The 55,198-nt window shown below is 45.2% G+C and carries 46 protein-coding genes and 1 pseudogene (1 of these 47 cut by a window edge); 21 read left to right on the top strand and 26 right to left on the bottom strand.

From position 1 onward, the window contains the following. Positions 1 to 189 precede the first annotated feature (189 nt). From QUA74_RS05780 to QUA74_RS05770, 3 genes are all read right to left on the bottom strand, one after another. Positions 190 to 951 (bottom strand): ChaB family protein, encoded by a 762-nt coding sequence (locus QUA74_RS05780; RefSeq protein ID WP_333326010.1) that lies wholly within the window; start codon positions 949 to 951, stop codon positions 190 to 192. Between the two features lie 175 nt (positions 952 to 1,126). After that, a complete protein-coding gene (locus tag QUA74_RS05775) occupies positions 1,127 to 1,498 on the bottom strand; it encodes a DUF5615 family PIN-like protein (protein WP_333326008.1) in 372 nt (123 codons plus the stop codon). Further along, complete coding sequence (locus tag QUA74_RS05770; RefSeq protein WP_333239823.1) at positions 1,495 to 1,788, bottom strand: DUF433 domain-containing protein; 294 nt, start codon at positions 1,786 to 1,788, stop codon at positions 1,495 to 1,497. The genes QUA74_RS05775 and QUA74_RS05770 overlap by 4 nt, the downstream gene beginning before the upstream one ends. A gap of 79 nt (positions 1,789 to 1,867) precedes the next feature. On the opposite strand from QUA74_RS05770, the gene QUA74_RS05765 reads away from it, so the two are divergent. The 4 genes from QUA74_RS05765 to QUA74_RS05750 all read left to right on the top strand — a co-directional run bounded on the left by QUA74_RS05765 (position 1,868) and on the right by QUA74_RS05750 (position 6,041). Next, positions 1,868 to 2,557 carry a polysaccharide deacetylase family protein gene (locus QUA74_RS05765; RefSeq protein ID WP_333326005.1) on the top strand — a complete coding sequence of 230 codons (690 nt, stop codon included), beginning with the start codon at positions 1,868 to 1,870 and terminating at the stop codon, positions 2,555 to 2,557. Between the two features lie 4 nt (positions 2,558 to 2,561). Next, positions 2,562 to 3,548 carry a DUF6263 family protein gene (locus QUA74_RS05760; protein WP_333326003.1) on the top strand — a complete coding sequence of 329 codons (987 nt, stop codon included), beginning with the start codon at positions 2,562 to 2,564 and terminating at the stop codon, positions 3,546 to 3,548. A 166-nt stretch (positions 3,549 to 3,714) separates the two neighbouring features. Beyond that, positions 3,715 to 5,196, top strand: a complete 1,482-nt coding sequence (locus QUA74_RS05755) for an S-layer homology domain-containing protein (RefSeq protein WP_333326001.1) — start codon at positions 3,715 to 3,717, stop codon at positions 5,194 to 5,196. 170 nt (positions 5,197 to 5,366) lie between these two features. Then, entirely contained in the window at positions 5,367 to 6,041 is a 675-nt protein-coding gene (locus QUA74_RS05750; protein ID WP_333325999.1) for an acetoacetate decarboxylase family protein, read from the top strand. Between the two features lie 224 nt (positions 6,042 to 6,265). Here QUA74_RS05750 and QUA74_RS05745 read toward each other — a convergent pair whose 3' ends face one another. Continuing rightward, positions 6,266 to 6,745, bottom strand: coding sequence for an orange carotenoid protein N-terminal domain-containing protein (locus QUA74_RS05745; protein WP_333325997.1), 480 nt, complete (start codon positions 6,743 to 6,745; stop codon positions 6,266 to 6,268). Between the two features lie 288 nt (positions 6,746 to 7,033). On the opposite strand from QUA74_RS05745, the gene QUA74_RS05740 reads away from it, so the two are divergent. After that, positions 7,034 to 7,621, top strand: a complete 588-nt coding sequence (locus QUA74_RS05740) for a Uma2 family endonuclease (protein WP_333325995.1) — start codon at positions 7,034 to 7,036, stop codon at positions 7,619 to 7,621. Between the two features lie 86 nt (positions 7,622 to 7,707). Here QUA74_RS05740 and QUA74_RS05735 read toward each other — a convergent pair whose 3' ends face one another. The 4 genes from QUA74_RS05735 to QUA74_RS05720 form a co-directional block, all read right to left on the bottom strand. Further along, positions 7,708 to 10,839: an MFS transporter gene (locus QUA74_RS05735; protein ID WP_333325993.1), complete on the bottom strand. Its 3,132-nt coding sequence runs from the start codon at positions 10,837 to 10,839 to the stop codon at positions 7,708 to 7,710. A 373-nt stretch (positions 10,840 to 11,212) separates the two neighbouring features. Further along, positions 11,213 to 11,470, bottom strand: coding sequence for a hypothetical protein (locus QUA74_RS05730; RefSeq protein ID WP_445251610.1), 258 nt, complete (start codon positions 11,468 to 11,470; stop codon positions 11,213 to 11,215). A gap of 84 nt (positions 11,471 to 11,554) precedes the next feature. After that, positions 11,555 to 12,487, bottom strand: coding sequence for a hypothetical protein (locus QUA74_RS05725; RefSeq protein ID WP_333325991.1), 933 nt, complete (start codon positions 12,485 to 12,487; stop codon positions 11,555 to 11,557). A gap of 151 nt (positions 12,488 to 12,638) precedes the next feature. Beyond that, on the bottom strand, positions 12,639 to 12,944 hold the full coding sequence (locus QUA74_RS05720) for a hypothetical protein (RefSeq protein WP_333325989.1): 306 nt from the start codon (positions 12,942 to 12,944) through the stop codon (positions 12,639 to 12,641). A gap of 85 nt (positions 12,945 to 13,029) precedes the next feature. Here QUA74_RS05720 and proS point away from each other — a divergent pair, with 85 nt between their 5' ends. The 3 genes and pseudogenes from proS to QUA74_RS05705 all read left to right on the top strand — a co-directional run bounded on the left by proS (position 13,030) and on the right by QUA74_RS05705 (position 17,606). Further along, entirely contained in the window at positions 13,030 to 14,835 is a 1,806-nt protein-coding gene (gene proS / locus QUA74_RS05715) for a proline--tRNA ligase (RefSeq protein ID WP_333325987.1), read from the top strand. 209 nt (positions 14,836 to 15,044) lie between these two features. Then, a pseudogene (locus tag QUA74_RS05710) lies at positions 15,045 to 15,386 on the top strand (adenylate/guanylate cyclase domain-containing protein); the annotation flags it as partial. Between the two features lie 153 nt (positions 15,387 to 15,539). Further along, positions 15,540 to 17,606 carry an adenylate/guanylate cyclase domain-containing protein gene (locus tag QUA74_RS05705; RefSeq protein ID WP_333325985.1) on the top strand — a complete coding sequence of 689 codons (2,067 nt, stop codon included), beginning with the start codon at positions 15,540 to 15,542 and terminating at the stop codon, positions 17,604 to 17,606. Positions 17,607 to 17,684: 78 nt separating this feature from the next. Here QUA74_RS05705 and rpmB read toward each other — a convergent pair whose 3' ends face one another. The 6 genes from rpmB to rppA form a co-directional block, all read right to left on the bottom strand. Then, positions 17,685 to 17,921: a 50S ribosomal protein L28 gene (gene rpmB / locus QUA74_RS05700; RefSeq protein WP_242724808.1), complete on the bottom strand. Its 237-nt coding sequence runs from the start codon at positions 17,919 to 17,921 to the stop codon at positions 17,685 to 17,687. A gap of 148 nt (positions 17,922 to 18,069) precedes the next feature. Then, on the bottom strand, positions 18,070 to 20,058 hold the full coding sequence (htpG, locus tag QUA74_RS05695) for a molecular chaperone HtpG (RefSeq protein WP_333325982.1): 1,989 nt from the start codon (positions 20,056 to 20,058) through the stop codon (positions 18,070 to 18,072). A 246-nt stretch (positions 20,059 to 20,304) separates the two neighbouring features. Beyond that, a complete protein-coding gene (rppB, locus tag QUA74_RS05690) occupies positions 20,305 to 21,636 on the bottom strand; it encodes a two-component system sensor histidine kinase RppB (RefSeq protein WP_333325980.1) in 1,332 nt (443 codons plus the stop codon). A 20-nt stretch (positions 21,637 to 21,656) separates the two neighbouring features. Next, entirely contained in the window at positions 21,657 to 22,004 is a 348-nt protein-coding gene (locus QUA74_RS05685) for a type II toxin-antitoxin system PemK/MazF family toxin (protein ID WP_333325978.1), read from the bottom strand. Then, complete coding sequence (locus QUA74_RS05680; RefSeq protein WP_333325977.1) at positions 22,001 to 22,231, bottom strand: hypothetical protein; 231 nt, start codon at positions 22,229 to 22,231, stop codon at positions 22,001 to 22,003. The genes QUA74_RS05685 and QUA74_RS05680 overlap by 4 nt, the downstream gene beginning before the upstream one ends. 86 nt (positions 22,232 to 22,317) lie before the next feature. Beyond that, a complete protein-coding gene (gene rppA, locus QUA74_RS05675; RefSeq protein WP_333325975.1) occupies positions 22,318 to 23,007 on the bottom strand; it encodes a two-component system response regulator RppA in 690 nt (229 codons plus the stop codon). Between the two features lie 301 nt (positions 23,008 to 23,308). Here rppA and QUA74_RS05670 point away from each other — a divergent pair, with 301 nt between their 5' ends. The 3 genes from QUA74_RS05670 (at position 23,309) to QUA74_RS05660 (ending at position 26,525) form a co-directional block, all read left to right on the top strand. Continuing rightward, complete coding sequence (locus QUA74_RS05670) at positions 23,309 to 24,313, top strand: multicopper oxidase domain-containing protein (protein WP_333325971.1); 1,005 nt, start codon at positions 23,309 to 23,311, stop codon at positions 24,311 to 24,313. 161 nt (positions 24,314 to 24,474) lie between these two features. Next, positions 24,475 to 25,503 carry a helix-hairpin-helix domain-containing protein gene (locus QUA74_RS05665; protein WP_333325968.1) on the top strand — a complete coding sequence of 343 codons (1,029 nt, stop codon included), beginning with the start codon at positions 24,475 to 24,477 and terminating at the stop codon, positions 25,501 to 25,503. A 77-nt stretch (positions 25,504 to 25,580) separates the two neighbouring features. Next, entirely contained in the window at positions 25,581 to 26,525 is a 945-nt protein-coding gene (locus tag QUA74_RS05660; protein ID WP_333325965.1) for an FTR1 family protein, read from the top strand. A 103-nt stretch (positions 26,526 to 26,628) separates the two neighbouring features. Here QUA74_RS05660 and QUA74_RS05655 read toward each other — a convergent pair whose 3' ends face one another. Both QUA74_RS05655 and QUA74_RS05650 read right to left on the bottom strand, forming a co-directional pair. Then, positions 26,629 to 27,108: a hypothetical protein gene (locus QUA74_RS05655; protein WP_333325962.1), complete on the bottom strand. Its 480-nt coding sequence runs from the start codon at positions 27,106 to 27,108 to the stop codon at positions 26,629 to 26,631. 39 nt (positions 27,109 to 27,147) lie between these two features. Beyond that, positions 27,148 to 30,261 carry an efflux RND transporter permease subunit gene (locus QUA74_RS05650; RefSeq protein ID WP_333325959.1) on the bottom strand — a complete coding sequence of 1,038 codons (3,114 nt, stop codon included), beginning with the start codon at positions 30,259 to 30,261 and terminating at the stop codon, positions 27,148 to 27,150. A gap of 206 nt (positions 30,262 to 30,467) precedes the next feature. Between QUA74_RS05650 and QUA74_RS05645 the strand changes: the two genes are divergently transcribed. The 3 genes from QUA74_RS05645 to QUA74_RS05635 are packed head-to-tail and all read left to right on the top strand — an operon-like array spanning position 30,468 to position 32,031. Beyond that, complete coding sequence (locus QUA74_RS05645) at positions 30,468 to 31,205, top strand: TIGR04255 family protein (RefSeq protein ID WP_333325956.1); 738 nt, start codon at positions 30,468 to 30,470, stop codon at positions 31,203 to 31,205. After that, positions 31,205 to 31,498, top strand: coding sequence for a hypothetical protein (locus QUA74_RS05640; protein WP_333325953.1), 294 nt, complete (start codon positions 31,205 to 31,207; stop codon positions 31,496 to 31,498). Before QUA74_RS05645 ends, QUA74_RS05640 begins: the two co-directional genes overlap by 1 nt. Next, complete coding sequence (locus QUA74_RS05635) at positions 31,495 to 32,031, top strand: hypothetical protein (protein ID WP_333325952.1); 537 nt, start codon at positions 31,495 to 31,497, stop codon at positions 32,029 to 32,031. Before QUA74_RS05640 ends, QUA74_RS05635 begins: the two co-directional genes overlap by 4 nt. A gap of 42 nt (positions 32,032 to 32,073) precedes the next feature. On the opposite strand, the gene QUA74_RS05630 is transcribed toward QUA74_RS05635, so the two are convergent. The 3 genes from QUA74_RS05630 to QUA74_RS05620 all read right to left on the bottom strand — a co-directional run bounded on the left by QUA74_RS05630 (position 32,074) and on the right by QUA74_RS05620 (position 35,482). Beyond that, complete coding sequence (locus QUA74_RS05630; RefSeq protein WP_333325949.1) at positions 32,074 to 34,023, bottom strand: efflux RND transporter periplasmic adaptor subunit; 1,950 nt, start codon at positions 34,021 to 34,023, stop codon at positions 32,074 to 32,076. Positions 34,024 to 34,225: 202 nt separating this feature from the next. After that, on the bottom strand, positions 34,226 to 34,423 hold the full coding sequence (locus tag QUA74_RS05625; RefSeq protein ID WP_333325946.1) for a hypothetical protein: 198 nt from the start codon (positions 34,421 to 34,423) through the stop codon (positions 34,226 to 34,228). A gap of 348 nt (positions 34,424 to 34,771) precedes the next feature. Beyond that, on the bottom strand, positions 34,772 to 35,482 hold the full coding sequence (locus tag QUA74_RS05620) for a DUF305 domain-containing protein (protein ID WP_333325944.1): 711 nt from the start codon (positions 35,480 to 35,482) through the stop codon (positions 34,772 to 34,774). A 322-nt stretch (positions 35,483 to 35,804) separates the two neighbouring features. Between QUA74_RS05620 and QUA74_RS05615 the strand changes: the two genes are divergently transcribed. The 4 genes from QUA74_RS05615 (at position 35,805) to gloA (ending at position 39,051) form a co-directional block, all read left to right on the top strand. Beyond that, positions 35,805 to 35,999 (top strand): heavy-metal-associated domain-containing protein, encoded by a 195-nt coding sequence (locus QUA74_RS05615; RefSeq protein ID WP_333325941.1) that lies wholly within the window; start codon positions 35,805 to 35,807, stop codon positions 35,997 to 35,999. Positions 36,000 to 36,035: 36 nt separating this feature from the next. Continuing rightward, positions 36,036 to 38,291 carry a heavy metal translocating P-type ATPase gene (locus QUA74_RS05610; protein WP_333325938.1) on the top strand — a complete coding sequence of 752 codons (2,256 nt, stop codon included), beginning with the start codon at positions 36,036 to 36,038 and terminating at the stop codon, positions 38,289 to 38,291. A gap of 19 nt (positions 38,292 to 38,310) precedes the next feature. Beyond that, positions 38,311 to 38,547 (top strand): hypothetical protein, encoded by a 237-nt coding sequence (locus QUA74_RS05605; RefSeq protein WP_333325936.1) that lies wholly within the window; start codon positions 38,311 to 38,313, stop codon positions 38,545 to 38,547. A 75-nt stretch (positions 38,548 to 38,622) separates the two neighbouring features. Further along, a complete protein-coding gene (gene gloA / locus QUA74_RS05600) occupies positions 38,623 to 39,051 on the top strand; it encodes a lactoylglutathione lyase (RefSeq protein ID WP_333325933.1) in 429 nt (142 codons plus the stop codon). Positions 39,052 to 39,144: 93 nt separating this feature from the next. Here the strand turns inward: gloA and QUA74_RS05595 are convergent, their stop codons facing one another. The 3 genes from QUA74_RS05595 to QUA74_RS05585 form a co-directional block, all read right to left on the bottom strand. Next, positions 39,145 to 40,920, bottom strand: coding sequence for a hypothetical protein (locus QUA74_RS05595; RefSeq protein WP_333325930.1), 1,776 nt, complete (start codon positions 40,918 to 40,920; stop codon positions 39,145 to 39,147). Positions 40,921 to 41,196: 276 nt separating this feature from the next. Continuing rightward, positions 41,197 to 42,168, bottom strand: a complete 972-nt coding sequence (locus tag QUA74_RS05590) for a DUF459 domain-containing protein (RefSeq protein ID WP_333325927.1) — start codon at positions 42,166 to 42,168, stop codon at positions 41,197 to 41,199. Between the two features lie 5 nt (positions 42,169 to 42,173). Beyond that, positions 42,174 to 43,589 (bottom strand): MBOAT family O-acyltransferase, encoded by a 1,416-nt coding sequence (locus QUA74_RS05585; protein ID WP_333325924.1) that lies wholly within the window; start codon positions 43,587 to 43,589, stop codon positions 42,174 to 42,176. A 275-nt stretch (positions 43,590 to 43,864) separates the two neighbouring features. Between QUA74_RS05585 and QUA74_RS05580 the strand changes: the two genes are divergently transcribed. Beyond that, on the top strand, positions 43,865 to 46,804 hold the full coding sequence (locus QUA74_RS05580) for an AAA family ATPase (protein ID WP_333325921.1): 2,940 nt from the start codon (positions 43,865 to 43,867) through the stop codon (positions 46,802 to 46,804). A 344-nt stretch (positions 46,805 to 47,148) separates the two neighbouring features. Here QUA74_RS05580 and QUA74_RS05575 read toward each other — a convergent pair whose 3' ends face one another. Continuing rightward, positions 47,149 to 47,379, bottom strand: a complete 231-nt coding sequence (locus tag QUA74_RS05575) for a photosystem II protein, Psb35-related (RefSeq protein WP_333046753.1) — start codon at positions 47,377 to 47,379, stop codon at positions 47,149 to 47,151. A gap of 584 nt (positions 47,380 to 47,963) precedes the next feature. Between QUA74_RS05575 and treS the strand changes: the two genes are divergently transcribed. Further along, positions 47,964 to 51,344: a maltose alpha-D-glucosyltransferase gene (gene treS / locus QUA74_RS05570; RefSeq protein WP_333325918.1), complete on the top strand. Its 3,381-nt coding sequence runs from the start codon at positions 47,964 to 47,966 to the stop codon at positions 51,342 to 51,344. A gap of 204 nt (positions 51,345 to 51,548) precedes the next feature. On the opposite strand, the gene QUA74_RS05565 is transcribed toward treS, so the two are convergent. Together QUA74_RS05565 and QUA74_RS05560 are read right to left on the bottom strand one after the other, a co-directional pair. Next, positions 51,549 to 51,869, bottom strand: a complete 321-nt coding sequence (locus QUA74_RS05565; protein WP_333325916.1) for a 2Fe-2S iron-sulfur cluster-binding protein — start codon at positions 51,867 to 51,869, stop codon at positions 51,549 to 51,551. Positions 51,870 to 52,043: 174 nt separating this feature from the next. Continuing rightward, the gene (locus QUA74_RS05560; protein ID WP_333125558.1) at positions 52,044 to 52,691 is read right to left on the bottom strand and encodes a sigma-70 family RNA polymerase sigma factor; all 648 of its coding nucleotides are present in this window, start codon (positions 52,689 to 52,691) and stop codon (positions 52,044 to 52,046) included. A gap of 296 nt (positions 52,692 to 52,987) precedes the next feature. On the opposite strand from QUA74_RS05560, the gene QUA74_RS05555 reads away from it, so the two are divergent. Continuing rightward, a complete protein-coding gene (locus QUA74_RS05555) occupies positions 52,988 to 53,458 on the top strand; it encodes an RNase H family protein (protein ID WP_333325913.1) in 471 nt (156 codons plus the stop codon). Here the strand turns inward: QUA74_RS05555 and QUA74_RS05550 are convergent. Further along, positions 53,449 to 55,198: the end of a hydantoinase B/oxoprolinase family protein gene (locus QUA74_RS05550; protein ID WP_333325910.1), read on the bottom strand. Its footprint extends 1,976 nt past the window's final position; 1,750 of the gene's 3,726 nt are visible here — the last part of the coding sequence; its start codon lies beyond the right edge, outside the window; the stop codon is at positions 53,449 to 53,451. The two genes, QUA74_RS05555 and QUA74_RS05550, sit on opposite strands and share 10 nt — an antisense overlap.

Genomic DNA, 55,198 nt, shown 5'->3' with positions numbered 1-55,198 from the left:
AGTTTTTGAGCAATAACTTGCCTGCGGTTGAGAGGCAGCTACTTTTAGGTGCGATCGTTTTTTAGTCTAAACTCCAGTTAATTAAGTCTTGCACAAATCTCAAATCAAAAATCGTCAAAGCCTCCAGAACCGCAGTTCGAGAGGCGGGATTTTATTTTTTATTAGTTTACTGCGATTGGAAGACTAGACTTAGGCTAAAGGCTTACCCCAAACGCCGTTTTCATCTTCTTCGTATTGCTGGTGAATGGCGTCCCAAGCGGTGTGTTCCGCTTGTATCGAGTCGTTGCTTTCATCAAATGTGGCGTTGTAGGATTCCATAAAGGTTTTTTGAGCAGCTTCCGATAGGTGCGATCGCGCTTCTGGAGACAAGTCTGCCGGACTATTGCAGCGACCTTTGACGGCGCGCGGCAGCGTCATTTCGCTAACTGAAACTTCTTGGCCACCTGCACTTTCTAGCAAGAGTTGAAATTCGCCCGAACGGTCGGCGGCGACTTCTGCCATCACGAGAAATTCGCCTGCTTCAACGCGGGTTTGATAGATAGTTGCTTTGTCTTCCGGCATTCCCAAAGTGACTAAAGCGGAAACTAGACCCGCACCGGCCGAACCTGCGATCGCGCCGCTAGCTGCACCCAACAGTGCAGCACCCAGCGGGCCCGCCGAGACTACTGTACCGACAAAGGGAATAACCAGCAGGCCGACACCTGTTAGCAAAGCCAAAAAAGAACCGAATAAGGAACCAAAAATCGCCCCGCTTCGCAGACCGCCTAATATCACATCTTTTTTAGTAATAAAGCCGGCAATTTTAGTTTTAGATTGAAAGTTTTTTCCCATCACTGAGATGTGGTCACGGGAAACTCCGCGATCGAGCAACCGCCGAATTACGCCGTCTAATTGTTCTTCTTCCTTAAATACGGCTGAAACTGTTCGTTCGGCTAAATATTCCTCGGTCATTGTTCCTCCTTGATGGTTTGTCGATTAGTTATGCTGGTTTTCAGTATAGGAAGACACTGTAGGGCGATCGCATCGACCGCGAGATAGAGCTCTATCGACTGTGGCTAGATTTAGTCTATATCAAAGGAGTTAAACCATTAAGTATTCGGCACTCACTCAAGTTTATTTCATATTTTTATTCATCTCTTATATAAGTTCCAAGATACTCCAGTTGGTCGATCATTTCCTCTGCTGACTTAGCAGCAATCAAATTCAAAAGTGCCCGCAACTGTGCGCCCACCGAGTACCGCTGCTGTTGTGCAAGAATGATTCCAGTATGACTTCTCTCTTCGGCAATACAGATATTGTGTAAACGGCTGAAATCTCTCCTATTAAAACTGTAAACGACTCGCCCTTGCTGGGTTGCCCAAATGAGCTGTTCTTCATCGGAAAAACTCAGCCTGTTAGCCTCCGAGGTTGTTATCACATCTACACCCGAATTTCGCAGAGCTAAGATTAGAGCTTGTTCCTGAATATCCTCATCAAGATATAAACGAATCTTACTCACGATAGCTTACCTGCCATAGAGTCTGCTTCCAAGCGCTCCCACTCAGCATTTTCTGCTGCTATTTCCGCGTCAATTTGCTTTTTGTTCGCATAATAGTAAGCTAAGGCTGCATAAACCTGTGCTAAATTCAAGTGCGTTCTCTTTTGAACAATTACTTCAGGAGTCCATCCCGCATTAAAATCAATAGCAATGTTCTCTACCGTAATTCTAGTTCCTGCAATTCGTGGGCGGCCGCCGCAAGTTCCGGGCGTGCGGACAATTAGCGTTCCTATATCAACGGCAGTTGTCATATTTACCTCGATTGAGTTAACTTTATTCTATTGTAACGCAGCTTCATTTCTACCCGATCGCATTTATCAAGGTTAATCAATGCCATTAGCACCCCTGTTTCCTGTCGTTCATCCCATTCTCAAATCGGCTTTTCCCGGATGTCTGTGGACGGGAGATATCAACAGCCGAGAAATTGCCCTCACATTTGACGACGGGCCGCACCGTCAGCACACACCTCAACTGTTAAAAATCTTAGATAAATACGACATCAAAGCTAGTTTTTTCTGGCTAGGTTTTTGCGTGGACAGGCATCCAGAAACGGCTAAAGAAGTGTACGATCGCGGACACTGGATCGGTCTCCACGGCTATCAGCATATATCGTTTCCCAAACTAAAAACCCACGAACTCAAACAAAGTTTAGAAGACACGCAGAAAGCAATTGCCAAAGCTTGCGATTTAGACCCACAATTAATCCTAGACGTGCGGCCACCCAACGGCATTTTTACGCCGCGAACATTAGAGTTATTGCAACAGTGGGAATATCGCCCTGTAATGTGGAGTGTCGTCCCGGAAGATTGGGTGCGACCGGGGGTGAGGAAAGTTATTAGTCGCATCGTGCAGCAAACAGAAAACGGATCAATTATTGTACTGCACGACGGCTATTGCGGCGGTGAAGATGTTGCAGCTTCTGCGGATAAAATAATTCCACTGCTTTTGTATAAAGGTTACAAATTTGTGACAGTCGATCGACTGTGGGAACAGGCAAACATTCAAATAACAGGAAATTAAGTTAATGAAAAAAAGACAGTTTATTGCATCTCTTTGTTTGGTAAGTGCCGGATGGGCGATCGAGCTTTCTCCTGCTTCCCTCAGTGCTGAAACTCCACTTGTAGTTCAGCAGCCAGCCCCTGGCGTATCCGCGCCTGTCCGCAACTCCAAAACCCCGCAAGTGGAACTGCTAAATCCGGGAGTGGAACCCCGACAGCAACTGCGTTTGAAACCAGCTATTAATGTCAAACAAACAACTGTGATGACCGTAAAAATGGATATGGACATATCCGCATCCGGTCAGTCTTCGGCTGCAGCTAAAATTCCAGTATCGGTGATGACTTTCGAGACCAAAGTCACTAAAATCGATCCCAATGGCGATATTTACTACGAGTTTGCTTACACTAATGCAGATATCGTCGGTGATACTGGAAATACCCAGCCCGCCGCCCTAAATGCCATGCGTTCTGCACTCAAAAACATGGTGGGAGTGAAAGGCTCTTTCATCATGGACAATCGCGGTTTTCATAAAGGAGGTGACATTATTTTGCCCGAAGGAGCTGACAACAACGTCAAACAAATGGTTCGACAAATGTCTAAATCTCTAGAGCAACTTGCCTCGCCTCTGCCTGCCGAAGCCGTCGGAAAAGGAGCCAAATGGCGCGTTTCTTCTTCCTCTAATTTCAGTGGCATTAATGTGAATGACATTGCTACGTATGAATTGGCTAGCTGGCAAGATGGAGTTGCGTCTCTGAATGTAAGTATAGAGCAGCAAGCAAACCCCCAAAATATTACCTCTCCCCAACTGCCTCCGGGAGCTACCTTAACCCTAAAATCTTTTGCTTCTCAGGGTCGGGGAGCAGCCACAATGCGCTTGGATAGATTAATTCCTTTTCGCTCTACTGTATCTATTAGTTCAAATAGCGAAATGAGTGCTAAAAATGCTGGCAGTTCTCAAGAATCAACAATCAAAACAAAAATGGCGATGGAGATGACTTTAGAGTCGAAGTAAGCTTTATTATAGGAACTCTAAAAATTAGGGACACGGCACTGCCGTGTCCTTGGTCGTCGGTAAATTTTTAATAAATGGTATTAAATCTGGTAAAGGTAGCTGATATTATATAAACAAAGTTTCCGAAAGTTTCGATCGCCAATTTGTAAGTAGAGGAGGCTGTTATATGGTTCGATCGCACAAACGTCAAGCTGTCATCGCTTCACTGGTAGCCCTGGGGATAATCATCGGGAATTTAGTGTTTCCGGGTCTGAATGTAGCGCCGGCATTTGCTCAAGCCAAATTTAAGGATGTTAACGACCATTGGGCGCAAGCTTGCATTGAGGAGTTAGCAGAAAAAAAAATCATCAGTGGCTACTACGAAGACGGCACTTTTCGCCCGAATCGCCCAGTCAGCCGCGCTGAGTTTGCGGCGATGGTTCGCATGGCTTTTCCAGATGCGAAAACCGTCCGAGCTCCGATCGACTTTGCAGATATTCCTACAAATTACTGGGGTTTTAAAGCAATTCGAGAAGCTTATCAGACGGGTTTTATGTCTGGATACAGTGGCAGTATCTTTAACCCGACTTTGAATATTACCCGCTGGCAGGCTTTGGTAGCTTTAACCAGTGGCTTGAAATATACACCTACGGGGTCGGCGGCTGAGATTTTGGATGCGACTTTTGAGGATGCGCCGCAAATTCCAGAACTGGCAAGAAATGCGATCGCCGCCGCCGCAGAAAAACAACTTGTTGTCAATTATCCCGCCGTCAAACAGCTAGAACCTACACGCAATGCTACTCGCGCCGAAGTAGCAACTTTTTTCTGTCAAGCGATCGCCAAACCCGGCCAAACTGCCTTAGTTCCTGCCGAATATATCGCCCAAGTTCCGGCGAATGTCGGCCCGCCGAGAACAACAGAAATCTCGGAAGCGGGGAAAGTTCGGGCGGAAGTTTCTTTCGTAAAAGAAGCAGAAAATGCTAAAAATCTCCGCATCAGAATTATCCGCGACGGTAAAACTTTATTAGAAGAACCAGTGCTGATTCCGACTCGTTCTCTCGTAGATAATCCCGATCAAAGAGCTCGCGAAGAAATATCAGAAGGGCGTTTTTTATCGCTGCGAATCCGTGATTTGGACGGCGACAAGGAACCGGAAGTGCTAGCAGACTTAGTGTCAATCAAAAGCGGCGTCCGCTGCTGCAATTATTCGTTTATTTACCGCTACGACTCAGGGGCTAACAAATACAGTCACATCAAGCATTTTTGGGGTAATGTGAGTTACGAAATAGTGGATTTTGGCAAAAATGATATCCCAGAGTTTAAGAGCCAGGACGGCAGATTTTCCGAGGCTTTTACAAATTACGCTGATTCTCGCTTTCCGCTGCAAATTTGGCAGTACCGCCAAGGTAAAATGCAAGATGTTAGCAAACAGTATCCGGTGGAAGTATACACGAATTCTGCTGAGCTTTGGCTCGAATCTAACAAGCGTTTGAGTGACAATGTGGAGGTGAAAGGGGTTTTGGCCGCCTTCATGGCGAACAAGTATGTCATGGGCCAGGAGGCGGAAGGTTGGCAGTTGTTGGAGAGAGTTTATCTAGGGCGCGATCGCACTGAATTCTTTGGGAAGTTGCGGGAGTTTTTGGTAAGTACGGGTTATGCGAGTAAGTAGAGTTGCAGGTTTTTAACCGCAGATGAACGCGGATTAACGCGGATCGTAGGGGTGGGTGTTACGAATAACATCTAATTCCCACTAATAATATTACTAAACCCGCCCCCAAACAAGTTTTTTAGGCTTTAAGCTAAAATAAGTATAAAAGCTCAAGCTTAAAATAACTGAAAATGGTATATCCACCTGCACCTTGGAATCTGCAAGGTTATGCTGTTCAGACTTTACAATTGGTAGATGTGGCACGAGTGCGCCCCTTGGTTCCCTCTGAGTTAGAAATTGTCTCTTTATTGCCAGGAAAAACCCTAGGGGGCATTTATATATCCTCCTACGGGTTGGGTTCGGTGATGGAGTACAATGAGTTAATTGTAGTTAGCGCGATCGCCAATTATGCAGGAAAATGGGGCGCTTGGATTTCCCATATTTACGTAGACAACCCTAACTCGGTAGCCGGCGGGCGCGAAATTTGGGGACTTCCTAAAGAATTAGCTCAATTTAGTTGGGAAGGCAGCGATTCGGTAAAGGCAGCACCGCTAGGCTACCGCGTCACAGTTCACCAAGAAAACCGTCAACTGTGCTGTCTTAATTACAGTAAGCAAACTTTAGCCTTACCCGTGCCTTTTAGCGGAAATGTTTTCAGCGCTTACCGCAGCAATTTTCTGTTGTTTAAAGGAGGATTAGAGTCTCGCATCGGTTGGATTAAAGGCGAATTAGAAGTGGCAGAAGAAAGTCCTTTTGCCAGTTTAAACTTAGGTCAGCCCTTGCTAACCGTTGCCTGCGAAGATATGCGTTTAACAGTCGGTGCGCCGGAAGTTGTGGGAAATAGAGCCGTTGAATTCAGTTATTAGCTGTAAAGTGCGGATCTTCGCCGTAAACCTAAAAAAACACAACAGCCAGAAACCCGATTCTTGAAGAAGCCGGGTTTCTGGCGCGGCGTATTAGTTTGAGTTGCTTACTAATCTTTTTGAGGACTTACGCATCAAACGGCTAAAAACCCGGTTTCTTCTTAGATGCCTCGTTGCTGCACCCAATATTCTCCTAGAAACCGGGTTTTTTTTCGTAAGCCTTATTTTTAAATGCCAGCCCCCGGAGCGGCTTCAGCACCCATTTCTAAAACTGTACCGCGAAGGAAATCAATTTGCTGCTGAAAGTCCATCGCCTGAACCTTTCCTAATAAAGCTTTTCCTGCTTCGGGAAGTTCATAGTCGGGAGGCATAGGAATAATAGTTCCTTCGTCCATTCCTACTGCTAGAAAATACCAAAAAGCCAGCTTGGTTTCAGGACTCATCGAGCCGTACATCCGGCTGATTTCTGTATTGGCTTTTGAGGCAATGTCGCGCATTACTTGTAGTTGTGCTTCGTGGGGCAGCGGTTTGACTTGCTCGAACAAACCCTGAGCGATTTCCGAACCAGAAGCACCGGGAGCCGCTGGCGTTATTGACTTGCCGATTTCGGTGTAAATAAACCACAGTACACCTAATTGGTCGTCTACACTCAAGCTCTGAATATCTGCTTTTCCTTGGTCGTAAGCACCGGCAGTAGTAAATGTCATTCAAGCCTCCAAAATAATATGTATTGCTCAGTTTTCTTATTGGTGAGAAAACTTTTGTTTGTTACTTAAGTTAAAGTACCTAATAAATAGTGATGCTAGAATCTTGCTTAAGACAGATATGATCCCCAACATAACTTCGGGGAGTAAATTAACCAAAATAGGGAATATTTGCAACCAAAGGATGAGGCAAATTTGACAAAATTGTTGTTAGCCGTACTCATGATTAGCATTGTTGAGCCGATCGACGATCGCCTATAATCACAACAGACCTGTATTTAGGTGGCTGTTATGTCGATCGCAACTGCAAAACGCTTCACCATAGCGGAATATCATCGCCTGACAGAACTGGGGTTCTTTGGTGAGGACGATCGAGTTGAGTTAATCCAGGGAGAACTTGTGAAAATGGCAGCTAAAGGTACCGCTCACGAAACCTGTCTGAGAAGATTATTGCGGGAATTAAGCGCCATAGTAGCAGAGCGGGCAACTTTACAGTGTCAATCTCCCATCGTTTTACCGACAAACAGCGAACCTGAACCTGATTTTTCGCTCGTACAAAATCGCCCTGACGACTATCTATCCTCTCACCCCTGTCCAGGGGATATACTGTTGCTGATTGAGATTGCAGATTCTTCTTTGACTTACGACAAACAGGTTAAGCTCCCCCTTTATGCTGAAACCGGAATCTCTAACTATTGGATATTTAATTTATCACAAACTTGCTTGGAATGTTACAGCGAGCCGTATCAGAATGCCCCTGACCAATTTGGTTATCGCAGGACGCTGATTTTTCTGCCCAACGAGTCTGTTAATCTGCCTTATTTTCACGACTTGGCGCTCGATTTATCGAGAGGGTTTCCGCCAACTATAGAATCCTGAAGGACTCTGATATTATTCCAAAGAAAATAGGCTGGCAAACAGCCAGCCTAGAATCAGGAGAACTTTATTTCAAACTCGTTGAAAATCTAGCTAAACAAACCCGAAATACCACCGACTGCTATTGCTCCAGCCAAAGCAGAAACAACCACAGAAGTTAGAGCGGTACCGAACAGCCACCAAGCAGCAGTTGCTGCCGCTTCGCGCGCATCTTCTGCTTGCTGCTTGGTCTTTTTCTTGAGCTCTTTGATGCGTTTTTTGGCTTCTGTTTGTAAGCGTTCCGAGCGCAATAAAACGCTATCCCGGGCTCCTTCCATTTGGTCAACAATTCGGTGAGCGTCAGTCTCGGAAATATCGGAACGAGAACTCAGCAGGGCAACTAAAGTACCGCGATCGAACTCACCTAAACGCTCTTTAATCGCGTCAAATCCGGCCTGCGGGTCGTCAAACACTTTGCGGAAGTCCCGCTTGATGCCTTCGTAGTTGAGTTCGGGTCGATCGAGCGAATTGAGGTAATCCCGAATTTTCCCGAAAATACCATCCATTGCTGACTGAAACTTGTCCTGAACCATTTGAACTTGTTCGACAATTTGGTTGCGGACAGATTCAATTTGGTCGGCAATTTTGTTGGCTTCCTCTTCCGAGATGTCTTCCCGCTGCGACAGCAGCGCTACCAGCGTATCCCGGTCAAAATGCTTCACGCGATCGCCCAAACTTTGCATCCCCGCTCCTGGCTCACTAAACAGCAACTGCAAATCGCGTTTGATGCCTTCAGGATTGAGTGCTTCCTTGTCCGTATTTCGCAAGTAATTTTCCAAACTTCCTTGGAAATCCCGGACTGTTTTTTGAGCGCGAGAAGCTAAGCGGCGGGGCGATTTCACGATGCTGCGAATCGAATCTTGCACGCGATCGATCGTCCGATTGATCTGTTCTTCGCTCAAATCTTCCCGCTGCGACAGCAACTGAACTAAAGTTTCGCGATCGACCTGAGAAAGTCTATCCCGAAGTGCCAAAGCACCCTCTTTCGGATTTTCAAACAATTTGGTCAAATCCCGATTGATGCCTTCTGGATCGAGTTCTTCCAGGTTAGTATTCCGCAGGTACTCGCCTATTTTTGCAGTAACTTCTTCGTACTGCTCCTTAGCTTTATCTGCAACTATTTGCGGGGCGTGGATAATGTTGTCGCGCACCGATTCGATCCGGTCGATCGCCTGATTGATCTGTTCTTCGCTGAGGTCTTGGCGCTGTGACAGCAACTGCACCAGCGTATCGCGGTCGAATTGAGACAAGCGTTCTCTCAGCGATTTAAATCCGGCTTCCGGGTCGCTTAAAAGCGTTTGAAACTCGCGCTCGATCGCTTCAGGATTGAGTTCTTCCTTATTAGTATTGCGGAGATAGTCTTCTACTTTTTGCCGCAATTCTTGCGCTTTCGATTTCGCTTGCTCTTGCAATTCTTGAGCTTGAGAAATCACACGATCGCGCGAACTCTCCAGTCGGCCTATTAACTGATCGGCTTCCTCGGGGCTGAAATCCTCCCGCTGACCGAGCAACTGCACCAAAGTATCGCGGTTAAACTGTGAGAGGCGATCGCGCAAAGCCTCAAAACCAGCATCCCGATCTTCCAAAAGCGCTTGGAAATCCCGCTCGATACCTTCAGGATTCAGCTCATCTTTGCCGGTCGATCGCAAATAATTCTCAATCCGGCTGCGTAAATCTTGAGACTGTTCATCACCAGCAGCAGCTTGCACAATTTCCAACACTTCTTGGCGGACACCTTCAAGCTGTTCGGCAATTTCTGCCGCCTGTTCCGGAGCAAACCCCTCACGGCGGCCCAGAACCCCTACAAAATAATCGGGATTAAACAGCTCTAACTGTCGCAAAACCGCCCCCGGAGAAGCTTCCGGGTCGTAAATAACATCCCTAAATTCCTGCTTGATTGTCTCGCGGTTGAGATGCCAAGGTTGGGCATTCATCAAGTAATTTTCCACATCAGCCTTAGCTGTATTGAAAGGCAGCGCAGGCACTTTATCGCCCACCTGAGAAGCCAAAGATTTAGCTTGTTCCGTCCCTTTTGCTGTCAGTTGCTGCAACTGACCCGATATTTTTTCAACATCCAAATCCGACAAATCCGTCCGCGACAAAACAGTGCCGATAAGAGCTTCTACACCCAACTGCATCGCTCGCTTCATGCCGCTGCTGGATTCCGATTTGTTTTCCCTACTTTCCAGAATTTGAGACAGCTTGGCGTTGAGTTCGTCAGACTTCAGCAAATCGGGAGCTGCAGACTTGAGAAAATCAACCAACTCCAAATTCGGGTCTTTCTGCTCTTGCTGCTTGCCGAATGTCTGCTTCCAAACGCCTTCGAGTTGGTCGGCAACTTGAGTTATTTCCTCTTGAGAAAAGTCTGTCCGACTCTTAATTAAATCCACAAAAGTCTGGCGGTTAACATTCTTCAGAACGTCGCTTCCCGCAAGAGATTTGATATCTGCATCGCCCAGCAACTTTTCAAATTGACCGCGAATTTCTTTAACATCTAGTTTCGGTAACTGCAAAGCACCCACATAATCTTGCAGTGTTTCGCGAATGCTATCGGGGTCTACCGCCGAACTCAATTCGCGGCGGACAGCGGCAACAGATGCCTCTACAGTATTGACCATTTGGTCGCTAGCCATCTTCCCGCCGATCGCTGCACCAGCAGTACCCATGACGCCTTGAACGCCTGAAAAAGCAGTTTTTATCAAGGAACCGATCATAGAACCGACGGCGCTAGAACCGAGCCATACAAGGGTTAAAAAGTACGCTGCCCAGATAACCACACCAATAATTGCCGCTCCATCTACGCTGGCAATTGAAGTTAGTTTGACGGCCAGAAAACAAGCCAAAAATAAAGCTAGGTTAACTGTGACTAAAATCCAACCTCCGACTAAACCTTCGATTTTCCGAACTTTACTGCCTAAACTTTCGGACTCATCATCATCGTCGTCGTCGGGTAAAGCCTCGTCCCAATTTGAGATTTTGGCGGCGATCGAGAAATTTGTTAACAGGAATTGGAAGCCGAAAGCCATGATGACTCCGGCGATTAATGCCACGAAAAACTGAGGGCTTAAAAACATCAGCCCTCCGATATCGGGGTGGTCAAATGGCACATCTATTTCTACTGGCATTTGGGCAATATTGAATTTGGGACTGTACAGCGACATTAATAACTCGCTTTCAAACATAATTTACCTCCTAAAGTTGTATGCCTGCCTAACTCGGCATAGCGAAAACTATCCCCAACTTTTTTTTAGGGGATTGTGTAAGCTTTAGATGATGGTTTGTTTGCGTCAGGCTTTATCTTATGGAAGCCCTTATTAGTGAAATTGGGATGAGCAGTAAATCAGTTTTCTAGTGATTTCATCCTTACTCCTTATTATGGCTGTGGAAGATAAAAAATAAATCCGTCTAAAGTCAGAAATTAGTTTATATGCGACTGGTAGCAGCAGAGCTCGCATAAAAGCAGCAAGTGGGAGGCAGGGGGCGATCGCCACCCATTATCAATAGTAGTAAACTGCCCGGTGGTGTACCCTACATATTGTAGAGTGCGCTACTGAGTTAGGATTTCGTTGGATTTTCAGGCTCAAAACGAGCTAGTAATTCCGGGCGATCGAGCTGCATAATCATTCGCGCGATCTCGATGGGTTCTAGTTGAATCAAAGGCTCGATTAGTTGGGATAATTCTTCATCAATCTCGCCAAAATACACTTGTAACATACTCTCAACTATCTGGCGTTTACTTTGCTGAATACCTTGCTGAATACCTTGCTGAGTCGCATCTTCAAGCCGTTGCAAGTAGAGAGGTGACAGTTCCATAATTAACTCCAGATCTTCTCGATATATAATAAATAGTAAAGTGATATTTAGCGCCCCCTACATATCGTAGAGCGCGCTGCTGAGTTAGGATTCCGGTTGGTTTTTGGACGCATCGAAACGAGCTAGTAATTCAGAGCGATCGAGCTGCATAATCAGTCGCGTGCGATCGAGGGATTCTAGTTGAATCAAAGGCTCGATTATTTGGGCTAATTCTTCATCAATCTCACTAAATTTTACTTGGAGCAGATTCTCAACCATCAGGCGTTGAGCGCGCTGCATACCTTGCTGCATACCTTGCTGGATACCGCGCTGAGTTGCATCTTCCAATCGTTGCAAGTAGAGGGGTGACAGTTCCATAATTAACTCCCGATCTTCTCGATCTATGTCTTGGCGGACTTCTAATATCGTTCGCAAGTTGTACAACAATTCTAGCGCATTCAACCGAAACACATTATCAGAGGGTAATTCTCTCAATTCGGCAACCGCTTGCTTCTGCACGTTTCCCTTGCCCAAAACTCTCAGCCACAGCGTTTCTGGAGTCCGGGGGAGTTGGTGAATGGCAATAATCGCTGCTTTCAGAGACGCACCCATAAAATAAACTCCACTTACCCAATTTTCTGGTTCGGGAATCGCTCGAAATCCAGCTAATATCGTGTCGGAAACAGTCGGCGACAGTATCCAAAGGTGGGGCAAGTCTGCCTCTGCAATCCGGGTATTTTCTCTAACTGCGGCGCGTTCAAATTCGCCGTGGATATCGAAGAGTTTGCCCAGACAACTGCGAATTTCTCCGATTTGGACTGGGCTGCGGAAGGGTTCAAATACAGCGGGTTTTGCTGCGATTTGACCCAAAATGCCGAGGGCTGTTGCTTCGACTTCCGGTTCCGGTTTCGGGGCAAATAAAACGTCAACCTGCCTCACTTCTCCAGCAACATCCCGGCTGGTTTCTACATTACCCAGAGGGGTTAATAGTTCTTTTAAATACTGTTTAGCAAATTGGTCGTGGATGAATCTGGTCATGCGATTTTAGATTTGAGATTTTAGATTGGAAATTAGTTACTGGATATGGGTTGGGCGCTTGCCTAAAGTTGCATTTATTTTTGAATCCGGTCATTAGAATGTAATTGCGCGTCATTCAACAAACCTGATATCGGGTGCGCCACAGCCTAGGCTACGAATTTTTGGCACAGCATTTACCCTCACAGTTGCGAATGCTGCGAATGCAGCCGTACTCCTCGAAACGTTGACTGTGTTTGCGAACAGTAGGATAGGCGAGTAAATATAAGGGAATTCCGATTAGTTTGTAAAGCAATCGACCAGCAGCATGAACAATATCCCAAATTTCGCTTAAATTAGGTTCTCGAACAAATTCTCCTATTTCATCTTTTAAGGCAAGCCACTGAGATTGCACAGTAGGAGAGTGACAATCATCAAAGACTGCCATACCTTTTTCATAGTTTTGCCAAATTTTATTCATATATTTAATCAAATCGGGCTTAGTTCTGATAATATCAGAACTTGATCTAAAATTACACTCATCCGGTATTTTAAGGAAATCAGCCATGCGACTCTCTCAAATGCTTTTTGTCACCCTGCGCGAAGACCCGGCAGAAGCAGAAATTCCCAGCCACAAACTATTACTCCGTGCCGGATACATCCGGCGCATCGGTAGCGGAATTTACGCTTATCTACCTTTAATGTGGAGAGTTCTCAAAAAAGTATCTCAAATTGTGCGCGAAGAAATGGACGCTACCGGCGCTCAAGAATGTCTCCTCCCGCAATTGCAACCGGCCGATTTGTGGCGGGAATCCGGCCGCTGGGATACCTACACTCAAGCTGAAGGTATTATGTTTGCCATGACAGACAGGCAGCAGCGAGAATTGGGACTGGGCCCAACTCACGAAGAAGTAATTACTACAATTGCTAAAGATATGATTCGTTCCTATCGGCAATTGCCTTTACATCTTTATCAAATCCAAACTAAGTTTCGCGATGAAATTCGCCCGCGTTTTGGGTTAATGCGGGGTCGCGAATTCATTATGAAAGATGGCTATTCTTTCCACACTAACGAAGAAAGTTTGAAAAAAACTTATCAAGATATGGCTCAAGCTTATAGCAATATGCTGCGCCGATCGGGCTTGCAATTCCGAGCAGTAGATGCTGATTCTGGAGCAATTGGGGGTTCGGGTTCTCAAGAGTTTATGGTGTTGGCAGAAGCGGGAGAAGATGAAGTTCTTTATACTGAAGACGGTCAGTATGCAGCTAATGTGGAAAAGGCTGTATCGATGCCGGCTGATGTGGAACCATCGTCCTTTGCAACATTTGAAAAGAGGGAAACGCCGGGAACTGAAACAATTGATAAACTTTGCAAATTTTTGAAATGTTCTCCGACGCAAGTTGTCAAAAATGTGCTTTACCAAGCTGTTTACGACAATGGCATGACTGTTTTAGTATTGGTAAGCATTCGCGGCGACCAAGATGTGAATCAGGTAAAGTTGCTGAATGAGTTGACGAAGTTAGCGGGCAATTATCAAGCTAAAACTGTTTTATTTTTGACGGTTCCTGATGTGGAAGCTCAGCGGAAATGGGCTGCTAAATCTTTACCTCTCGGTTATATGGCTCCCGATGTTGCTGATGATTATATCGCTGGGAGTAAGGAGGTAAACTCTAAGTTTTTGCGTTTGGTCGATCGCACTGCTGTTGATCTGACCAACTTTGTCACTGGTTCAAACGAATCAGGATACCACGTTGTCGGGGCTAATTGGGATAAAGAATTTCCGCTACCAGCAACGGTTGTAGGCGTCAGAACAGCCAAAAAGGGCGATCGGGCAGTGCACAACCCTGAACAAACCTTGCAAAGCGCCAGAGGCATCGAAGTCGGCCACATCTTCCAATTGGGAACCAAATACTCCCAAGCAATGGGCGCCACCTACACTAGCGAACAAGGTGAAGAAATGCCCTTTGTTATGGGCTGCTACGGCGTCGGCGTGTCGCGGCTAGCTCAATCTGCCGTTGAACAATCCTACGACAAAGACGGGATAATTTGGCCAGTAGCGATCGCCCCGTATCACGCCATCATTAGCATCCCGAATATTTCCGACGCCCAACAAGTAGAAGTCGCCGAAAAACTCTATGCAGAACTCAACCAATCTGGGATTGAAACCCTACTAGATGACCGCGACGAACGAGCCGGAGTCAAATTCAAAGATGCTGATTTAATCGGCATTCCCTATCGCATTGTTCCGGGCCGTTCGCTGAAAGCAGGCAAAGTTGAAGTTGTGGAAAGAGCCACTCACAAATCCCATGAAATTCTCATTGAGGAAGTAAATTCTACTTTAAAACAGTGGATTGAAGCCGCCCTCAACTAAGGCTTTTTAATTGGTAAACTGCGGTGTACATCGCCCTACATTAGCGCCCTACTTATAGGGTAATGTGCGGTGTGCATCGCCCTACATTAGCCTCCTTATTTCTTCTTCCCTCTTCCTTCTTCCTTCCGCTGTGAACTTTAAAGACAAAATGTGAAATTCCCTAAAACTTAAAACTCGATATAAATCTGAAGCTAAATCAGTTTATTCCATTCCATGCAGTGGCGATCGCCCAAATGGCGCTCGATATGCAGCAGGCAATTATTGACTTCAGCAATACCCACAATCAAGATTTCACCATCAGACTCGGCATCAACAGTGGCCCGGTTGTCGCCGGAGTAATCGGTATTAAAAAATTTATTTACGATTTATGGGGAGACACCGTTAACACCGCTTCCCGCATGGAATCCCACGGCTTGCCGGGGTGCATTCAAGTCACGTCTGCAATTTATGATATATTGCACGATAAGTATGTATTTGAAAGTCCCGGCGCGCTCGAAGTTAAAAGCAAAGGCGAGATGAACACTTATTTTCTTACAGGCATCAAGTTATAGCAGTAAGGAAAAAAGCCCTTCAGCTTCGCTCAGGATAAAAAGAAGGAAGAAGCAAGAAGGAAGTAGCAATATAATAAGTCATGTTTCAGCCATTAAGAAGGTGCTAATATTCGGTCGCGGTTACTATAGTTAGTTAAAAATATAAAACTCAGTATGAACCCCAACAAAAATCAGTTTTGGCGATTTCCTCAATCTAGAAATTGGCAATACTTAGCCAAAGTAGCTGCCATTGCTTTTGCTTACGCTTTGGGAGCAAAAATAGCAGTTTCAATCCCCGGCGTAAATAAATTAGGTACGTGCGTCTGGCCACCTGCAGGAATTGCACAAGCTGCACTTTTATTGTTCGGGCGGCAGGTGTGGCCTGGAATAGCTTTAGGCGTATTATTTTACGAGACTATTAATCTTAATATTTCCATAATAAGTGCAACAATGAGTGCTTTTTGTGCTTGTTTACAAGCTTTGTGTGCATTTACTTTGTTGCAGAAACTAAAGTTTCGCCCGTCACTAAATCGGCTGATAGATGTAGTCAATTTAGTTTTCAGCGGTGCTGTAGTTGCCACTCAAATCAACTGCACTCTCGGCACGCTACGCATCTGTGTAACTGGTTTAATTGACTGGAGCGAATATTGGCCCACTCGATGGAATTGGTATCTCGGAGATACATTAGGAGTTTTAATTTTCACGCCCCTGCTGTTGATTATATACAACCACAAACCAGCGCCCCGCCCTTCACCAAATACAGCTTCTCCAACAATTGTAAATCGCCTCGGTGCCGGAATATGCCTGCTGTTGTTAGTAACAGTCAGTTGGCTAGTCTACAACTCAAAAAGTGAAAGTAATCTGTCCGGTTATCCCCTCGAATACTTGCCATTTCCCTTAGTAATTTGGGCAACCATTCAATTCGGCCAGCGCGGGGCTGTTATAGCATCTTTCATTGTATCCAGTATCGCCATTTGGGGCGGTTCTCAGGGAGGTGGCCCCTTTATTGCAAAAGGCGAAAATATACATCAGGCAATCTTATTTTTGCAGGCTTTTATGAGCGTAATTGTAGTTACATCGCTGCTGTTGGCTGCCACAGTAGCCGAACGCGCCTCAGCAGAGGATTCGCTGCGACAAAGCGAAATTAAGTATCGGGAATTAGTCGAGAATGCTAACAGCATTATTTTAAAACTAGATACGGAAGGAAATATTACTTTTTTTAACGAATTTGCACAGAATTTTTTTGGTTACGATGAAAAAGAGATAATTGGCAAAAACGCAGTTGGAACCATCATTCCCCAGAGAGATACAGCAGGAAATGACTTGGCAGCAAAGTTGAGAGATATTTTGCAAAACCCAGAACAATACACGCGAAATGAAAATGAGAGTATCCGGCGCAGCGGGGATCGGGTTTGGGTATCGTGGGCAAATAAACCGCTGTTTGACGCAGCAGGAAACTTCGTGGGAATGCTGGCAATAGGTACGGATATCACAGACCGCAGGCGGGCTGAAATGGCACTTTACAAGCTGAATGAAGAGTTAGAATTTAGAGTGGAAGAACGAACTCATGCTCTGAATAATACTTTAAATGCCCTGCAAATTCAACAGGAACAATCAGAACGCTTGTTGTTGAATATTTTGCCTGAAGAAATAGCAAATCGGTTGAAGCGAGGAGACAGTACGATCGCAGATACTTTTGCTGACGTTACTGTCTTGTTTGCGGACATAGTAGGCTTTACTCAATTGAGCTCGCGAGTTTCTCCAACGCAATTAGTAGCCTTTCTGAATGACATTTTTTCGACATTTGACAACCTAGCCGAAAGGCACGGTTTGGAAAAAATTAAGACGATTGGCGACGCTTACATGGTAGTTGGGGGGCTGCCCATTCCTCGCCCGGATCACGCCGAAGCGATCGCAGAAATGGCCCTCGATATGCAGCAGGCAATTACTGACTTCAGCAATATCCACAATCAAGATTTCAGCATCAGAATCGGCATCAACACTGGCCCGGTTGTTGCCGGAGTCATTGGGATTAAAAAATTTATTTACGATTTGTGGGGAGACACCGTTAACACCGCTTCCCGCATGGAATCTCACGGTAAGCCAGGGAGTATCCAGGTAACAGAAACAACTTATCAGGAATTGCGAGAAAAGTATTTCTTTGAAAACCGCGGCGCGATCGAAGTTAAAGGCAAAGGCCTGATGACTACTTATTTACTGGAATGCCGAAAATTGTTCTAGTAAAGGTTTTTCTCTAAAAGTAAGGGCGATCGCACTGTCAAATGTGCGATCGCCCTCATTTTAATTTAGCCAAGTTTTTTAAAGCTTGTACAGATTAATTCCAGCTTCCTTCGCCATTATTTCCAAACCCTTGTGTTCCAAGGTTTTAATTGCCTTTGTAGAAAGGTGCAATTTTACCCAGCGCTTCTCCTGCGGCCACCAAACCCGCTTCCACTGCAAATTTGCCTCTTGCAACTTGTGAGTGCGGTGGTGCGAGTGAGAAACCGCAAAACCGTTATTGGCCTTCTTCCCCGTTAGCTGACATTTCCGTGACATATTGCCCTCCAGATTACCGTTTTTTTGCGTGCAGCATTTCATTATACCCGAAGGAAGAAGGAAGAAGGAAGAAGGCTTGACTTATCCCTTTACCAATAGAAATAAACTCTTGCTCCCCCCTTAGCAAGGGGGGGTTGGGGGGGGTTAATTACATAGCACGTTCAGTCAACTTTGTCAAGACTTGATTCGATCGCTCGACAAAATCCTTCATCCCTTCAGCATCGAAACCCTTCTGGGCCATCAAAGCCAAGTCGTAAACGTGGTGACAAATCATACTCGCCAACTGACTTGACGGAGACTCCCCGCCGCCTTGAATAATCGCACCCTGACTCAAACTCGCCAGATTTTGAATCAGCGGGTGAGACGTATTCACCAGCAAAACGTGTTCTTCGGGGAATTCGGCGGCTTGCTGCTGCAAAAGCGCCGTCATGTCGCGCATCCGGCGCAAAGCTTCTGGCAAAAGTACGATCGCAGGTGGCGTCCCCTCCGCAGAGTCAGACTTCAAAGCTTCAGTGCGGATGTTCACTTTTGGCTTATTAAGAGCTTTTTGGAACATTTCTTTAACTTGTTCGCTGCGAGTTTTATTCGTCGCCGGATCGACAATTTCCGCTTCTTTCTCTTTGTCAATTAGCGTTTCGTCGATGTCGGAATCAACCCGCGAGAATTTGACATCTGAGTATTCTCTTTCCAAGAAGCTGATAAAGTGCGTGTCGATGAAAGAATCCATAAACAGCACTTCTAAACCTTGGCTTTTGTGCATAGCAACGTAAGTTGCTTGAGACGCAGGTTCCGTACAATAAAACACGCGATTTTCGTGGCGTTTTTGATTGCGTTCCAAATACTCTTTTAGAGTCGTGTAAGGCTGCGTGGAACTAGAATTTTCCGACTTCGGAGTGACATCTTGCCACAAATCTCCTTCCTCTGTTTGCACCTGAACTTCGGGCGTTACAGTTTCTGGCTTCTCGGCTGTTGGTTCGTAGGTGCTGCGGTAGATTAAGATATCTTCGACTTGCTTTTTGAACTTGTCATCGTTGAGAGTTCCAAACTTGACAAAAGTGCCGATATCTTGCCAGCAGCGGATGTATTCGTCACGGTCGTCGCGGTAGAGTTCTTTCAGGCGATCGCCTACTTTTTTCGCAATATAATCAGCGATTCTCCGCACAGTACGATTGCTTTGCAAAGAACTGCGAGAAACGTTCAGGGGAATGTCGGTACTGTCAATAACTCCCCGCAGCGGCATCAAGAATTTCGGGATAATTTCTTCGCAGTGGTCGCTGACAAAAACCTGGTTGCAGAATAGCTTAATATTGCCTTGGGTAACATCGACATCCGGCCGCAGTTTGGGAAAGAAAAGAATGCCGTTGACAATGAAAGGATAATCTGTATTCAGGTGTACCCACAACAGCGGCTCGTCTTGGAACGGGTAAAGGTAGCGGTAGAGTTCCAAGTAATCTTCTTTTTGCAAATTGCTGGCTGATTCCCGCCAAATTGCTTTGTGCTTGTTGAGTTCCTCTCCCTCAAATTTGATGGGAACGGGCATGAAATCGCAGTAAGTTTTGATTAACTGCTTAATGCGACTGGGTTCTACATATTCTTGTTCTTCATCTTGGAGAGTAAGAGTAATAGTAGTGCCGCGTTCTGTGCGGGTGGATTCTGATAGTTCAAAGGCGGGAGAACCGTCACAATGCCAGTGTACTGCTTGCGCGCCTTCTTGGTAAGAAAGGGTGTCTATATCTACTTTCTGAGCGACCATGAAAGAAGAGTAGAAACCGAGACCGAAGTGACCGATAATTGCGTCGTCGCCGCTGCCTTGGTATTTTTGAATAAATTCTTCAGCGCTGGAGAAAGCGACTTGATTGATGTATTTTTTTACTTCGTCGGCGGTCATGCCGATGCCGTTGTCGGTAATTGAGAGTGTTTTGTTTTCTTTGTCGATCGCTATGTTGATTTGCGGTTCGCCCATGTCGCCGCTGTATTCGCCGGAACGGGAAACCATTTTGAGTTTGGCAATGGCATCGACGGCGTTAGAAATTAGTTCCCGCAAGAAGACTTCGTGGTCGGTGTATAGCGACTTCTTGATAATCGGGAAAATATTTTCGGTATGGATTGAGATTGTTCCCTGTTCTAAAACTGTCATAGCTTTTCTCTAGGTAATTTTTAGGAGTCAGCAGTCATTAGTCATTAGTCAGTAGTTATTAGTCATTAGTCATTAGTTGCTATGTCCAACAAATAACAAACAACAAGTAACAAATAACAACTGCTTTCGGAGTCAACTGTCAACTGTCAACTGACTACTGACTATTTAATGATTTTCGGCGATCGCGCTATCTTCTGCAAAAGGGATTACCCTAAAAAGACGATTCGGTTTCCCTCACATAGTAACTCACAAAGGCAGCCGCAGGAGAAAGGTGCTGCCGGAACCCAATTCGCTGCGGGCGCTGAGGCTGCCGCGGTGTGCCCGGGCGATGGTTTGGGCGATCGCCAATCCCAGTCCCGAACCGCCGGTATGGCGCGATCGATCGCTGTTGACTCGGTAAAATCGATCGAATATTCGCGCTAAATCTGCCGCCGCCATCCCAATACCCGTATCTTGAACCTGAACGATCGCCTCTTGGTGGCTGCAATCTAAAATAACTGTTACTTTCCCGCCCGCCGGAGTGTACTGAATGGCATTAACAATTAAATTAGCAACTAAGCGATAAAGTTGGTCGGAATTGCCGACAACATTTAATTGCTGCTGCACTCGCACTTCGGATGTTAACGCTACCTTAGAAGCGATCGCCAAAGCTGCCAATTCCTCGACTAAATCGCTAACAAGGTCATTCAAACAACACAATTGAGCGCGATCGCGTATCGCTTGATTATCCATGCGAGCCAGCAGCAGCAAATCAGCAACTAACTGAGTTAATCGTCGGTTTTGGCGATCGATCGTCCGCAAAATTTCCCGCGCCTCTTTTTCATCCCATTGAGGCGTCAACAGCGCTGATTCTACTGTCGCCTGCGAAGCCGCTAAAGGCGTCCGCAATTCGTGGGCTGCATCGGCTGTAAACTGTTGGATTTGTCGGTAGGAAGAATAAATCGGTTTCATTGCCAATCCTGCCAACAACCAACTAGCAAAGCCTATCAAAATCAATGCTGTAGGCAATCCTAATTTCAAAACCCATTTCACTGTACTGAGATAATCATTGAAGTCTTGCAGGCTCCGCCCCACTTGAAAATATCCCCAATCTTGCTGTGTTTGGGTGTGGAGCGCTACAGAAATTTGGTGATAAACATTGCCTTTGGTGTCAGTTAGTGTTTGCCAGTATTGGGAGTTAAATTCGGCTGGTAATTCTTCTGGGTAAGCGCCAGCCGTAGCAATTAATTGCCCCGAATAATCAAATAAACGAATATAGTAATAGCCTTGGTTGATAGCGCTTAAAATATGGCGGCTTGGTAACTGTTCTTTAATGCCTTTAACTCCCATTAGGCGGAGGTTGGGCAAAAGTTCGTTTACTATTGGCTCCAAGCGTCCGGGCTGCTGCAATTTGAGTTCTAGGCTGTCGTGCAGCGTCCCGGCTACCGATTCTAATTCCCGGTCTATGGCTACCCAGTGAGCGTGGGCGATCGCCTTATATACGCCAAATCCCAACAAGCTTAAAATCAAACCCATTACTGCTGCATAGGAAATGGCTAATTGCCAGCGAGTTCGATTAAATAGTTTATTTTGATTCACATTGAGTCGATCGCTCTTTTTTAAGGTAAATATCCCAAGGTAAATAATACATTATTTTCTAATTGTACCAATAGTTCTGGATTAACTTCACCAATTTTATTTCGCAAGCGTGTTTTATCCAGAACTCGCATTTGATGGCACAATGCAACGGAATCTTGAGTCAATCTTCCCTCACCGCTGGGAATGAAAACATATGAAGGGAGAGAAGCACGGCGCAGATTAGTTGTTAGAGGAATACTGATAACAGTAGTCGTGTATCTCGCAATAGTATCGTTCTGGAAAATAATTATGGGACGTACACCTGCCTGTTCGGAACCTTGTGTAGGATCGATGGCTGCAATCCAGATTTCACCTCGTCTGACTGTCATGCCAAATCCTCATGTTTTAGGAGTTCTGCATATTCGCTTATTCCGAGTTCCGCAAGTTGTCGGTCTTCTTCGGCAAATTCGCCGTAGAGTGCAGCTAAGTTAGTTTCATCGATTGCTGGGATAGTAGCTAATCGGGCACGGAATTTTAGGAAGGTAATAAATTCAAATACTTGTTTGAGTTGTTCTTGATCGAGCTTTTCTAACTCTTGTTGGATTAAATCTTTCATAGCAGTCATTTTTACGATCGAGTTTTCTATATTATAGTCAGATACTGGAAACGAGATATAATCCGCCCGGCGTTGCCCCTACAGCTTTAATTTCTCATGCGGTATCCGACGCCGTGAACAGTTTCAATTAAATTCGTGCCGCCAACCGACTCAAGTTTGCGCCTCAGCAAGCGCACTTGAGCTGCTACCACATTGCTAAAGGTATCTGCACTCGCCTCCCATAGCTGATTCCGAATTTGGTCAGTGGTGATAATTTGGTTGGGATGTTTCATAAAGTATTCTAGCAGTTGAAACTCTTTGTTTGTTAGAGAAATCATCTGGTTGTTGCCACTTCGAGCGAGATGGCACACAGTTCGATTTCCGCAGTCCAAAATTAGATTGCCTACCTGTAGCTGTTGCGGTTGAATTTGGGGGGAGCGCCTCTGCAAAGCCCGCAATCTTGCTAACAGTTCTGCCATCCCAAACGGTTTAACTAAATAATCGTCAGCCCCGGCATCTAGTCCCGCAACTTTATCTTCCATTCGATCTTTGGCTGTTAGCATTAAGACGGGCAGGGCGCTATTTTTAGCACGCAATCTCCGCAGCAGTTCCAATCCTGACAATCCTGGTAGCAACCAGTCAAAAATAGCCAGGTTATATTGCATCCAGTGACTGTCTAAATATTCCCAAGCTTCATTGCCATCCAAAGCCCAATCAACTATATATTTTTCCTGCTTTAAGGTTCGCTCGATCGCTTTCCCTAAATCGGGTTCATCTTCAACTAGCAAAACTCTCATAACTCTAATTTATAGCGGTAAATCCTTATACATTGTTAGCGATCGGCAGCATCTACCCCAACATCTAACCTCACATACTGAGATGAAATCAGCATGAAATTTTATGAGCGAAACTAATTGGATCGCAAGCCCCCGGATTCATTCCAACGCGCAGGCTGACTGACGGGAATACATCTAAAATCTAAAATCTAAAATCGATTGACTTCCCAGAAAAAGATGACTGTTGACAATAATTGACAACAAGCTAGTAATGTCTTATAATCAACCACGAGTAAATTTTTGAGAAAATTTTTCAATAAGTATGACAGATTTATCCGATCGTCCCGCCATTAAAAAGGCTGGGCGCTGGAGTCGCCGCCAACTGCTACAGCTAGGAATAGCTGGGGCTGGGGTAGCGGGCGGCGCGATCGCACTTCAAAACTTGACTCGCAAACCGACATCAGTTGCGAGAATACCGCCAATCCCCGCAGATGCACTCACCGTCAGCAATATCAACCCGATGCAAATTGCGCGGGATTTTGATTACGGCACGGTGACGCGCGAAAACGGGCGCACGGTTCGGGAATTTCGCCTGGAAGCTAATACTTCGATCGTCCAACTTAATAGCGCCGTCACTTTCAACACTTGGAACGTGAACAATCGCGTGCCGGGGCCGACATTGAGGGCAACTGAGGGCGATCGTATCCGCGTCATTTTTTATAACAAAGCCGGAGATTCTCATTCGCTGCACTTTCACGGCGTTCATACCAGCGAAATGGATGGCGTTAAACCAGTGAAACACGGTTCGGTATTTATTTATGAATTCGATGCCAATCCCTACGGAGTGCATCTCTATCACTGCCATATTGAGCCTGTAACTCGTCATATAGGTAAAGGACTCTATGGAATGTTCATCATCGATCCGCCAAAACCCCGTCCTCCCGCCGATGAAATCCTTTTAATCATGGGAGGATACGACGTAAACGACGACAAAAAAAACGAACTTTACGCTTTTAACGGGTTGCCCAATTATTACATGAACAACCCGATCTCTATTTACCGAAATCAGCTAATCCGGCTGTACGTTCTCAACCTGATTGAGTACGAAGCGGCAGTGACTTTTCACCTGCACGCCAACTTTTTTGACGTATATCGCACGGGAATGACTTTGACTCCCAGTGAAAGAACCGATGTAATCACAATGGGAGTAGCTGAACGGCATATCTTAGAATTTACCTACGGCTACGCTGGAAAATTTATGTTTCATCCCCATCAAGATGCGATCGCCGAAGCTGGCTGCATGGGGGTATTTGAAGTCATCACTTAAACCACATCCTGCTACCACGGTGCGCCGATTCAAATAAAGAAAGTATGAAATTATTTGACAAGCTCGATCGCAAATAGGTAGAATGAATAGCTCGCAAATTGAGAATTATTCTTAATAACTTGTGAGTCCAAATGCACATAACGTAAAAATTAGCAACTGCCATGTTACCATCCTTTCGCTTATTACCCACAGTCACTGCTACAGCCATCCTCGTTGCTCTGGCTGGTTGCGTTTCCCCCACAGCCAGCAACACCGACAGCACACCCTCACCCGTTGCCACAGCCAGTCCCGCATCCACAAGCGGTCACAGCGGGAATCACGGCAGCAAAGGCGGCATCAACATCAATACTGCCATTCTTTCAGAGTTAGATAAACTCGAAGCCAAGTTAGGAGTGCCAGCACTTTCTAACAAAATTCAATCCAGCCGCCCTTACGGAAAAGTCGAAGAATTGGTTTCAAAAAATGTCATTACTCAAGCCCAATTCGACCAAATCAAAGACTTGGTAACTATTGAAAATGTGGTGCTGACAGGCGAACCCAAAGATGTAGACTACATGACTAAACTTGGCTTGATGAAAGGGCATCTTTTCGTAGCCCAAGAACTATTGGAGCAAGGCAAACCCGACCAGGCAGAACCGCACATCGGGCATCCAGTCGAAGAAATTTATGCCGATGTGGAAGATCAGCTAAACGAGCGTAAAATTCCCGAATTTAAGACTACTTTAATTAAATTGCAGGATTTAGTTAAAGCGGGTGCAAAAGATCCGGCTCAAGTGAATGCAGAATTTGACACATCAATGCAAGCAGTTGATGGAGCAATTGCCGCCCTTCCCGAAACGCAGCGCAAAGATCCGAAATTCGTGCTGCAAGTGATTAACGGCTTGCTAGATACAGCTAACTCCGAATATGGAGCCGCAGTTGCTAACGGCAAAATTTCCGCAATTATTGAATATCAAGATTCGCGGGGTTTTGTCATGTACGCGGAAATGCTGTACAAAGATATCGCCGAGCAAGTGGCTAAAACCAGCCCGGAAATCGATAAAGCAATTGTTGCCAACATGACTGAACTTAAGGCAAATTGGCCAACTGCGATCGCACCCCCCGCCCCCGTAAAAACCACCGAACAAGTCAACCAGCTCGTTAAAGCGATCGAGAGCGACAGCCAAAAAGTTCTCAAACCCGCATCTTAAAAGAGTTAACTCAAGTCGCCAACGGTAATTGGTAAAAAATATACCAATTACCTCCACATATTACCTAAACTAAAAAAATGAATTTTAGCGAAGCATTACCCACATTTGTAATTACCCTGCGCGAAGGAGTAGAAGCCGCCTTAGTTGTCGGAATCGTTCTAGCTTGCCTCAAAAAATCCGGTCAAAGTTATTTAAATCCTTGGGTTTTTGGCGGTGTTGCGGTTGGACTTATCGCCAGCGCTTTGATAGGTATAGTGTTCGGCTGGACTATTCAAATTTTATCTACATCCAATCAGCCTTTTGCGCCGATTATGGAGTCGCTGCTAGAGGCAACCTTTGGGGTGTTAGCGATCGCAATGCTGAGCTGGATGCTGATTTGGATGACCAAGCAAGCGCGATTTATGAAAGCCGAAGTCGAAGGCGCTGTGAGTGCTGCCTTAACCCAAAATTCTCATGCCGGCTGGGGCGTATTTAGTTTAGTTTTGATTGCTGTTTTACGCGAAGGATTTGAAACCGTTTTGTTTGTCGTCGCTAAGTTTGAACAAGGGATTATTCCAGCCCTCGGCGCTTTGGGCGGCATTCTCTTAGCCACCGGAATTGGTGTCTTACTGTTCAAATGGGGAATAAAAATTAATATCCGCCTGTTTTTCAAATATATGGGCATTTTATTGCTCTTTATTGTAGCGGGTTTAGTGGTATCTACATTGGGACTTTTTGACAGCGCGATGAATATTTTATCGCAAACAAATCGCGAATCAGCAGCCCTGTGTTTTTATTACGAAAGATTTACTAAAATCCACTCTTGCATTCTCGGGCCGATGGTCTGGAATACCTCGCAACTGCTTCCCGAAGAAAAGTTTCCAGGTTTGTTGTTGAGTGCGCTGTTTGGATACACGGATAAGCTTTATTTAGTGCAGGGCCTGGCTTATTTCGGATTTTTAATTACCATCGGCGGCATTTACTTTCAAAGTTTGGCAGGTCGAGTGTTTTTCCCATTCAAAAAAACACAGGCCACCAAATAGTAAATAAAGTGCGATCTGCTTTTGAGTGGAAATGCAGGAGGGAGTTGTGTGTTGCTAATAACTAATACGCCCATAAGTGAGAGCGCATTAGGAAATCAGCTATCTATTGATTGAAGGTAAAACGACCGTCAACTTTTTCTCCGTTAATATCCGCAGTCACTTTCACTGGATACTGACCGGGTTCATTGCCGGGAAACACCACAGCGTAATGTTTGCCCTCAGCATCATACTTGAGAGCTAGAGTTTGCTGCTTTCCATTCGTTAACTGCACTTGAGCCGTCACTTTAGCATTAGGAACTGGTTCCTTTTTCTCCCCTTTTTGCAAAAAAACATCTAAATGAGTTCCGGTAGCTTCTTTTTCAGGTACAAACTCTAAATAGTAAGCTCCAGACTTTACAACTTGCCCCCCTTGAGTTGCTGTTGCAGGAGCAGTGGCGGGAGCCGAAGATGCAGGTTGAGAGGCGACAGGAGAGGAGGCTGGACTGCTATTTGTATCGCTTGCTTGGTCGTCGTTACTGCAAGCTCCCAAAAACAGCAATCCGACACTGCCTAGAACAATTAAATTTGACTTTAGCGATTTCATTGGTTTGACTCCTTGCTGACTGACAATAATTAGAAAATATCACACATTAACTACCTTCCCGTCTTCAATAACTGGCTGAGGTTGTTGAGGTCGTAAAAAATGCCCAAATTGAGCATACAAAGCTGGCAAAACTAACAGAGTTAGTGCTGTCGAAGTAAATAACCCTCCTAAAACTACTACTGACAGCGGTTGCAAAATTTCCTTGCCCGCCCCACCTACAAATACTAAAGGTGCTAAACCCAAAGCTGAAGTTAAAGCGGTCATCAAGATGGCGTTGAGCCGTTCCATCGAACCTTTAATAATTGCTTCCTTAAAAGGCAGTCCTTCGGCAAACTTAGAGTTGTAGTTGTCTACTAAAAGCAAGCCGTTGCGGGTGGCAACGCCGAATAATGTGACAAAGCCAACCAGGGAAGCTACAGAGATGATGCCGCCCGTCAAAGCTACCGCAATTACTCCTCCTACTAATCCGATCGGCAAATTAATCATAATCATAGCAGTTGAAGCGATAGACTTGACGGACAAGTACATCAATACTGTAATTACCAAAAAGGCGATCGCACTAAATATCATAATATTTTGCGAAGCTCTTTGTTCCGCTTCAAATTGACCGCCGTACTGGATAAAATAGCCAAAAGGTAACTCCACCTCTCGTTTAACTTTAGCTTGAATTTCATTCACAACCGATCGCAAATCCCTACCTTTAGCATTAGCCGCCGCCACAATCAAGCGAGAAACATTCTCACGGTTAATCGTATTGGGCCCCGTACCGTATTTGACACTCGCAACTTGGGCGAGGGGAATTTTGTTGCCGCTGGGAGTATCAACCAGCAAATTCTGAATAGTTTCTAGGTTGTTTCTGGCTTCAGGCTGCAACCACACAACTAAATCAAAAGTTTGCTGCACCTCCAAAACTTGAGAAACAACTTTGCCGTTTAAAGCTGTCTCAATTATTTCAGAAAGCTCTCCGATTTTCAAACCGTATCTACCCGCAGCTTGACGGTTAAACTTAATTTGAATTTGTGGCACTGGCACCTGCGGTTCGAGTTGCAAATCCACAATGCCTTCAACTGTTTTCATTTGCTCTTCAACTTGGGTACCGATGCTGCGAAGTTGATCCAAATCCGGGCCAAAGATTTTGACAGCAATCTGACTCCTGACACCAGATAAAACCTCATCCATCCGGTGAGAAATAAAACCGCCGATATTTGGTGCAACTCCCGGCAATTTAGCAAATTCCTGCCGCAGCGACTCCAAAGTTTGCGGCCTGTTTTTCATCCCTGCCTCGCTCAAACCGATATCAATGTGAGCTAAATTGACTCCCGCAGCATCAGCATCACCCGGAGCTCTGCCCGATCGCACTTGCACGTATTCAAACCTGGTATCATTCTTAAGTGCATCTTCAATAGCAAAAGCTGCGCTATCTGTTGTCTCCAAAGACACCCCCGGATAAAGCATAATAGTATTCACCAAAGTTTGCTCCTGAAACTCCGGCAAAAACACCCGTCCAAAGGAAGGCAAAATAATTAATGCAGCCACCATGCTAGCAGCAGCTAAAGCTAAAATAATTCCCGAATACCGCATTGAGAATTGTATAAAAAAATGATAGACTTTCTTGCAAAATCTCGGCAGCCAAGGTTCTTGTGAACTCATGCGTTTGGTAGGCAACAAAATAGCGCAAAGGGCCGGAGATATTAACAGAGATTCTAGACTCGAAATCACAACAACTACCAGATAAGTAATCCCCATCGGCGTAAAAATTCGACCTTCTACACCGGGCAAAGTAAAAATAGGAGAAAACACCACAATACCAATTACAGTCGCTCCAATTAACGAATCGCGCACCTCCTGACTGCCGTCAAAAATCACATCCATCACCGGACGCGGGTGAAGAGAAGACGTATTTTCTCTCAAGTTGCGGTAGGTATTTTCGGCATAGACGATCGCATCGTCGATCGCAGTCCCGATCGCCACGGACAAACCCCCCAAAGTCATCGTATTCAGCCCCAGCCCCAGCCAATACATCGCCAGCAGCGCCAACAGCCAAGTCAGAAAGAAATCCAGCAAAACAACCGCCAGAGTGCGCCAATTCATCAAAAACGGGATGAGAATAAGGGTGACGATAATACTGCCTTCAACTAAAGCCGATCGCACATTCTCCACCGAGGAATTAATATATTCTTCCTGTCGAAAAGTCACAGTAACTTTAATATCTTTTGGCAGAGCTTGGTGCACCTCAGCCATTGCTGCCTCAACCGCTTTAGTTACCGTCGGAGTATCAGCAACGGGCTGTCTGTTTACCATCACAATCACAGCTTTTTTGCCGTTAAAACTGCCATCGCCCCGCTTGATTGCAGCACCAATCTTGACATCAGCTACATCACCAATTCTGACGGGTGTTCCGTGGCGAGAGTCGATCGCAGATTGCTGCAAATCTTCCAGAGACTCAATCCGCCCCACCCCTCGGATTAAAGTTTCTCGATCCGGCGTAATTAAATACCCCCCTGGCGCGTTAACATTCGCAGCCGCCGCCGCTTCAGCCACTTGCTGCAACGACACATTAAAAGCTTTCAACTTGGCAGGTTCTACTAATACTTGATACTGCCTTTCTTCGCCTCCGTAAGCCACCACTTGAGCAACGCCCGTCACTGCCAAAAGCCGATTTGTGACTTGCCAATCAACCAGACGGCGCACTTCCATCAAAGGAGTAGTTTCCGAGGTAAAAGCATAGGTGATCACAGTGCCCACAGGAGAAGTTGTGGGAGAAATTTGCGGTGTTTCTACTCCGGCGGGGAGTTTGCTTTGCGCTTGCTGCAACCGTTCTGTTATCAACTGGCGCGCTTGATAAATTTCAGTTCCCCAATCAAAGATTACCTTAACCGCAGAAAGACCCACAGCAGAAGACGATCGCACTGCTGTTACCCCAGGAGTTCCATTAATTGCACTTTCAATCGGCAGTGTTACCAAAGACTCGATTTCTTCCGGCGCGAGCCCCGGTGCTTCGGTTTGAATTTCGACTTGCGGGGGTGCAAAAGGAGGGAAGACATCAAGCGACATTTGGGGGATGATAGAAAATGTCCACAGACTAACAATAATTGTGGCGACAACAACTAGCCAGCGACGGTTAATTACCCATCTGAGAATTGTGCTGAACATTTTATGATTTTATAGAGGTGATGACTATTAGCCACCGTTGGGCGAGCGACGTTAAATAGCCATTCAATTTACGTTGACACCCAAAAATGAAATTAGGATGAAATCTTTTAACTTCCAACCTTGATTAATAAGTCATCTAAAATTTCAAATCTCAAATGATATAACCTGTATTGCTATTTTTGACAATGCAGCTTACAATAGTTGGTATGCAAGCATCAAAAGACTACTCGCACGCCCCAATCACCGAAGCCGTGATTGATATACAAGTTAAACTTCCACCCGAAGTTAAACTTGACAATTTGGCGCAGGTGTACTCCAGCATTCAGGCTGAGTATCCTCAGTGTGAAGGAGTGTTACTTTTTCAGGGACAAATGATGGCAGGTGCTAGTGTTGGGGCAACAGCCAGCCAATCTCCTATTGGCTATAGAGCCTCCCGCAACGACCAAAAACAAATTCTTCAACTGCGTTTAGATGCTTTCGCATTCAGTCGGCTTGCCCCTTACGACTGTTGGGAAAATTTTCGGGATGAAGCAAAGCGACTGTGGAATATCTATCAGTCGGTGACACATCCAGAAGCAATTGTTCGTTTAGCACTCAGGTATATTAACAGGCTAGATATTCCTTTACCGATTGGCGATCTCAAAGAGTATTTGAGGACATTTCCGGAAGTTTCCGCTGACTTGCCACAAGGATTAAGTGGCTACTTTATGCAGCTACAAATTCCGCAAGAAAACTTGGGAACAATGCTGGTGCTTAATCAAGCAATAGTTCCCCCTCCCACACCGGATTTTGTTTCTATAATATTGGATTTAGATCTATTTATGGAAGGAGATATTCCTTCTAATGAAATAGAGCTTTGGCACATTTTAGAACAAATGCACGAACAGAAAAACATAGCTTTTGAAGCTTGTATTACAGAACGCACAAGGGAGTTGATTAACTGATGGCTACAATTACCCCCCTACGTCCAAATGGCGTTTCACCATCCTCAAAATTGCTGGTGGTAGAGCCAAAAGCCACACCTCAATTACAAAGTCCTGAAGGACGAAAAATAGCAGCACTAACTGATGAATTATTGCAGAATTTAACAGTTGTAAAACAATACTTACAAAATCTAGAAAGCATTGGCAAAATAGACTGGCAGTCAGTACCGCCAAAGCGTTCGGAACGAGTAATCATGCGCGCTCAGTTCAAAGGGCGTAAAAAACCTCTGCCGTATATTTTCGATGAAGAATGAGCGTAGAACCTTTCTGGCAGGAGGTAAATGAATCAACACTCAGGCAAGGAGATTACCTGCCTGGGTGTCTCGTACCAATACCCGTATTTGATCCAACAAAGTTTGGAAAAAATAGTGAAATTCAAGACGTACAAATAGAAGTTAATGAACTAGATCTAATTGTTCTTACGCAAAGCTGCGATCTGGAGAGTAAAAAAGTAGCTCAGGTAGTGCTCTGTGCAATTTACCCTATTTCAGAATTTGAGGAAAATAACGAAGCATTTAAGAAAAAAGGAAAATGGAATGAAGTTTCAAGAGGGAGAATAGAAGGTTTGCACCTGCTGGCATCACCAACGAACCCAGATAATAACAAAGAATCACTGGTTGTAAATTTTAGAGATATCCAAACATTACCTTACGAATATGTGTTGAAACACGCTAGTAATTTAAACGAGCGCTGGCGGTTAAAATCTCCTTACCTAGAACACTTTTCTCAGGCATTTGCACGTTTATTTATGCGAGTTGGTTTACCATCGGCTATTCCGCCTTTTTAAGTCATTTTATGTAGGTTATAATTGCTAGATTAAACAAAATTTTTAGTTCAAGCTCTTGGCTTCTGTCTCCTGACTTTTAACGCGGTAATTGTCATCATGGGGCGGCAATTCATCTAATGTAATCGCGTTTAATGTCGGTGCAGAGACAGAAAAATTATTGTTTCCAGAATCCGCTGCTATTGCTGGCAATTTGCGCCGATTTCCCCACAACACGCCGGCTGTGAAAGTCAGTGATGCGATCGCAACTCCTCCCCCTATTCCCGCCCACCATAAAGACACGGGTAAATTATTAAAATTAACCTCTGTTACCTTGGGAGATGTCTCTTTCTTTTCCTCGTCTTCTGAGTGTTTATTGCCGCCGCCCCGCAAAGATTGAGCGTAAAGTTGAGGTGCGCGCTGCGTTACTATCAAATCTCCCTCGAATAAACCCCTCTTCACTTCAACTAAATCTCCGGCAGTTTGACCGAGTTCAATTTCAACAGCTTGATAAGCATTGCCATTTTGGACGTAAACGGTTTTTTTACCGCTAACATCCACTACCGCCGCACTCGGAATTACTAAAATATTTGTTGCAGTTTTGTCGGTTAAAATCTCCAACTCAGCAAACAGTCCAGGTTTTAATTCGCCGTTAATATTATCTAGTTCTGCTTTCACCGGCACAACCCGCGTTTCTCCTTCCACGGATGACCCAATTAAGGCGATTTTTCCATTGAAAGTGCGATCGGGTAAATTAGCGACTTTTACCCTGACTTCCTGACCCTTTTTTACTTTATTCAGGTCTTTTTCGTAAATGTTGGCTGTGGCAAAAACGCGGCTGTCATTTAAGAGACTCATCAACGGTTTTTCAGCGTTTACTGACTCGCCTGGGGTGATTTCGCGATCGGCTACCGTCCCCGAAATCGGAGCAACTACGGTAACGAGTCCTCGATCGTTGGCAACCGTTCCTAATTGTTGGAGCCGCGCTTGATAGGGTGCGTCAGCCAAGCGAATGCGCGATTGAGCAACTTCGACGGCAGTTTTGCCGCGTTTGACTTGGTTCTCGGCTTCTAGGACTTCCCGGCGGCTCTGAGCTCTGGTAAGTTGAGCTTTTGTTTCTGCTACTCTGCCTTGAGATTCCCGCAATTCCCGCATCGGCAGGTCTACTTCGGCTTGTTTAATTTCGGTTTGGGCTTTGATAACTTCAGGACGGCTTTTTGCCTTAGCAACAGTGGCTTTAGCTTCGGCGAAGTGGGCTTGCGATTCCAGCATTGTGCGCCGCGCGATCGCCCCAGAGGCCACTAATTCTTTGTCGCGATCGAACTGTTCTTTAGCAATAGTTAATTCTGTTTCTGCCCGCGCTATTTCGGCTTGCGCTATTTCAACTTGACGCTGATAGTTTTCTTTAGCGGCTTGCACAACTGAACGCTTGTTGACTAATTCTTGTTCTTGCTGGTACTGCTTAGTTACCGCTGTCAACTGGGTTTGGGCTTGGGCGATTTCTGCTGCGGATATTTGACTTTGGCGATCGTAATTTTCTCGTGCTAGTTTTAGATCGCCTTCCGCTTGCTGCAAATCTGCCTCAGCTTCGGCACGTTTCGAGAGAGATTCAACCCGCAACTGTCCTAATTCTGAACTCGATAAAACCGCAACGGGTTGACCTTTTGATACTTTGTCCCCAGGCTTAACTAGCAACTCTACTACTTTCCCAGCAACAGGAGCCGTAACTTCTACTTTTTCGTTGGGTAAAGTTTCAATTTGTCCTGTGGTTTTGATGCCGATATCTAGCCGCTGGCGAGCTGCAGGGGAGACTTTAATTCCTAATCGTTTTGCTGTTTCGGCATCGACAGAAACAGCAGTAGGAGTTTCTGTTGCTTCGTCGCTATGCTGAAATTCATCTCCGTGGCCAGCGTGGGCAAAAACAACGACAGGAGAACTTAACAAAATTATACTGAACAAAGTTCCAGAAAAGCTGGTAATAATTGCCGGAGATTGAACATATTTGTGGAATATCATCGTTGGCAGTGTCCTTGAAATCAGGTTAGGTGCCCCAGGTTTAACGATTGGTATTTTGCCAAGGTAAGTAAGTGACACCCATTAGGTAAAGTTACTTATTAGCATTTTCCCATAAGCGACCGATAAGCAATGACCAAGAGCTAGAAATGCTTTAATCAACATAGTATTTCACAGTCAAATGAAATTAGGATGAAATTTGGCATCAGCAGCCCAGATACCCACCGGCTTCTAAAATACCAATATAAGTTGTGCCTAATCCCAAGCGATTGTGCTGTAGATTTTTTTCCGGTTTTTTTATCTCTGCTTGCCCTTCAATTTCGTTTGTCAATGCGCTCACTAGCTGATCTACGGCTGCATTTGATTTATAAGTGGTGTTTAATTCCAAGCTATTCAATATCATAAACTATCCTCTCTATCTATATAGCTTTTTGCTGATTTATCTACTACTTTTGATTTAGGGCTGATCCATTGTCTACAGTATTGTTACGTAAGTTTCTACTACTTTAGAAGTAGGGTGGCTCAATTATCTACAGTATGTGTAGGTACTCTCAGGAAACTGAGGTAGAGTCAGACAAATGCTGACAGCCCCAGTCGAGCTACATTACTTTGTCTACCAAGGTTGTAGGCACTTTTTCATTTGCTCAATTTCTTGCTTTGGTGAAGCCAGTATTTTCGGATCTCTTGAGCTACTGTAATTAATATCACTCAATTTCGGGGATTGTGTCACGTTTTGTTTAGGGTAGCTAACTTACTGTTTATACCAAGCTTGCCGCCACTGTTTCATTTGCTCAATTTCTTGCTTTTGCGAAGTCATAATTTCTTGAGACAATTTTTTCATTTCCGGGCGTTTTGACTTCTTCAAAGCATCTTCAGCCATCACTAAAGCTCCTTCGTGGTGAGGAATCATGGCATTGATAAATCGCAAGTCAAATTGGTCGTCAGCAGCACCTAAATCCATACTCATCATCATGCTTTGCATTTGTTCGGGAGTCATTGCCATCATGTGACCCATTGAAGCGTGATAAGCCATCGGCGTACTGCTGGCTTTGGGATACCAAGTTTTTCGCCACTCTTTCATTTGATTTATTTCGCGGTTTTGAGCAGCAATTATATCAGTGGCAAGTTTTTTCATTTCCGGGCGTTTGGATTGTTTAAGCACATCTTGAGCCATGTTTACAGCACCTTGATGGTGTACTGTCATGCCATCAATAAACCGCAAATCGTAGTCGGCATCAGCAGGGCCTAAATCCATTGACATATCGTGATTCATGCCATGATTCATGCCACCGCCTTGTGCCACGTTTTGCTTGTTGTTTGCTTCGGTTGCAGCCGTAACATTTGGGGCTGGAGTTTCACTAGAAGGGGCTTTTGAACAAGCTGCAAGCACTCCGCTGGTTACAGCGGCTGTGGCGGTCAACATCAGCGCTGCAAAGCCTGTTTTCAATGAAATTGGTTTCATAGAGCTTATATCCTTAAAACGGCCATTTATCTTCAGCTTTTCACATATAAATGAAATTAGGATGAAATTTTTGCTGCGAACTTGTAAAGAATTATTGCTGTGCCCTCGATCGCACTCAAAGTTAAGATTTACAAAACTCACTTGAATCTAATTATGTAGGGTACACAGTGTGCGCCTTACCTTTATGGGTAGCCTGTCAAACCACTTTTTTCCTAATTCCTGATTTATTTTGCAATTTCCCTTGACTCTCCAGCCTACTGGAGACTTTACCATGGAGTTAATTCATTGATTGAGCAGAGTAATTTCTGCTGAGGTTCAAATTATGACTTTACAGCTAAAAGTTCCTAAGATGGCTTGTTCTGCTTGTGCGACTACAATCACAAAAGCAGTCCAAGCCATTGACTCAGCCTCTACCGTTGAGGCGGCTCTCAAGACAAAATTGGTCACGATTCAAACCGCTAAGTCGGAAATTGAAGTTAGGAAAGCGATCGCATCTGCTGGCTATCCAGCTATTTAAAGACAGAAGGTAATTGTCTAATTTATGAGGGCATATATGGACAATCTCACACTTAAATTGCGGGGCATGAGTTGTGCTTCTTGTGCTTCCTCTATCGAACAAGCAATTCAATCTGTTCCCGGCGTACTTGAGTGTCATGTCAATTTTGGGATGGAACAAGCAACCATCCAATACGACTCCAAGCAAACCAACTTAGAAACAATTCAATCGGCTGTTGATGCTGCGGGATACCAAGCTTTGCCACTTCAAGAAATGGCGGCGACAGAGGATGATTCCGAACAAGCCGATCGCAAATCTGAATCTCAAACCTTGCAGCGGAAACTCTGGACGGCAGGTATCGTCAGCATCCTGCTAGTTGTGGGCGCTATTCCAGCGATGACCGGCTTGCACCTGCCATTTATTCCCGCATGGCTGCACAATTATTGGTTGCAATTAGCCCTGACATCACCCGTACAATTCTGGTGCGGCAAATCGTTTTATGTGGGAGCTTGGAAATCCCTAAAACGGCGACTGGCGACAATGGATACCTTGATTGCTTTGGGTACGAGTGCTGCTTACTTTTATTCTGTATTTGTGACATTTTTTCCCGGTTTATTCACAGCCCAAGGTTTAAATTCTGGCGTTTACTACGAAGTAGCCGCTACCGTTGTTGCCTTAATTTTGTTGGGAAAAACCCTAGAAAATCGGGCGAAGGGAGAAACTTCGGAGGCAATTCGGAAACTCATGGGTTTGCAAGCAAAAACTGCTCGGATAATTCGCAACGGGGAAGAGTTGGAAGTGCCGATCGCCAAAGTGGAAATTGGCGACATCGTGCAGGTGCGGCCCGGAGAGCAAATCCCCGTAGACGGAGAGGTAATTGAGGGTGGTTCGACGGTAGACGAAGCAATGGTTACGGGAGAAAGTTTGCCTGTCAAAAAGCAGCTTGGCGACGAAGTTATCGGAGCCACAATTAACAAAACTGGCAGCTTCAAGTTTCGGGCGACAAGAGTTGGCAAAGATACATTTTTAGCTCAAATAGTCAAGATGGTGCAGGAGGCACAGGGTTCAAAAGCACCGATTCAAAAGTTAGCAGACCAAGTGACTGGTTGGTTTGTCCCTGTAGTAATTGCCATCGCTTTAGCTACTTTTATTATCTGGTTTAACGCGACGGGAAACTTCACTCTAGCCACAGTGACCATGGTGGGAGTGTTGATTATTGCCTGTCCCTGCGCTTTGGGTTTAGCGACTCCGACTGCTGTGATGGTTGGCACGGGTAAGGGTGCAGAAAACGGAATTTTAATTAAAGGGGCCGAGAGTTTAGAATTGGCTCACAAAATCCAAATTATTGTGTTAGATAAAACAGGAACTCTTACTGAAGGCAAGCCAACTGTCACTGATTTTGTGACAATTAAAGGAACGGAGAATAGCAATGAGTTAAAGTTGCTGCAATTGGCGGCGTCTGTAGAGCGAAATTCGGAGCATCCTTTGGGCGAAGCTGTTGTTAGATACGCTCAATCTCAAGAGGTGAATTTGACGGATGTTAAGGATTTTGAGGCGCTCGCCGGGAGTGGTGTTCGCGGGGTTGTAGGCGGAAAGTTGATCGCCCTGGGAACGCTGAGGTGGATGCAGGAACTAGGCTGCGATACTGAATATCTGGAACTGCGCGGCAGAGCTTTGGAAGCTGCGAGCAAAACGGTTGTTTGGATGGCTGTAGAAGGCAAAATAGAGGCAATTCTGGGCATTGCTGATGCTCTCAAACCATCGTCAGCGCAGGCGGTGAAAGCACTTCAAAAACTCGGTTTGGAGGTGGCGATGCTGACGGGGGATAATCGCGCGACTGCGGAGTCGATCGCCCAATCCGTGGGCATTACTCGTGTTTTTGCCGAAGTTAGACCCGACCAAAAAGCAGCTCAAATCCAAGCCCTGCAACGGGGAGGAAAAATTGTCGCGATGGTGGGAGACGGGATTAACGATGCACCGGCTTTGGCCTTAGCAGACGTGGGAATTGCGATCGGCACAGGCACAGATGTGGCGATCGCCGCCAGCGATATAACCTTAATTTCAGGAGATTTGCAAGGCATAGTTACAGCAATTAAACTTTCCCGCGCCACCATGCGGAACATCCGCGAAAATCTGTTTTTTGCGTTTATTTACAACATCGCTGGAATCCCGATCGCGGCGGGCATTTTGTACCCCATTTTTGGCTGGCTGCTCAATCCAATTATCGCCGGTGCAGCAATGGCTTTTAGTTCAGTTTCCGTACTTACTAATGCTTTGCGCTTGCGGAATTTTAAACCAAAATCTATTGCATAAATTTGGAGGAATTATAAAAATGTTACACCATCGTCAAATTTTTGGAATTCTCGCCAGTTTAGGACTTGTGATGGGAATGGCATCGGGAGTTCAAGCTTCCGAACAGTCCGTCCCGCATTCTACTTCAACGAATCAATTCCGCAGCATTGAACAGCCGTTAAGTTTAAAAATTGGCGTAACAGCAGGGGGATTGACATTAATTGGTTTAGAACTGTGGTGGTTTTTGTTCAGTAAAAAGCAATCTAACACCAGGTAAACTGTGCCGACGCGGTTTTTTCCAGCAAGATATCGCTAAAATAGATGAAAGCTTAAGAAATTTGGAGTGAGCTAAATGCAATTACTACACACGATGCTCCGAGTCGGCAACCTGGAAGAGTCCCTCAAATTTTACACCGAGGTTCTGGGCATGAAATTACTGCGGCAAAAAGAGTATCCAGAGGGTAAATTTACTCTGGCTTTTGTTGGCTACGGCGACGAATCAGACACTACAGTTTTGGAATTAACATACAACTGGGGCGTCGAACAGTACAATTTAGGGGATGCTTACGGTCATATTGCGATCGGCGTTGACGACATTTATGGTACTTGCGAAGAAATTAAAGCCCGCAGCGGTAAAGTTATTCGGGAACCCGGCCCGATGAAGCACGGTTCAACAGTCATCGCTTTTGTGCAAGACCCAGATGGATATAAAGTTGAATTAATTCAACTGGAAAATCAAGCTAGCAGCAGTCAGAAAGTAGCAGCAACAACCGCATCCTAACTTTCTTAAGAGGGGGAAGGGGAAGGAAAAATTATCTTCCCTCTTCCGTTTTCCTTTTGACAACTGTCAAGTGTCAAGTGTCAACTGAAACTTTTAATTCGATCGCACCGACGGTACAAACTGCTGCAAATAAATTTTTTGCCACAAAATAGAAAAACTGCTGCCTATTTGGCTTAAACTATCAAATTTAGGAATTAATTTAGATTCTCGGCGCTGGTCTAAAGCCGCGATACCCGAAAAAAATACAGCTAATACTAACAAAAATACTACTATCACACTAAATAAAATAGTCCAATAAACTAGAAATTCCCTTGTGTAGCTGACCGCGAATATCCAGTTAATCACTAAATCCGATAAATACAAAAACAGCCCTACTGAAAACCCGGCCCGGAATAATAGCCACGTCCACTTAAACATATCTGTTGCAGTCTTGCTATTTTTGGACACAGAAAGTTCTAACTCTCTAATTTGGCTGTTAATATTTGAGGTGATTTCATACAAAGTATACTGCAAACCATCTCTGATATAATTGAGTTCATTGTCGAGGTTTATGCACTGCTCGGATGTACTTTTATCTAAGCTCAGGTTTTGGATTTGTTTGCGGTGCGTCGCCAGTTTATTGTCTAGAGTGTAATCCCATTTTTCCAGCCGATCTACAGTCAAATACAAAAGTTCCCTATTAGCATCTAACAAGCTCTGGCAATTTATGATTGACTTAACTAACTTGCTGAGATTGTTGATATGCTCCTCTAGAGTATTTTGGGATTCCCTTTGTTTAGCTGACAATAAACTTGCGAGTTCGACATCCCGATCGCCGCACAGCGCCAAAGCCTCACCATACAAGTCGTCAATTTCCATTTTACCGAAATACAGTGACGCTTTGTACTCCTCGATTTCGGGAAGAGTCAGGGATTCTAAGGGCTGATATTTTACATTAAATTTATATACGAGCGCTGTCAGAATCTGCGCCGATTTTCGCTCCAGCTTGTCTTTGTACGGTGCTAAAATAATTGGAACTAGATTTTTGACTTTTGCTTCCGGGTGGTGCAGGAACTCAAAAATTTTGGCAAGTATTTTGGAGAATTCCCAGTCATTAAAATTATTTTCCGCAAATTCCAAAAAGTTTGTCACCGCTGCATCGTTTTCAGCATTCAATTTGTACGGGCCCGTAAATGCGATCGCAGCAAATACTCGATCGATCCAAAACAGATATTCGTCGCAATCCATTGACAGCCTCGGCAGCAGCCAGCTCGGCCCGTACACCCAAAAATCGAGACAATTCTCATATTCCTTACTGCTGTCATTTCTGCTGCTGTCGTCCAAAGCAAATTGGTTGCTTGTTAACTCTTTAATTTGCTCTTTTACAACCCGCCGCTCAATTTCCCCTGCATTGATTGTGACATTGACAGCACCTTCCTTGCCTTGTCGTTGCCCTGCTTCATCCAACCAAATTGACTTAATACTAACAGCCGCAGACCACCGAATTAAAGGAGTCGATCCCCCTCGCGCTTCCTGTTCTAACGCCGCCAGCAGATTTTTGCTAAAATCACTTGATCGAGCCGCTCTCTCACTTGATATCACTCCCTCTCGCACCTTCCCCAATGCCTGAATTGCCAAAGCCCGAAACAGTAAATTCGGATGGGGTTTTCTGACGGATTCCGGTATATTTTCTCTAAATATTCCGCTTTTCGGTACGCCCACAACTTCAGCAAAAGGATCGATCCCGCACTGTTGCAGGATTTTTTCAATTAGGTTTATTCTTTGCCAAGGTTGAGTATATTTAGTGAGAGTGAAGACTAGCGCTATGCCGCTGCACCCCATTGACTCAGGGATGTTAGGGCGATCGAGTTTCCACATATTGCTCGTCATAATTTGTCGCCAGGACAATTACTAGATATGGACGGCGTTGTTTGATGCTGAATTCAGCATTACATTTACTGCTGCTTTTTGTCAATATTAGTCCGGGAGGCATAGGGAGTTATAAACCCGGTTTCACGAGTAAATTTCTCATAACTAAAGCCTAGATTTTTCTGATAAACCTGGTTTAGCAATGCTAATGTGCATCCCGCACTCAATATATAATTTTGCACTAATCGATCAAATGTCACAATTTTAGGTTGGGTCAGGAAACAAAACCTATTATAGTCATTTCTTTGTCGCAAGTTTTAAGATTTTGTCCCTGACCATTTGGTCAACGATTAAGTCGCTGATAATTTGAGCGCCGTGGGAGGTAAAGTGCAAGCCGTCATTATTTTTTACATAGCCTCGCTTACCCGATTTATTGGCAACTACAGGAACAAATTTTCCGGCTTGTCCAAAAGTCTCCCAAGTAGAAATAAATTCAATTTTGGATGAAGATTTGCTGGCATTTTTATAAATATCGTTCATGATGGGAAAAGCTTTGAGATACAAAGATTTATTAGGTATGGATTGACCGACCCAATACACTTTTCTCACGGATGACGAATCCAGTAACTTGGCATATCTGTCAACTCTTTCTTGATAAGCTTTTTGCCATTCTTTGGTCATAACAACCCGGCCTTTTCCTTGAGAATCAATAATATTTTGACGGTCATTTGCTCCGAACAAAACTATCACTACATCCGGCTGGTAATTATTAATTATTTGGCGAGTTCTGGCATACCAGTCATAATAATCTATTCGATTTAGTCCGGTCGAGACCTTGTAGTCAATTTTCGTATCGGCGATATTGTATTTTTTTTTAAGAGTGTACTGGAGTTGAATTCCTAAGTCGAACATTACGGAATCTCCAATAAATAAAAATTTGCGATAAGGTCTGGTCAGTTTGGGTTTAGCTGGTGTTGGTTTTTTAGCATTAGCAGGCTTTGGGGGTTCAACTGCCGCTTTTGTTTCGGTTTGGACAGGAGGAAGTTCGGGTTCTTTGGGGAGGCTATCGAAGTTAATATCTTTAATTTGGCTCCAAAAATCTTGTTCGGATTTTCGGAAACCGTCTATTTCGATCAGGCGCGCTGCTTGTTTAATTTCGGGACTGGCGAAAGGAGTTGAAGCAAAGCTTTTTAGAAATAATGATAAGTTGGAAAATATTAAAGTGAGAATGACAGAAGTAACAATTAGCAAAATTTCCCGGTCTTTCATATTTCTTAAAAATTAAAGTAAATAAAAGGCGGAACGGTACTCGGCCCCAACATCAAGATAGTATACACGAGCAGCGAAACTAAGACAACCCGAAAGAAAATGTTTTTTAATGACAATACGGTTTGCAATAGTTGGGAGATGCGATCGCCCCACAAGTTGATCGCGCCAATGACGGCAATTACTAAATACAATTGCCAGAAGTTAAATTGAAAAGTTGCGACGGCAGGATGGACAATTCCTTCAAAAAAAATCACCGCAGTTTCCCAGTTGGGAGTGCCGAAAAATACCCAGCTACAAGTAACAAAACTAAAGGTTAACAACCCACTGCAAAACTTAGCAAATCGGGGAAATGCATAGTCTAATTTAAAGTGGATAGCTTGGGGGATATCTTTACATAAATGGTTGACAATTAATCCTAAACCGTGAATTGCTCCCCAGAAAATAAAGTTTAAACCTGCGCCGTGCCAAAATCCACCGATCGCCATTGTCATCAGTAGATTTAGGTACTTCCTCAACTTGCCGTATTTGTTGCCGCCAAAGGGAAAGTAAACGTAATCCCTCAGCCACTCGGAAAGACTGATGTGCCACCTTTTCCAAAATTCTTGCAAGCTGAGCGATCGGTATGGCATATTAAAGTTGGCAATGGGTTTGAAACCCAGCAAACAGGAGATGCCGTTGGCTAAATCCGAATAGCCGCTGAAATCTACGTAAATTAAACAGGAATAGGAAATTGCGGCGAGGATTAAATCGATGCTGCTGTACTGCTGGGGGACTTTGAATGGCAAGTCAGTGAAGTTAAACAAAAAACTCGCTAAAGTATATTTTTTAAACAGTCCCGACAAAATCACAACTATAACTTCTTCAATTTTATAGTCGTATTTTTCCGGTGAATTTAGCTGCCAGTAAAACTCGCGAGCTCGCGAGATTGGCCCGGAGGCAATTTGCGGAAAGTAGGTAATGTAGGCGGCATAGTCTATAAATTTTGGACAGGGTATTTTTTGCTGGTAGCAGTCGATTAAATGAGAAATCATTCTAAAAGTGTAGAAAGACACGCCGACGGGGGCGATTATTTGCAACACTGGAAAGTTGGCTGGAATTTGTAGCTGGTTCAGTACCTCAAATAAGGAAGTTACAAAGAAGTTGCAATATTTAAAGATGCCGAGATAGCCAATGTTGAAAACTAAGCCGGAGATTAAAGCAATTTTTTTATACTTACTGTTGCAGAGAACCCGGAGAGTGATATAGTTATAGGCTGTAGAGAAAACGAGGAGCAAGAGAAAGTCGAAACTCCAAAAGGAATAAAATAATAAACTGGAAACTAACAAGACAATTTTATACAAATCGAGTTGGGGTTTCACAGAGACGATCAGGCTAAAAATAATTAGGAAAAATACTAAAAATTGGTAAGTGGGAAATAGCATAAATCTCAGCCGATAAAAAATCTTGTTTCTGGCAATATTTTTATAAGTACGGCCAGCGAACCTATCCCGAAGGATATCGCTAGAGTCGGTCTGACCGCACCAAACTTCGGGGTGGATTGCGGACTGTAAGCTTTTGTAAGAGGTCAATTAGGTCACAACTTCCGCCCTAGTTAACCGCACTCATAAATTCATAATCCTGTTTAAAGATTATGATGGTTGTGAGACGATGTATTAACGGATAACAACAGGAATCCCCTTGATTGCGAGGAACCAACGTGCAGCCAACAGACCCTAGCAAATTTACAGATCAAGCCTGGGAAGCCATTGTCAAATCCCAGGATGTAGCCCGCCGCTTTGCCAATCAGCAGCTAGAGGTTGAACATTTAGCCATCGCCCTTCTCGAACAGCAAGGTCAGGCCAACAGCATTCTCAGCAAAGCTGGAGTCGATGCCCCCCGCTTGGCGCAGCAGTTAGATGCTTTTGCCAAACGACAGCCCAGAGTTGCCAACGCTGACCAACTATACCTCGGTCGCGGCTTAGAAGTGATGTTAGATGTTGCCGAGGCCACCAGGGCGACTTGGCAAGATAATTTTATCGCCGTTGAACATTTATTAATTGGCTTAGTAGAAGACGAACGAGTCGGCCGCAGGTTGCTGACAAAAGGCGACGGCCCGCCGGGTCGCCCCGGTTACGATCGCAAACCCCCAGCCGGTACACTCGATCGACCAAAACTCGAAGAAGCCATCAAATCTGTCCGCGCCACTACTAAAGCCCAAGAAAAAAATTCCGAAACCGGGAAAGGCAGCCGCAGCAACGCTAAAGCCCCAGATCAAGATGGCGAAGCTAACTCCGACGCCCTCAGCAAGTACGGCCGCGATTTGACAGAAGCCGCCAAAGCCGGCAAACTCGACCCAGTAATCGGCCGCGACGAGGAAATCCGCCGCGTGGTACAAGTTCTGTCCCGCCGTCAAAAAAACAATCCGGTGTTAATTGGCGATCCTGGAGTTGGAAAAACTGCGATCGCCGAAGGTTTAGCCCAACGAATTGTCAACGGTGACGTACCGGAATCTTTGAAAAATCGCCAGCTATTTAGCCTCGACATGGGCAGTTTAATTGCTGGGGCAAAATTCCGGGGCGAATTTGAAGAACGATTGCGGTCTGTTCTACGGGAAGTCATCGATTCCGACGGGCAAATTGTCCTATTTATTGACGAATTGCACACGGTTGTCGGGACTGGTGGCGGTGGCAGTTCCGGTTCGGGAATGGATGCGGGAAATTTGTTAAAACCCATGTTGGCCAGAGGCGAATTGCGCTGCATCGGCGCAACAACTCTCGACGAATTCCGCAAGAATATTGAAAAAGATCCGGCACTGGAACGTCGATTTCAACAAGTATTTGTCGGCGAACCCAGTGTTGAAGATACTGTTTCGATTTTGCGCGGATTGAAAGACCGTTACGAACGCCACCACGGGGTAAAAATTACTGATTCGGCGCTGGTAGCTGCTGCAACTCTGTCTTTCCGCTATATTTCCGATCGCTTTTTGCCGGACAAGGCGATCGACCTGGTAGATGAAGCGGCCGCCCACTTGAAAATGGAGATTACCTCTAAACCTGTGGAATTGGAAGGAATCGACCGCCGGGTGATGCAGTTGGAAATGGAAAAATTGTCGATCGAAGGCGAAGGAAAAGGTGCTCTCGCCCCTGGGCTCGGCTTTCGGGTCGAACGCATCACATCTGAGATTGACATTTTAAAAGTCAAACAGGAAAAATTGTCCTCTCAATGGTTGGGCGAAAAGCAGTTGTTGGATGCAATCAATAAATTGAAAGCAGAAGAAGACCAACTGCGAGTCCAAATCGAACAAGCAGAAAGGGCTTACGATTTGAATAAGGCCGCACAGTTAAAGTACGGCAAGTTGGAAACGGCGGTGCGCGATCGCGAAGCGAAAGAAGCGGAACTTTTGAAACAGCAAGCTCAAGGTTCTTCCCTGCTGCGCGAAAAAGTTACTGAGGGCGATATTGCGGAAATTGTCGCTAAATGGACGGGCATTCCCGTTAACCGATTGTTAGAATCCGAACGCCAAAAATTGCTGCAATTGGAAAAACACTTGCACCACAAAGTCATCGGTCAAGAGGAAGCTGTAACAGCCGTGGCGGCGGCAATTCGGCGCGCTAGGGCGGGCATGAAAGACCCCGGAAGGCCGATCGGCTCTTTCTTGTTTATGGGCCCGACAGGCGTCGGAAAAACTGAGTTAGCGCGGGCGTTGGCGGAGTTTTTGTTTGATAGCGATGATGCGATTATCCGCATCGATATGTCGGAATACATGGAGAAGCAAAACGTCTCTCGGTTAGTAGGAGCTCCCCCGGGATACGTCGGTTACGATGAAGGGGGACAACTTTCGGAAGCAGTGCGGAGACGCCCTTATTCGGTGGTGCTATTTGACGAAGTGGAAAAGGCACACCCGGATATATTTAACATTTTGTTGCAAGTGTTGGATGACGGCAGAATTACCGATTCTCAAGGTCGAGTGGTTGACTTTAAAAATACCGTAATTGTGATGACTAGCAATATCGGCAGCGACCACATTTTAGACGTGTTTACTAAGAAGGAAAAAACCGCCAAAAAACCTGCTAGTCGGAAGCAGGAAACGAAAGATTTGTCAAGTCAAAAGACAGATTATAAAGTTGCTGCCGACGGTACTGTCGAGGTGTTGGCCGAGCGAGTCGATGTTGATACTGTAACTAAGAGTGAAAACAAGACTGAAAAGGAAAATTTATTGACTCAAGAACGGGAGACAGACCAAGAGTACGAACAGATGTTAAAACGGGTGATGACAGCGCTGCGATCGCACTTCAGGCCGGAATTTCTCAATCGGGTGGACGAGATAATTTTGTTCCACACTTTGAGCAAGATCGAATTGCGGCAAATAGTCAGCATTCAAGTGAAGCGGATCGAGCGTTTGTTGGCAGAGCAAAAAATCACTTTGGAACTGTCGGATGCGGCGAAAAACCATATCACAGATGTCGGTTACGACCCGGTTTACGGCGCTCGTCCCTTAAAACGCGCCATCCAGCGGGAGCTGGAAAACCCGCTGGCCAACAAGATTCTGGAAAATGCGTTTGTGGAGGGTGATACAATTGCGATCGACTGCGAAAATAACACTTTGCAATTTCGCAAAAAAGATTCTCGTCCGGCGCTAGCAGGTAACAGTTTGTAGTTGCTGAACAGCAAGGAACAGGCAAGATGCCTGTTCCACAAACAATCAATTTTCTTGTGGAATAGGCATCCTGCCTGTTATTGAAAATTAGGAACAGGCAAGATGCCTGTTCCACAAACCATCAATTCTCTTGTGGAACAGGCATCCTGCCTGTTATTGAAAATTAGGAACAGGCATCCTGCCTGTTATTGAAAATGGTGAAACCTGTTAAGCTGTTCGGCATTTAAAAGACGATAGTATGGTGCGCCAGTATAGAAGTGTTTCCCCTGTAAGCGTAAGTGTTCGCGCCTGACGCGCCCTACAAGCCTCGTTAGTGGTTTAAATGCGTAACAGCTTACTTGATATCAAGAATTCGAGATGGTGCGGCTGCCGTAAGCATCCATGCTGTAGGCGGGAACGCGAACGCTGTAATCCATCTCTGTTGCTGTGATTGCTACAGCCAATTTTTCAAAAGATTCATCGTTCCAATTCCGCTCGTGGATTGGCTTTGACTGTTCTCCGAGGAAATATGCTTGAGTGCCAATTACTGAGGCTGCGACCCAACCGACGATTAAAAGAGCGATTACAATAGCCATATTTGCTTTTTCCTTAACTTTTGTTGCTTTATGTAAACTAATGTAACGAAAGTTAGTAATCAACGTCAAGGTACTGTAATGTCGTGGGAACCGTTCGGCAGGTAGTAAATACCGCACCTAATCCTGAGTCTGTAGGGTGTGCTTAGTGTCAACAAGGGCTCGATCCCCCCTAGCCCCCCTTAATAAGGGGGGGAAAAGAGTGTTCTCAAAATCCCCCTTATCAAGGGGGATTTAGGGAGCTCTAGACTGGGCTACCAGCGAGAGATACAGAGGGGTTTCAGGCTTAAGTTGACACGCCTTGGTAGGGTGTGCACCGGTCTTTCGGGTGGGCACTACCGCGCATCGGTAGCTAGCACAGTACCCGGATTGTAAACTGTATCCGAAATAGCAAAACAGATTGTTGAAATTTTATAGTTAAGAAATTATAAGTTTTGCGTGAATAAATTACGATTAAAAGTCTGCCACTCGCATGAGCATCGCGGCCAAATTATAAGTTATGATTTATCAGTTTGGATTTGAACTAACAAATCCCAATCACCAAATTTTAAGTACAAATTACCAATTACCAATCATCGCTACAAATCATGCCAAACTCAATGTTAAATGACGACCCCTTATGGTTCAAAGACGCGATTATTTACGAAGTACCAGTTCGGGCTTTTGCCGACAGCAATGCAGACGGCATCGGCGACTTTAGAGGACTGACTGAAAAACTGGATTACCTGCAAAACTTGGGAGTAACAGCAATTTGGGTACTGCCATTTTTTCCCTCGCCGCTTCGAGACGACGGCTATGATACATCTCACTATACTACCGTCAACCCGATTTACGGCACATTAGAGGATTTTAAAGACCTTTTAGAAGCAGCGCACCAACGGGGAATTCGGGTCATTATTGAGTTAATTGTTAACCACACTTCCGACCAGCACGCTTGGTTTCAGCGAGCGCGCCGCGCCCCGAAAGGCAGTAACGAAAGAGATTTTTATGTGTGGAGTGATACGCCGGAAAAATATCAAGATGCTCGGATTATTTTCAAAGATTTTGAAACCTCTAATTGGGCTTGGGATGCGGTAGCAAAAGCTTATTACTGGCACCGTTTTTATTCCCACCAACCCGATTTGAATTACGACAATCCCGCCGTCCGCCAAGCCATCTTAGATGTGGTAGATTTCTGGTTGGCGCTGGGAGTAGACGGACTGCGGATGGATGCGGTGCCTTACCTGTACGAGCGCGAAGGTACTAACTGCGAAAACCTGCCAGAAACTCACCTATTCCTGAAGCAATTGCGGCAGCACGTAGATGAGAAATTCCCGAACCGGATGCTGCTGGCTGAGGCGAATCAGTGGCCGGAGGATGCGGTTGAATATTACGCTGCTGGCGATGAATGTCACATGAACTTTCATTTTCCGCTGATGCCGCGTTTATTTATGGCTTTGCATATGGAAGATAGCTTCCCAATTAGCGACATTCTCCAGCAAACTCCACATATTCCCAATAATTGTCAGTGGGCATTATTTTTGCGGAATCACGATGAATTGACGCTGGAAATGGTGAGTGATGAAGACCGAGATTATATGTATCGGGTTTACGCTCAAGATACTCAGGCGAGAATTAATTTGGGCATCCGCCGCCGCTTGGCTCCTTTGATGGGAAATAACCGCCGCCGCATTGAGTTGATGAATGCTTTGCTGCTGTCTCTTCCGGGTACGCCGGTGCTTTACTACGGCGATGAAATTGGCATGGGAGACAATATCTATTTGGGCGATCGCAATGGGGTGAGAACTCCGATGCAGTGGAGTGGCGATCGCAATGCCGGTTTTAGCCGTGCTAACCCGCAGCGACTGTACGCACCGCCAATTGTTGACCCTGAATATCACTACGAATCTATTAACGTGGAAGCGCTGCGGGCGAATCCGAGTTCTCTTTGGTGGTGGATGAAACGCCTAATTGCAATTAGGCAGCGCTTCCAAGCATTCGGCCGCGGAACTTGCGAGTTTCTGTACCCGGAAAACCGCAAAGTTTTAGCTTTTGTACGCACTTATCAAGACGAACACATCCTCGTAGTGGCTAATTTGTCACGCTTCGTTCAGACGGCAGAGTTAGACCTGGCGCCCTTTAAAGGTGCTGTTCCGGTGGAGATTTTCGGCCGCACGGAGTTTCCTGCCGTTGGCGAGAATCCTTACTTTTTGAGCTTGAGTCCTCACACGTTTTACTGGTTTACTCTTACTGTTAAACACGAAGATTTTTCGCTGCACGGTGTTCCCACAGACTTGCCTACTTTGGCGGTGATAGGCAATTGGAAAACAGCTTTTGCTACAAGTCAGTTAAGCGATATGCTGCTTAATATTTTGCCGGGATACCTGCGCCGCAATCGCTGGTTTAGCGGTACAGATAGGACAATTCAATCATTAGAAATAAGTGAGGTTGTACCAGTTGAATGTAAAGATCCTGCGGGGGAGCCATCTCAAGTTTACATTCTGTTCTTGCTGTTGAATTATACTGAAGGTATGCCGGAAACTTACGTTTTGCCTTTAGGTTGGGAAGAGATAAAAGGCGATGTGGACGATCGGGCGATCGCGCGCCTGCACTTCCCAGAAACCAACAAGGAAGTCGGGGTACTATGTGATGCTGCCGGGGACAAAGGTTTTCTGAGCGCGCTGCTGGGGGCGATCGGCAATTCTCGCAGTTACAGAGGTGTTGCAGGTCAACTGGTAGGAATTGCCGACAGTGCATTCAGCTCAGAAGAAGATTTATCCCACCTCGACCCTCACGTGTTCAAAAAAGAACAAAGCAATACATCCGCAGGTTACGGCGACCGCTTCGTCCTGAAAATATTGCGAAAAATCGAGGAAGGAATCAACCCCGAATTAGAAATCGGACGCTTTTTAACAGATCGCAACTCCATCCAACACTACGCTCCAATTGCCGGAGCATTGGAATATCACACACCAGCAAAACAAGTCCTTACGGTCGGAATCCTACAAAAATTAATCCCCGACAGCGTAGATGCTTGGTCTTATACATTAGACACACTGCGGGACTATTTCGAGCAAGTAATGACAGTAGAAGCAAAGCATTCCAGCGAGAATTTATCTACTGCCCCGGAAAATTATTTGCCGAACGCTTTGACCGGACAAACCCAGCGACAGCCAAACTCGCTAGTAGCGGATTTATCCCTAGAAATTCCGCCATTAGCTCGCGAACTCATCGGCTCTTACTTAGCATCAGCCGAACTTTTAGGTCAACGGACAGCCGAGCTTCACCTCGCTTTAGCTTCTGACACAGAAAATCCCGCTTTTGCCCCAGAAAGCTTCACCTCCTTTTACCAGCGTTCCATCTATCAACACATGAGAAATCTGGCAGGAAGAACTTTGCTGGATCTGAAAAAACGGCTGTCCAAACTGCCGCCAGAAATACAAAAATCGGCGCAAAAGCTCCTCAACCGGGAAGATTTGCTCATGGAACGTTTCAAGGCTATTTTGAACTTGAGAATCACCGCCGATAGAATTCGCTGTCACGGGGACTTTCATTTCGGGCAAGTTCTTTATACAGGCAAAGACTTCGTAATTATTGATTTCGGAGGAGAACGGGATCGACCCTTAAGCGAGCGACGGATGAAGAGGTCGCCCCTGCGAGATGTTGCGGGAATGCTGCAATCTTTGAATTATGCTGTTACTTTGGCACTCCGCAATGAAGTAGAAAGTGGCATGATTCGCCCTGAAAATCTCCCGGAGATGCAGCAGTGGGCGAACGTTTGGCACCGCTGGGTTAGCCTGACTTTTGTCAAGAGTTATTTGGCGACAGCAGCCGATGCAAATTTCTTGCCAAAATCTATCCCGGAACTACAAGTTTTGCTGGATGCTTACATTTTGGAAAAAGCGGTTGCCGAACTAGCATACGAACTCAATTACCGCTTGGATTGGGCAGAAATTCCGCTGAAGCGGATTCTACAATTGCTAAATTAATAAGGGCGGGTTTATCTATACTCGTTAGGGTGCGTGACTTTCTAGCCACTCAAGTGGCAGTGAGATGCTGGAGAGTCACGCACCTTACACCATACCCAATCTACTTTGATAACGATTTGATCGGCGAATATAATTCGATCTTCTACAAACAAATTCAGCGCCCAGCGAGGCTAGAAAAAAAGATGGTAAAAGAGTGATTTCCTATTACTTAAAATAAAGAGATGTTTGATACAAAACTTGTTCTTGATGCGTTAACAAAGTGCAGTCAGAAAGCGGGTAAGCCACACAAGTAACAGCGTAGCCAGCTTGCAATTCGGGCGGCTTCAAAAATTTTTGTTCGCTTTGGTCGATTTCACCGCTCAGCAGTTTGACAACGCAAGCAGAACACTCTCCTTGCTTGCATCCGTTCGGCAAGCGGATACCGGCATCTTCTGCCATATCTAAGATATACTGGTCGTCTGGTACTGCGATCGTGCGATCGAGCGCGAGAGCCTCATTCACCAACCGAACTTGATAAACAGCCATTTCCACCTCTTATATTTGGATTGCTTGTATTCAACTAAAATAGATGATTACAACTTACAGAATAAATTAAAATGTGGGGGGCGGACGAAGCACATTCCGCTCTACATGATAGCTAAAAAACCCAGTATTTTTAAAACACCGGGTTTTTGAGAAACCACAAACTCGATCGCTATACTAGACAAGTGCTTCTTGATAATCGAGATTTTCATCGAGATAAATAGCCCGAATATCCTCCGGCAAATTTGATTCTAAAGTTTGATATCCTTTTTGCAGCAAAGCCTTTACCTGAGCCGGCGAAATAGCTTCGCCTTCTGCTTGCAAATAAGCTGCAATTCGAGTTTCGCTCCAGCGGAAAGTCTGAGCCATCAACACCACTAAACGCGGCAGCGGCGCTAACAATTCTAAGGCTTGTTTGACGTAACACCACAGGGGAGGCGGAGCCGATTGCAAAGAGTAGTGAATCGACTCAACAGGGGGCAATTCAGCTTGATTTATGCAGACTGCGGTGACATTAATCAGCCAGTTTTGGAGACTGAGATTTCCGCCATCAGACTCTTGGATCTCGCGGCGCAAATCGAGGCCTCGGAGTTCGTGATAGATGTGCAGCCAAGTGTGGGCAAATAGGTAATCTCCTTGTACGGGCGATCGTACCGAATGGCGAATCAGGGAGTGGACAATTTGAGCGTAGCGGCAAAAAATCGCCGTGAAGAACCTACCTTGATCGGGATGGTTTTGAAACAGAGTCAATAATTCCTGGTCGCTGTGATGGAACAGGGATTTGACCACAGGATGGTTGAGTTCTGAAAAATTAGGTGTTTGCACAATTGTTCTGGAAAGGTTTGGAGAATAAATGCTGGTGCAGCCCGATTCTACAACACGATATACATTTGATGCAAGTGCTGGCAAATTATGTTTATAGTTAAGTCAATTAATTATATAGTTAATTTGTACGTGACCCTGTATTAATGTCAAGAAGTACATAGAAACTCTATTTTTTCAGCGCACCTAAAAATATAATTTCTTGTTTCAAAGGTAAACGTCTTGTAATTATATTCTAATTTTCTGATGTTCATTCTCTTTCCAAAAATGTTTGTATTCCCTGAAGGAGTCCCACAACCATGAGCAACTTGAAACAAGTTAGCATCTATACTCGCGGTATAACTACGGCGAGCGGTGCTGGCGGATATGGGGCAGTCTTGCTGTATGAAAATCATCGCAAGGAACTATCAGGCGGATTTCAGTTAACTACAAACAATCGTATGGATATTCTTGCTGCAATTGAAGGTCTGAAAGCACTCAAAACAAGATGTAAAGTGACGCTATACAATAACAACGGCTACCTTGTAGATGCTATTGCCCACAATTGGGCGCTGCGCTGGCAAGCTAATAACTGGAAAAATAGCGAACAGAAACCTACTGTTAACGTAGATTTGTGGGAGCAATTACTCCAATTCTGTTCGCAACACGACGTTGAGTTTATTAGAATTAAGCAATGTGCGGGCAACCAAGAGTATCAACGCTGCAATTATATTTCCAGACAAGCAGCCAATCAAAAAAACTTACCAGCCGATGAAGGCTATCAACGGTGAACCCCGCTAGGAAAACCATATCCTCCGCCCCCAGGAGTCTCAATGACAAACACATCCCCCGGCTGCATTTCCACAGTCGCCGTACTCCCCAAATCCTCAACTTTTCCATCAACCGTTTCAACATAATTCTGTCCAACTTTCCCCGCTTCACCCCCGTTCAAACCGCAAGGAGAAATTACCCGCCGCCCCGATAAAATTCCCGCCGTCATCGCCTCCCGAAACCGCACTCGCCGCACCACTCCATTACCGCCGCGATGACATCCATTCCCCCCGCTATTAGCCCGAATTTCAAAACTTTCTAACAACACCGGAAACCGCCATTCTAATACTTCAGGATCGGTTAAACGTGAATTAGTCATGTGAGTTTGAACCGCATCCGTACCATCAAAATCTGCACCAGCACCCGAACCGCCGCAAATAGTTTCATAATATTGATAGCGCTGATTTCCAAAGGTAAAATTATTCATAGTTCCCTGAGAAGCTGCCATCACTCCCAAAGCACAATACAAAGCATCGGTAATATTCTGCGATGTTTCCACATTTCCGGCAACTACCGCCGCTGGATAGCGAGGATTCAGCATACAGCCTTCGGGATTGAGGATTTCGAGAGGTTTCAAACAGCCCGCATTTAGAGGGATATCGTCATCTACCAACGTGCGGAAAACATACAAAACAGCGGCTTTGCACACCGCAGCGGGAGCATTAAAATTGTTGGATTGTTGAGCAGAAGTGCCAGTAAAATCTATTTTTGCACTGCGCGCATATTTGTCAATTGTAATCGCTACCTTAATTTGTCCGCCACTATCCATCGGATAAGTAAACTCGCCATCTTGCAAAACATCAATTACCCTGCGTACCGACTCCTCAGCATTGTCTTGTACGAAGCCCATATAAGCTTGCACAGTCTCTAATCCATAATGTTCTACCATCTTGAGCAGCTCTTCTGCGCCGCGCTTGTTAGCAGCAATTTGTGCTTGCAAATCGGCTATATTTTGAGCAGAATTGCGAACAGGGAAATTCCCCGCTGTCAGAATTTCTAGTAATTCTTTTTCTCTAAAATTACCCTCCCTTACTAATAGGAAATTGTCAAGTAATACACCTTCCTCAGTTACTGTTGTACTGTTAGGAGGCATGGAACCGGGAGTGATTCCGCCGATGTCGGCGTGGTGTCCCCGCGAGGCAACATAAAACAAAGGAAGGGAGGAATCCCGATCAAATACTGGAGTAATAACGGTGATATCTGGCAAGTGTGTGCCGCCGTTGTAGGGATTGTTAGAAACATAAACATCGCCCGGTTGAATCGCATTGCCTTGTGCTAAAATTAAAGCTTCAACGCTTTCGCTCATGGAGCCAAGATGTACAGGAATGTGGGGCGCGTTGGCAACTAATTGCCCGTTTTTGTCGAAAATTGCACAGGAAAAGTCGAGACGTTCTTTGATGTTGACTGAGGAACTTGTGTTTTGTAATGTGACGCCCATTTGTTCGGCGACCGCCCGAAACAAATTATTAAAAATTTCCAGCAAAACCGGATCGGATTTAACCGCAGATAAACCAGAATGAACGCGGATATTATCTGCGTCCATCTGCCTGCATCTGCGGTTCAAAATTAAATCATTATTTTCGGTGATTGCCCCTTCCCAGCCCGGTTCTATGATATTAGTTCCCGTTGCTTCAACAATCATAGCAGGGCCTTCTATGCAGTCGCCCGATCGCAAATCGTCTCTCTGATAAACAGGCGTT

Source organism: Microcoleus sp. LAD1_D3, assembly GCF_036702135.1.
GTDB lineage: Bacteria > Cyanobacteriota > Cyanobacteriia > Cyanobacteriales > Microcoleaceae > Microcoleus.
The sequence above is the reverse complement of the archived record's forward strand: the minus strand, read 5'-3'. Positions and strand labels throughout refer to the sequence as shown.

What these genes read in the sequence shown, in the direction of transcription:
- QUA74_RS05725 (WP_333325991.1), bottom strand. Translation starts at nt 12,487, where the DNA reads ATGACCAGATTCATCCACGACCAATTTGCTAAACAGTATTTAAAAGAA.
- QUA74_RS05615 (WP_333325941.1), top strand. Translation starts at nt 35,805, where the DNA reads ATGACTTTACAGCTAAAAGTTCCTAAGATGGCTTGTTCTGCTTGTGCG.
- QUA74_RS05645 (WP_333325956.1), top strand. Translation starts at nt 30,468, where the DNA reads ATGCAAGCATCAAAAGACTACTCGCACGCCCCAATCACCGAAGCCGTG.
- QUA74_RS05705 (WP_333325985.1), top strand. Translation starts at nt 15,540, where the DNA reads ATGAACCCCAACAAAAATCAGTTTTGGCGATTTCCTCAATCTAGAAAT.
- QUA74_RS05665 (WP_333325968.1), top strand. Translation starts at nt 24,475, where the DNA reads ATGTTACCATCCTTTCGCTTATTACCCACAGTCACTGCTACAGCCATC.
- QUA74_RS05650 (WP_333325959.1), bottom strand. Translation starts at nt 30,261, where the DNA reads ATGTTCAGCACAATTCTCAGATGGGTAATTAACCGTCGCTGGCTAGTT.
- QUA74_RS05735 (WP_333325993.1), bottom strand. Translation starts at nt 10,839, where the DNA reads ATGTTTGAAAGCGAGTTATTAATGTCGCTGTACAGTCCCAAATTCAAT.
- QUA74_RS05585 (WP_333325924.1), bottom strand. Translation starts at nt 43,589, where the DNA reads ATGCTATTTCCCACTTACCAATTTTTAGTATTTTTCCTAATTATTTTT.
- QUA74_RS05610 (WP_333325938.1), top strand. Translation starts at nt 36,036, where the DNA reads ATGGACAATCTCACACTTAAATTGCGGGGCATGAGTTGTGCTTCTTGT.
- QUA74_RS05765 (WP_333326005.1), top strand. Translation starts at nt 1,868, where the DNA reads ATGCCATTAGCACCCCTGTTTCCTGTCGTTCATCCCATTCTCAAATCG.
- QUA74_RS05770 (WP_333239823.1), bottom strand. Translation starts at nt 1,788, where the DNA reads ATGACAACTGCCGTTGATATAGGAACGCTAATTGTCCGCACGCCCGGA.
- QUA74_RS05595 (WP_333325930.1), bottom strand. Translation starts at nt 40,920, where the DNA reads ATGACGAGCAATATGTGGAAACTCGATCGCCCTAACATCCCTGAGTCA.
- QUA74_RS05625 (WP_333325946.1), bottom strand. Translation starts at nt 34,423, where the DNA reads ATGATATTGAATAGCTTGGAATTAAACACCACTTATAAATCAAATGCA.
- QUA74_RS05730 (WP_445251610.1), bottom strand. Translation starts at nt 11,470, where the DNA reads ATGGAACTGTCACCTCTCTACTTGCAACGGCTTGAAGATGCGACTCAG.
- gloA (WP_333325933.1), top strand. Translation starts at nt 38,623, where the DNA reads ATGCAATTACTACACACGATGCTCCGAGTCGGCAACCTGGAAGAGTCC.
- QUA74_RS05745 (WP_333325997.1), bottom strand. Translation starts at nt 6,745, where the DNA reads ATGACATTTACTACTGCCGGTGCTTACGACCAAGGAAAAGCAGATATT.
- QUA74_RS05720 (WP_333325989.1), bottom strand. Translation starts at nt 12,944, where the DNA reads ATGAATAAAATTTGGCAAAACTATGAAAAAGGTATGGCAGTCTTTGAT.
- proS (WP_333325987.1), top strand. Translation starts at nt 13,030, where the DNA reads ATGCGACTCTCTCAAATGCTTTTTGTCACCCTGCGCGAAGACCCGGCA.
- QUA74_RS05660 (WP_333325965.1), top strand. Translation starts at nt 25,581, where the DNA reads ATGAATTTTAGCGAAGCATTACCCACATTTGTAATTACCCTGCGCGAA.
- treS (WP_333325918.1), top strand. Translation starts at nt 47,964, where the DNA reads ATGCCAAACTCAATGTTAAATGACGACCCCTTATGGTTCAAAGACGCG.
- QUA74_RS05605 (WP_333325936.1), top strand. Translation starts at nt 38,311, where the DNA reads ATGTTACACCATCGTCAAATTTTTGGAATTCTCGCCAGTTTAGGACTT.
- QUA74_RS05670 (WP_333325971.1), top strand. Translation starts at nt 23,309, where the DNA reads ATGACAGATTTATCCGATCGTCCCGCCATTAAAAAGGCTGGGCGCTGG.
- QUA74_RS05760 (WP_333326003.1), top strand. Translation starts at nt 2,562, where the DNA reads ATGAAAAAAAGACAGTTTATTGCATCTCTTTGTTTGGTAAGTGCCGGA.
- QUA74_RS05620 (WP_333325944.1), bottom strand. Translation starts at nt 35,482, where the DNA reads ATGAAACCAATTTCATTGAAAACAGGCTTTGCAGCGCTGATGTTGACC.
- QUA74_RS05555 (WP_333325913.1), top strand. Translation starts at nt 52,988, where the DNA reads ATGAGCAACTTGAAACAAGTTAGCATCTATACTCGCGGTATAACTACG.
- QUA74_RS05565 (WP_333325916.1), bottom strand. Translation starts at nt 51,869, where the DNA reads ATGGCTGTTTATCAAGTTCGGTTGGTGAATGAGGCTCTCGCGCTCGAT.
- rppA (WP_333325975.1), bottom strand. Translation starts at nt 23,007, where the DNA reads ATGAGAGTTTTGCTAGTTGAAGATGAACCCGATTTAGGGAAAGCGATC.
- QUA74_RS05635 (WP_333325952.1), top strand. Translation starts at nt 31,495, where the DNA reads ATGAGCGTAGAACCTTTCTGGCAGGAGGTAAATGAATCAACACTCAGG.
- QUA74_RS05780 (WP_333326010.1), bottom strand. Translation starts at nt 951, where the DNA reads ATGACCGAGGAATATTTAGCCGAACGAACAGTTTCAGCCGTATTTAAG.
- QUA74_RS05630 (WP_333325949.1), bottom strand. Translation starts at nt 34,023, where the DNA reads ATGATATTCCACAAATATGTTCAATCTCCGGCAATTATTACCAGCTTT.
- QUA74_RS05590 (WP_333325927.1), bottom strand. Translation starts at nt 42,168, where the DNA reads ATGAAAGACCGGGAAATTTTGCTAATTGTTACTTCTGTCATTCTCACT.
- QUA74_RS05740 (WP_333325995.1), top strand. Translation starts at nt 7,034, where the DNA reads ATGTCGATCGCAACTGCAAAACGCTTCACCATAGCGGAATATCATCGC.
- QUA74_RS05755 (WP_333326001.1), top strand. Translation starts at nt 3,715, where the DNA reads ATGGTTCGATCGCACAAACGTCAAGCTGTCATCGCTTCACTGGTAGCC.
- QUA74_RS05685 (WP_333325978.1), bottom strand. Translation starts at nt 22,004, where the DNA reads ATGACAGTCAGACGAGGTGAAATCTGGATTGCAGCCATCGATCCTACA.
- rpmB (WP_242724808.1), bottom strand. Translation starts at nt 17,921, where the DNA reads ATGTCACGGAAATGTCAGCTAACGGGGAAGAAGGCCAATAACGGTTTT.
- QUA74_RS05750 (WP_333325999.1), top strand. Translation starts at nt 5,367, where the DNA reads ATGGTATATCCACCTGCACCTTGGAATCTGCAAGGTTATGCTGTTCAG.
- QUA74_RS05640 (WP_333325953.1), top strand. Translation starts at nt 31,205, where the DNA reads ATGGCTACAATTACCCCCCTACGTCCAAATGGCGTTTCACCATCCTCA.
- QUA74_RS05680 (WP_333325977.1), bottom strand. Translation starts at nt 22,231, where the DNA reads ATGAAAGATTTAATCCAACAAGAGTTAGAAAAGCTCGATCAAGAACAA.
- htpG (WP_333325982.1), bottom strand. Translation starts at nt 20,058, where the DNA reads ATGACAGTTTTAGAACAGGGAACAATCTCAATCCATACCGAAAATATT.
- QUA74_RS05575 (WP_333046753.1), bottom strand. Translation starts at nt 47,379, where the DNA reads ATGGCTATTGTAATCGCTCTTTTAATCGTCGGTTGGGTCGCAGCCTCA.
- QUA74_RS05655 (WP_333325962.1), bottom strand. Translation starts at nt 27,108, where the DNA reads ATGAAATCGCTAAAGTCAAATTTAATTGTTCTAGGCAGTGTCGGATTG.